General features: G+C 61.0%; 35 protein-coding genes, 2 tRNA genes and 1 pseudogene. 24 read left to right on the top strand and 14 right to left on the bottom strand.

The window, feature by feature from the left end:
• The 3 genes from Tam10B_RS12895 to Tam10B_RS05190 form a co-directional block, all read left to right on the top strand.
• Positions 1-397: hypothetical protein (locus Tam10B_RS12895; RefSeq protein ID WP_233133604.1), on the top strand; the 397-nt coding region annotated here is incomplete at its 5' end.
• A 532-nt stretch (positions 398-929) separates the two neighbouring features.
• Entirely contained in the window at positions 930-1,412 is a 483-nt protein-coding gene (locus Tam10B_RS05185; protein WP_143248543.1) for a hypothetical protein, read from the top strand.
• A gap of 76 nt (positions 1,413-1,488) precedes the next feature.
• On the top strand, positions 1,489-1,851 hold the full coding sequence (locus Tam10B_RS05190; RefSeq protein ID WP_093960205.1) for a hypothetical protein: 363 nt from the start codon (positions 1,489-1,491) through the stop codon (positions 1,849-1,851).
• A 56-nt stretch (positions 1,852-1,907) separates the two neighbouring features.
• Here the strand turns inward: Tam10B_RS05190 and Tam10B_RS05195 are convergent, their stop codons facing one another.
• The 8 genes from Tam10B_RS05195 to Tam10B_RS05230 form a co-directional block, all read right to left on the bottom strand.
• Complete coding sequence (locus Tam10B_RS05195; protein ID WP_093960206.1) at positions 1,908-3,722, bottom strand: DUF4012 domain-containing protein; 1,815 nt, start codon at positions 3,720-3,722, stop codon at positions 1,908-1,910.
• Positions 3,723-3,902: 180 nt separating this feature from the next.
• Entirely contained in the window at positions 3,903-4,274 is a 372-nt protein-coding gene (locus Tam10B_RS05200) for a chorismate mutase (RefSeq protein ID WP_233133606.1), read from the bottom strand.
• 563 nt (positions 4,275-4,837) lie between these two features.
• The gene (gene rho, locus Tam10B_RS05205) at positions 4,838-6,970 is read right to left on the bottom strand and encodes a transcription termination factor Rho (RefSeq protein WP_093960208.1); all 2,133 of its coding nucleotides are present in this window, start codon (positions 6,968-6,970) and stop codon (positions 4,838-4,840) included.
• 319 nt (positions 6,971-7,289) lie between these two features.
• On the bottom strand, positions 7,290-8,411 hold the full coding sequence (locus tag Tam10B_RS05210) for a hypothetical protein (RefSeq protein ID WP_093960209.1): 1,122 nt from the start codon (positions 8,409-8,411) through the stop codon (positions 7,290-7,292).
• A gap of 11 nt (positions 8,412-8,422) precedes the next feature.
• Complete coding sequence (locus Tam10B_RS05215; protein WP_093960210.1) at positions 8,423-9,307, bottom strand: hypothetical protein; 885 nt, start codon at positions 9,305-9,307, stop codon at positions 8,423-8,425.
• Between the two features lie 17 nt (positions 9,308-9,324).
• Positions 9,325-10,449, bottom strand: coding sequence for a hypothetical protein (locus Tam10B_RS05220; protein WP_093960211.1), 1,125 nt, complete (start codon positions 10,447-10,449; stop codon positions 9,325-9,327).
• A gap of 283 nt (positions 10,450-10,732) precedes the next feature.
• Positions 10,733-12,430, bottom strand: coding sequence for a glucose-6-phosphate isomerase (gene pgi, locus Tam10B_RS05225; RefSeq protein WP_093960212.1), 1,698 nt, complete (start codon positions 12,428-12,430; stop codon positions 10,733-10,735).
• 513 nt (positions 12,431-12,943) lie between these two features.
• A complete protein-coding gene (locus Tam10B_RS05230) occupies positions 12,944-14,140 on the bottom strand; it encodes a mannose-1-phosphate guanylyltransferase (RefSeq protein WP_233133605.1) in 1,197 nt (398 codons plus the stop codon).
• A gap of 375 nt (positions 14,141-14,515) precedes the next feature.
• Between Tam10B_RS05230 and Tam10B_RS05240 the strand changes: the two genes are divergently transcribed.
• Positions 14,516-14,591 (top strand) — tRNA-Thr (locus tag Tam10B_RS05240).
• A 102-nt stretch (positions 14,592-14,693) separates the two neighbouring features.
• A tRNA-Leu gene (locus Tam10B_RS05245) sits at positions 14,694-14,774 on the top strand.
• A gap of 184 nt (positions 14,775-14,958) precedes the next feature.
• On the opposite strand, the gene Tam10B_RS05250 is transcribed toward Tam10B_RS05245, so the two are convergent.
• Positions 14,959-15,645, bottom strand: coding sequence for a non-canonical purine NTP pyrophosphatase (locus tag Tam10B_RS05250; RefSeq protein ID WP_093960239.1), 687 nt, complete (start codon positions 15,643-15,645; stop codon positions 14,959-14,961).
• Between the two features lie 197 nt (positions 15,646-15,842).
• Positions 15,843-16,607, bottom strand: coding sequence for a ribonuclease PH (rph, locus tag Tam10B_RS05255; protein ID WP_093960214.1), 765 nt, complete (start codon positions 16,605-16,607; stop codon positions 15,843-15,845).
• Positions 16,608-16,748: 141 nt separating this feature from the next.
• Here rph and Tam10B_RS05260 point away from each other — a divergent pair, with 141 nt between their 5' ends.
• Both Tam10B_RS05260 and Tam10B_RS05265 read left to right on the top strand, forming a co-directional pair.
• Positions 16,749-17,384, top strand: coding sequence for a Pr6Pr family membrane protein (locus Tam10B_RS05260; RefSeq protein WP_093960215.1), 636 nt, complete (start codon positions 16,749-16,751; stop codon positions 17,382-17,384).
• Positions 17,385-17,446: 62 nt separating this feature from the next.
• The gene (locus tag Tam10B_RS05265) at positions 17,447-18,784 is read left to right on the top strand and encodes a nicotinate phosphoribosyltransferase (RefSeq protein WP_093960216.1); all 1,338 of its coding nucleotides are present in this window, start codon (positions 17,447-17,449) and stop codon (positions 18,782-18,784) included.
• Positions 18,785-19,091: 307 nt separating this feature from the next.
• Here the strand turns inward: Tam10B_RS05265 and Tam10B_RS05270 are convergent, their stop codons facing one another.
• Positions 19,092-19,382, bottom strand: a complete 291-nt coding sequence (locus Tam10B_RS05270; RefSeq protein ID WP_198947536.1) for a DUF3039 domain-containing protein — start codon at positions 19,380-19,382, stop codon at positions 19,092-19,094.
• Between the two features lie 172 nt (positions 19,383-19,554).
• Here Tam10B_RS05270 and coaD point away from each other — a divergent pair, with 172 nt between their 5' ends.
• The 7 genes from coaD (at position 19,555) to ilvN (ending at position 25,795) form a co-directional block, all read left to right on the top strand.
• Entirely contained in the window at positions 19,555-20,046 is a 492-nt protein-coding gene (coaD, locus tag Tam10B_RS05275; protein ID WP_093960218.1) for a pantetheine-phosphate adenylyltransferase, read from the top strand.
• Between the two features lie 2 nt (positions 20,047-20,048).
• A complete protein-coding gene (locus Tam10B_RS13225; RefSeq protein WP_158214134.1) occupies positions 20,049-21,266 on the top strand; it encodes a hypothetical protein in 1,218 nt (405 codons plus the stop codon).
• A gap of 32 nt (positions 21,267-21,298) precedes the next feature.
• The gene (locus tag Tam10B_RS05285) at positions 21,299-21,901 is read left to right on the top strand and encodes a YceD family protein (RefSeq protein ID WP_093960220.1); all 603 of its coding nucleotides are present in this window, start codon (positions 21,299-21,301) and stop codon (positions 21,899-21,901) included.
• Between the two features lie 182 nt (positions 21,902-22,083).
• The gene (rpmF, locus tag Tam10B_RS05290; RefSeq protein ID WP_093960221.1) at positions 22,084-22,278 is read left to right on the top strand and encodes a 50S ribosomal protein L32; all 195 of its coding nucleotides are present in this window, start codon (positions 22,084-22,086) and stop codon (positions 22,276-22,278) included.
• A 120-nt stretch (positions 22,279-22,398) separates the two neighbouring features.
• Positions 22,399-23,112, top strand: a complete 714-nt coding sequence (rnc, locus tag Tam10B_RS05295) for a ribonuclease III (RefSeq protein ID WP_093960222.1) — start codon at positions 22,399-22,401, stop codon at positions 23,110-23,112.
• Positions 23,113-23,345: 233 nt separating this feature from the next.
• Positions 23,346-25,217, top strand: coding sequence for an acetolactate synthase large subunit (locus Tam10B_RS05300; RefSeq protein WP_093960223.1), 1,872 nt, complete (start codon positions 23,346-23,348; stop codon positions 25,215-25,217).
• Between the two features lie 23 nt (positions 25,218-25,240).
• Positions 25,241-25,795 carry an acetolactate synthase small subunit gene (ilvN, locus tag Tam10B_RS05305; protein ID WP_093960224.1) on the top strand — a complete coding sequence of 185 codons (555 nt, stop codon included), beginning with the start codon at positions 25,241-25,243 and terminating at the stop codon, positions 25,793-25,795.
• 353 nt (positions 25,796-26,148) lie between these two features.
• Here ilvN and Tam10B_RS05310 read toward each other — a convergent pair whose 3' ends face one another.
• Complete coding sequence (locus tag Tam10B_RS05310) at positions 26,149-27,804, bottom strand: hypothetical protein (RefSeq protein WP_143248544.1); 1,656 nt, start codon at positions 27,802-27,804, stop codon at positions 26,149-26,151.
• A gap of 171 nt (positions 27,805-27,975) precedes the next feature.
• Here Tam10B_RS05310 and Tam10B_RS05315 point away from each other — a divergent pair, with 171 nt between their 5' ends.
• Positions 27,976-28,512: a hypothetical protein gene (locus tag Tam10B_RS05315; RefSeq protein ID WP_143248545.1), complete on the top strand. Its 537-nt coding sequence runs from the start codon at positions 27,976-27,978 to the stop codon at positions 28,510-28,512.
• Positions 28,513-28,947: 435 nt separating this feature from the next.
• Here the strand turns inward: Tam10B_RS05315 and Tam10B_RS05320 are convergent, their stop codons facing one another.
• Complete coding sequence (locus Tam10B_RS05320) at positions 28,948-29,886, bottom strand: DUF559 domain-containing protein (protein WP_093960227.1); 939 nt, start codon at positions 29,884-29,886, stop codon at positions 28,948-28,950.
• A 255-nt stretch (positions 29,887-30,141) separates the two neighbouring features.
• Between Tam10B_RS05320 and Tam10B_RS05325 the strand changes: the two genes are divergently transcribed.
• Positions 30,142-30,939, top strand: coding sequence for an AIM24 family protein (locus tag Tam10B_RS05325; protein ID WP_093960228.1), 798 nt, complete (start codon positions 30,142-30,144; stop codon positions 30,937-30,939).
• A gap of 583 nt (positions 30,940-31,522) precedes the next feature.
• On the opposite strand, the gene cysS is transcribed toward Tam10B_RS05325, so the two are convergent.
• Positions 31,523-33,118 (bottom strand): cysteine--tRNA ligase, encoded by a 1,596-nt coding sequence (gene cysS, locus Tam10B_RS05330; protein ID WP_093960229.1) that lies wholly within the window; start codon positions 33,116-33,118, stop codon positions 31,523-31,525.
• Positions 33,119-33,358: 240 nt separating this feature from the next.
• On the opposite strand from cysS, the gene Tam10B_RS05335 reads away from it, so the two are divergent.
• From Tam10B_RS05335 to Tam10B_RS05370, 8 genes and pseudogenes are all read left to right on the top strand, one after another.
• On the top strand, positions 33,359-34,081 hold the full coding sequence (locus tag Tam10B_RS05335) for a type 1 glutamine amidotransferase (protein WP_093960230.1): 723 nt from the start codon (positions 33,359-33,361) through the stop codon (positions 34,079-34,081).
• 572 nt (positions 34,082-34,653) lie between these two features.
• A complete protein-coding gene (locus Tam10B_RS05340; protein ID WP_093960231.1) occupies positions 34,654-35,232 on the top strand; it encodes a hypothetical protein in 579 nt (192 codons plus the stop codon).
• 183 nt (positions 35,233-35,415) lie between these two features.
• A complete protein-coding gene (locus tag Tam10B_RS05345; protein WP_093960232.1) occupies positions 35,416-35,973 on the top strand; it encodes an arsenate reductase/protein-tyrosine-phosphatase family protein in 558 nt (185 codons plus the stop codon).
• Between the two features lie 174 nt (positions 35,974-36,147).
• Positions 36,148-36,582, top strand: coding sequence for a hypothetical protein (locus Tam10B_RS05350; RefSeq protein ID WP_093960233.1), 435 nt, complete (start codon positions 36,148-36,150; stop codon positions 36,580-36,582).
• A 138-nt stretch (positions 36,583-36,720) separates the two neighbouring features.
• Complete coding sequence (locus Tam10B_RS05355) at positions 36,721-38,127, top strand: hypothetical protein (RefSeq protein ID WP_143248547.1); 1,407 nt, start codon at positions 36,721-36,723, stop codon at positions 38,125-38,127.
• Between the two features lie 63 nt (positions 38,128-38,190).
• Positions 38,191-39,345, top strand: coding sequence for an ATP-binding protein (locus Tam10B_RS05360; RefSeq protein ID WP_093960235.1), 1,155 nt, complete (start codon positions 38,191-38,193; stop codon positions 39,343-39,345).
• Positions 39,346-39,789: 444 nt separating this feature from the next.
• The gene (gene rfbB, locus Tam10B_RS05365) at positions 39,790-40,812 is read left to right on the top strand and encodes a dTDP-glucose 4,6-dehydratase (protein ID WP_093960236.1); all 1,023 of its coding nucleotides are present in this window, start codon (positions 39,790-39,792) and stop codon (positions 40,810-40,812) included.
• Positions 40,813-41,183: 371 nt separating this feature from the next.
• Positions 41,184-42,536: pseudogene (locus tag Tam10B_RS05370) on the top strand (sugar nucleotide-binding protein); the annotation flags it as partial.
• Positions 42,537-42,598: the final 62 nt, after the last annotated feature.

Raw genomic sequence — 42,598 nt, forward strand, 5'->3', positions numbered from 1 at the left:
TTTAACCGAAAATAACGTGAGCAGGTTACTACACGAAGAACAAACTTCGCTAATCAATCTTGGATTCCGCGGCGATGTCGCATATCAAGGAACGTTTGGACATGCGCCTTCCAAAAAATCCATGGCAATTACTGCTTTACTTATTAAAGAGTTATTTGCCAATATTCTTCGGCATGCTGACCCAAATCTTCCATATACGATATTTATGATCATCACCGACGAACACATCATTATTCATGAAAGCAATACCAGCGCATCTCAACAAACAAATTTCATTTTTCCTCATTCGGGGTATGGCATCCATCATTTCAGGCAACAAATTGAGAACATAGGCGGAACACTGCACACAAATCAAGAAGATAATAATTGGCTATTTTACACTAAAATCCCTTATTAAGGGATATACCTCAATTTGATTTCTTACACTGGCCGTAGGAACACGTGAACGACACTAGACAATATGGCCATGGAGGGCACGAAGAACGCACTTCCCCAATACCACAAACTCCTTGTCGAAAATCGCAAGTTTTAATGGAATCAGCGACCCCAACCGACGTACTTAGAGAAACGCAGCATAAGCATGCAAGAAAAACTCTCATATTTCACCTTATCAATAAATAACAATAATGATTGTTACACGTTTTTTCTCAAGAATCGCAATATCACGAATATTGCAACATATGTCCACAATATTCCCAATTTGATGAGCCCACGATTCGATCAGGCGTTACTTTAAAGGTAAGCAGCACAAGCTGCCCATACCGACGATTCACAATGAGGTGATCATATGGAAAGGTTACAAACCACTCGAGCAGGCACCACCCTGATTGCAGCGTTTATTGCTGTCGCGATGTCAGTGGTGTTCTTCCTTGTACCGTCAACCGCCAACGCTGGAGTCGAACGCCTCCATCCCCACTGCAATGCAAGGAATGGACGCCTATCTCTCCCGCAATGCCGATGGCACCGTTTCACTCGACGAAACCGCGGCCCGACAGGCTGGCTACAGCTCTGATTCCATCTCTACAGTCGAAGACAACCTGACCGGCATGAACGACATGGTTGCCGATGGCGCCGTCAGCGATGACGCCTTTGTCGTCACCATGTCCGTAAAGACAGCCCGTGACGGAGGACAGTCCAAGGTCGTCCGTTACTGGTGGGGTCTGGTAGAGGTCTACCTGAGCTCTTCCGAGGCTCGCCAGGTCGCCGACGTCTACGATAACCTTTCAACGGCTGCAAGTATTCTGAGCAAGATTCTGAAAAAGTACAGCCTGGCTGCACAGGCCGCCTCAATCGTATATGCGGTTTCGGCCTACCAATTCCGTAAGGCCGCTTCCGGCAACCGTGGCATAGTGATCACCATGTCGCCCAATGTGGACACCGGACTGTACACCTACTGGGTCATTTCCCAGTGAATGCGTTGATGGTCTGCGGTTTGTACTTCACTACATTCTGCAGACCATCAACGCCCTGCGAAAAAGGAATACGACAATGAAGTGGATTATTCGATGGGGAATTCCGGTCTGCGGCGTAATCATCGTGCTGGCAGTACTGCTGTATGGGATCACGCACCCGGAGTTTAAGGACATCATGGCAGGCCCGGTTCACATGATGGATCTGATCATGGTGCTCGGCGGATTGCTCATCTCGATACCCATCACCGGAGTGCAGATCGGGGTGAAAACCAAGCGCGGCGACTCCTATCCTACGGTTTGGAAGACCATTCCGTGGGTGTGCGTCATCGTGGACACCATACTGGTACTGTTTGCGCCCAATACGCTGCCGTTTTCCATTGCAAGCACGGTGACCGCCATCGTCTGGTGCTACCTGCTGTTCTGGATACCGAAGAAGTAGTACGAGCAGCCCCCCGATCGGCCAATCCCCGGCCGGGGATCACGCATGGCCGACCCTTACTCTGCCTTCTCCACCCAGCCGAGCGGAGTCTGGTCCACGGTCAGGTCGGAGACGGCCTTGACGGACGTGGTCACGTCGAACTCGTACGTCACGGTCTGCCCGGGTGCAACACTCGCCACATTGGCGTAAACCTTCGTACCGTTCAGCGTCTCCTGCCTACTGTCCGTCACGGTGCCTGTGGAATCCGATGACACCGTCGGCTCGGCCATGCTGCCGCCGGCCGGCGCGTAGAACAGCATCTTCTCGATGCCGTACGTCTTGGGCTGCCCGGCCTGGCTGATACCGACGATGTAGTCGGGCAGCGACGTGGCGGCATTGGAATCCAACGTGTTGGTCAGCGTGTACATCACGTGGTAAGTGCTCGATCCGTCACCGTTCTTCGACGTCAGCGTCACCTTGGATGTGCGATGGACGTACCAGTCCATCTTCGACGAGTTCTGCTGCGTCACGTACACGCCCACCTGCGGATGCTCCTCGCTGTTCGGCGTGGATGCAGTGAAACCGGCATCGGCGATCGTCTTCTCCGTATTCTCGTCAAACGCATACAGCGAAAAATGACGACTCTGCGCCATGTCGCCCATGATCTGCGACACCTTCACCAGCTTGCCGGTGGTCATGTTGGAGAACATGCTGCCCACAGCCTGTTCGGCCACCTGCGCGAAGAACGTGTCCTGCTGTTCCTGCGGATACTTCGTATACACCGTGTTGAGCAGAAATTCCGCGGTGTTGTCACCGGTGAGCACGGTGCCATCGGACAGCGTGACGTTGCCGGTGATACCGATCAGCTCCTGCAGGAACACCGGATCGGCCATGATCACGCCGTCCAGATTCGCGTCGGCTCCCCATGATGCACGCTGCCAGATCTCGCGCATGCCCTCGGCGCTGCGCGACGCGTCTGGATAGACCGCCAGATCACGAATGTCGAACGACATCTGTAACGGACCCCATTCCTGGAAGATTCGCCGTTCGTCATCGGTCGGTGTGCTCGCACCGTAGGCGAGATAATCCGCGTCGGAGTGGAAGTCGCCGATGCCCACCTTGCCGTTGTCCGTGGTGACCACGCCGACCGAGCCAACCAGGCCGCCGGACGAGCGCGCCTCGGATGTGGTCATCGCCATCAATGCATACGTGCGTGGCTGATCGGAACCGAGGAAGTCCGGCAGCATCTGGAAGGCATTGGATACGCGATCGACCGTATCGGCCAACGATGTCAGTTGTTTACCGCCGGCTTCGTAGGCATCGTTTACGATGCCGATATGCCCGCCCGGCAGATTCCGGTACACGCGCACCTGCTCCTGCAATGCCTTGTCGGCGTCGGCGATATCCGTTCTCTTGTCAAGGATCGGCTGCAGATTGAATCCACCGTCGTCAGTGTTCAACTGACCGTTCTGCAACGAGGTCAGTACGTCGACGAATTTGGGAAGCGGACCGCCGATCAATTCATTCGTCACCGACGTCATGCCCTGCACTGTGGTGATGTCATCGCCGATCACCGGAATATGCGATGCGATGTTCCACAGCGTACCGTGGGTGATATCGTTCGCCGCGGTGGTCTCCTGTTTCGCCGCGTCAAGACGTTGCTGCAGATCGTCGGATGTGGTACCGGAGTCGTTGGAATCAGACGAATTGGTAAGATTCACCACCGCGGACAGCGTCGACAATGCCTGCTGTTCGTGCGACTGCACCTTTCTGGCGTCCGAATACAGCTTCGCGCCGCTGACGCCGGCCGCGGCGACGAGCGCCAGAAATACCAGCAGTATCGCCGCAATCCACCGACCGGGATGATGTCGTTTTGCGCTCCGCGCCGGCATGCGCCCTGTTCCCATATCATTCTTCGCAGTCAATCGTCTAACCCCGCAAACGCATTACCTCCCCCCGAAAATAGGGGGCGCCAAACATGTAATTATAGAGTCAGGATACGTGAAATCGACGGCGTTATAAGAATGATCACCAAACGTGCGTGTGAGCGGCCATGCTTATTGCAAACGATCTCAGGCGAATACGTCGAGCACGCCCGGGTCGCCGCCGGCGTCGGCGATGCGCTTGTGACGCTTCTTCGCCTCGGTCACCACGAATTCGCGGTACATTTCGGCGATGTTCGGATCGAGTCCGGCATCCTTGGCGATGCGCTGCAAACGTTCGATCTGATAGTCCTCACGTTTGTAGTCGGCGGGCGCGAATCCGGCTCCGGCCTTGAGCACACCCACCTGCGAGGTGGCCTTGAATCGTTCGGCGAGCAGATGGATCACCGCGCCGTCGATGTTGTCGATCGTCTGGCGCAGCCCTTTGATCTTCGCCACGGCATCGGCGACTTCGGGGTGCTCCTTGGCGGCCTGTGCGTCGATCGTGGACGAACGTTCGATGCCGCTCGTCGACTCCGGCTGGGGTTCGGCCGTTTCCGCGGCGTCGATCACCACATTGTTCGCGTCGACGGATCCGGTCTGATCATTGTCTTCGGTGATGGTTCGTACAGGCTTTCGCCAACCACTGATATCTGCACTCATGCCTACCAGATTATCCCGAACCGCTCCCCTGCGGCCGGTGTGCCACGCGCATGACCACTATGCAAGATCGGTCCGCATATCGTACGGCTGCGCTCTCCCGGGAATCATATAAGGCCGATAGGCCACATGCATGCGTCAAACAAGCACCGAACATGCCTCTTCAAGCCCCATTCGACGCACGCGTGTGTCAGACAAGCACCGGGCACGTCCACTCGGTGTTTGTCTGACACATCCATGCGTAAAACAAACACCGAACGCGTTTCTTCGAGTCCCATCTGTCGCACATGTGCGTCAAACAAGCATCGAATGACCGACCAATGATGCGGCGACACGTAAAAGCGCCGTACGGATACGTTCCGTTGCAAATATGCAATGAATCGTAACCGTACGGCGCCTAAACGATCGAACCCGTTCCGAACCGGCTACTTGGCCTGGGCCTGCGGGATCGTGGAGTTGATCGCGGCCAGGAACTCGCGGTTCGTGGCGGTCTTCTTCAGACGCGGCACCAGGGTCTGGTACGCCTGCTCCGGCTCCATGCCGCCGAAGAGGCGACGCAGACGGTAGATGACGGCCAGCTCGGCGGGCGGAGTGATGAGCTCCTCGCGGCGGGTGCCGGACGCGTTGATGTCGATGGCCGGGAACAGTCGCTTCTCGGACAGCTCGCGGCTCAGGCGCAGCTCCATGTTGCCGGTGCCCTTGAACTCCTCGAAGATCACCTCGTCCATCTTGGAACCGGTCTCCACCAGCGCGGACGAGATGATGGTGAGCGAGCCGCCGTTCTCGATGTTGCGGGCCGCACCGAAGAACTTCTTCGGCGGGTACAGTGCCTGCGCATCCACACCACCGGACAGGATGCGGCCGGACGCCGGCTGGGCGATGTTGTACGCACGGGCCAGACGGGTCATGGAGTCGAGCAGCACGACCACGTCCTTGCCGAGCTCCACCAGACGCTTGGCGCGCTCGATGGCCAGCTCGGCCACGATCGTGTGGTCGCTCGCCGGACGGTCGAACGTGGAGGAGATGACCTCGCCCTGCACGGTGCGCTCCATGTCGGTGACTTCCTCGGGGCGTTCGTCCACGAGCACGACCATGAGGTGCACTTCGGGGTTGTTCGTGGTGATCGAATTGGCGATCTGCTGCAGCGTGATGGTCTTGCCGGCCTTCGGCGGGGAGACGATCAGACCACGCTGGCCCTTGCCGATCGGCGCCACGATGTCGATCAGTCGACCGGTGAGCTTGGTCGGCTGGGTCTCCATACGCAGACGTTCCTGCGGGTAGAGAGGCGTGAGCTTGCTGAAGTGCGGACGGGACTGCGCCTCCTCCACGCTCATGCCGTTGATCGTTTCGATCGACTGCAGCGGCACGAACTTCTGACGCTGGTTGCGGCCGTCGCGCGGCGGACGGGTGGTGCCCTGCACGGCGTCGCCCTTGCGCAGACCGTACTTCTTCACCTGGCCCATCGACACGTACACGTCGTTCGGACCGGGCAGGTAGCCGGAGGTGCGCACGAATGCGTAAGATTCGAGCACGTCGACGATGCCGGCGACGGGCACCAGATCGTCCTGCTGCTGGTAGTCGTTGCGTTCCGCGCGTTCGGTGCGATCGGCACGCACGGCATCGTCACGACGGTTGCGGCGATCGTTGCGATCGGCACCGTTGCGACGGTCGTTACGATCGTCGCGGGCGCCACGACGGGCGTCACGGTCGGCGCGGTTGCGGCGGTAGTCGCGATCGTCGTCCTGATCGTAGCGGTCGGCGCGATCGGCGCCATGGCCGCGATCGTCACGCACACGACGGTCGGCGTGATCGTCGCGACGGTTCTTGCCGCCCTTGCGCGGTTCGGGACGATCGGAACGGTCGGGCAGCGCGGCGAGGATGTCGCCCAGATCGCGCACACGACCCTGACGGGCGGGCTCGTCGGCGGCGGCGCCACTGTCCTTGCGACGGCGCACGCGCGGCAGATCAAGATCAAGGTCAAGCTTGCCGACGTTCTCGTGGTCGCGATCTCGATCGGCACGATCCGAACGGTCGGCGCGCTCGTTGTCAATCACCGGAGCGGAAGACAGCGTGGCACGACGACGCGGTGCACGCTTGCCGGCCTTGGGCTCGGGAAGTTCGATGGCTGCGAGCTTGGCCGCGGACTTCTCCACGTGATCGGCGTGCTCGATCGGATCGATGGTCTTCTTGGGCTCGGGCAGCTCGATGATCGCCGGCTGCGCGGACGCGGACGTGTGCTCGACCGGAGCCACGTCGGCCACGGGAGCGGAGGCGGCGGGAGCCTCGGAAACGTTGGAATCGGCCGGCTCGGCAACGGGAGCGGCAGACTCGGAAACAGCGGATTCCTCCGTCTTGTCGGCCTTCTTGACGGTACGCTTGGTCGTCTTCGGCACGCGCACGGTCACGCCGGCGGGCGCTTCGCCGCCGTTGCGGGCGGCTTCGATGGTGCTGACCAGCTCGCCCTTACGCATGGTGGAGGTACCACGCAAACCCATCTGCTTGGCGAGCTCCTTGAGCTCGGGCAGCTTCATACTTGCAAGATTCTGGCTTTCTGCCACGTGTATTGCCTTTCGTCTGACCGTATATGATCCAACCATGAATCCCAAAGACCCAAGGCCCGCGATCATAAGGGTGTTCTGACGCGATGAGAGCGCCGTTCTGATGAGAACTATCTCATCCGAGCGCTATCTCGTCATCGAAAAGTCCGAATTGAGAACGGTTCCGGACTGCCCTTACTATACGACGAGTCACCGACCGACGCAATTTTGCCACGCCCGAAAATCGAACGGTTGTTCACGTGTTGAGTTCATGCGATTCATGTGCGAAATCAGCGGAATCACGCGCTGTTCGGACCGTCAGCAGATCATCGGCACACCGTTATCGCAGTCGGAAATCCGTAACGACCGACAGCGTTTTCGCATACTGATCATCAACGTTCGCATTATGGCTCACGCCGGTGGCATCGCTGGAACCGCTGCTCACCGACCAGCCGGTGAATCGCAGACCCATGCCGGTCTTCACCTTGTCCGCGTCGATGGGCATGCGCAGCACCACGGACTGTCCTTTGGCGAGCACGATCCGGTCGGCCTGTGCCCAGACGCGTTCCACGGTCTTGCCGGATTCGTCCAAAAGATCGAAGTGCAACATCACGCTGGTGGCGTTGCCGGGGACGCGACTGCGCACGGTCACGTCGACCATGCGTTTACCGTCGTTCACGGAGTCGTCTCCACCGGCTTCATCGGAATGGAAGACGCCTCGGTCGGTGATGTCGAGGATGTCGAACGGTGTGCTGTGCGGCTGTGCGGCGGGCAGGTTGAGTTTGCCGCGCAGGTAGGAGTCGGCTTCGGAGATGTTGTAGGCGTCCACGCCCGTCATGGTATCCGTGTAGCGCAGGCTGGTGGCGTTCGCGGCATAGCGTGCTTCGGCGGCCTGGTCGGCATAGTCGTTGGCGATGTCGTACACCGCGTTGCTCACGCTGTCGGGCCAGGTGCGCGCGGTGAGGAGTTTCACGGTCTGGTCGAGGGCTGTGGCGGCCTGTGCGGCGGCGGATCTTGTGGCGTTGAGGTCGTCGCCGATGGATGTGGTCATGGCGTCGTCCACGGTCTGCCATGATGCGGCCACGGCGTTGAGATAGTAGTCGCCGGCTTCCGCTTCGGTGAGTTCCGGCCCGGAGAAGTCCAGATCGTTGGTCGTTTTCGACGGGGTGGCTCCCTCCAGATCGTATTCGGCGTCGTCGGGGCAGACCTCGCCGCTGACCGTTGACAGTATGCTCATGCCGCCGACGAACCATCCGGCTGCGCCGGCCATGACGATAGCGAGCAGCGAGCCGATGACGCGTCGTCGGAGACGTTTGTGTGCCGCCTGTTCGACCAGTTCGGCCTCGAGCATTTCCACCGCCTCGCGATCGCGCGTGTTACGGCCGTTCGTGCCGCGACCGTGGGAGTCGCGACCGTGCCTGCCGCCGTTCTCACCGGAATAGTTCTTCGTGTTCCTGCTCATACGCCCCTCCTTCATTTGCTCAGCCATACCGAGATCGATATCAGGTCGCCGTCGTTGAGATACGGGCGTATGGCGTTGTTGCCGAAGTCGAATTCCATGATGTAGGTCTGCGGATCGAAGTCCATCAGTCCGTCGTATCGGCGAAGCGGCCCAACGTTGAGCAGGCCTCCGCCGTATTCCGCCTCCCACTGTTCTGCCGCGGTGTAGTAGGTGCGGCCGAGCTTGTATTTGGCTTGGAACGTCACGGTGACGGCACGTTGGGCGAGGTCGATTTTGCCGGTTTGGATGTATTCGCGGTCGAATTTGGCCACGGTGATGTTGTAGTGCTCGCGCAGATCACGTTCGGCGGCACGATCCTCGTCCGACATGTATGACTTGACGTACCCGCCGTCGTTGTCGGAGACGATGATCTCGTCGGCCGTCATACTGCCGTATTGCTTCACGAACGCATTCCAGCCGTCGCCCGGTTTGATGCCGCGTTGGGTGGCGAGTGTGAAATCGCAGTCCTTTTTGTCGATGCGACAACTGTTGCCGTCTTCCCCCACGCTGGTGAATTGGCTTGGATAGTCTCGGACATGTGCCTCGGTGACGAGCTTGCCGGACTCAGCGTTGACCAGCGAGTACTCGCCGACGGGCAGATAACCGGCAGGAGGCTCGTTGTCGCCTGCGATCAGGGTGGTCGTACCGACGGTGACGGTGCCAGCAATCGCCAGTATGAGGATCAGGATCAGAACGATCGCGGCGGTACGGGAGCTGCGAGGGCGAACGGAGGCTCTTCTCGTCGCGCCGGCGGCAGTCTCGCGCCCGGATGCCTTTCGCGGTTCTGCTGATTCGCCGGTCTCCTTCACTGCATCAATCGGCACATAATCGGCGTCATGGTTGCGAAACGGTCCCATGGGAATCCCCCTATTCGCTATTCGAACCGGAAGTCGTTGACCACCGTTGCGGCCGCGATCTGGCGCGCGGTGTAGTCATCCTGATGGATTTCGGAGTCTTTGGATAAGTCGGCAGTGTCGTTCACGTGCACGGACCATCCGACGAGCGCGAGTCTCCATCCGGTCTGAGGCAGGTCGGGATTGATCTCCAAAGTCATGGTCACGTCGTCATTGTTGTGAATGCGCACCGGGTTGCCGTCGTCGTCATAGGAGCTATACAGCGTCTTGACCTCGGTGGAGCGAATGACGCCGTCGGCGTCAAGCAGGTTGAAGGTCACGCCGATGGACGCCACATCGGACGGTATGCGACTGACGGCGTGCACGGTTACGCATCGGCGAGGGATATCCTGACCGTCGTCACCGATGATCGCGAATCCGGTGCATGAGCCGGCATCGGAGAGTCCAGTGACTTCGATCGGCATGGCGGGGTCTGGCTCGGAGTCGAGTTCCAGCGCGGTGCGGACGATGGATTGCGCGCCGGATGGCTTGAATTCGCTGTAGGTCATCCAGTCGATGGCCTCGGGATTGGTGTTCGTGGTCAGATTGGCGTAGATCGCCGATCGTTCCTGGTATTCGAGGATCACCCGTCGGATGGGCTTGTTCAGGGATTTGGGCCAGGTGCGGGCGGCGAGCGCTTCGGCGGCATGGTCGGCGGCGGTCTTGGCGGTTGCGGCGGCGGCATGCACGGCCTTGATGTCTCCGCCCGCGGCGGCCAGACGCAGGGTGTCGTCGGCAGGATAGACGTCGGCCACCGCCTTGCTGAAGTACGGGCCGGCCTTCGCTGTGGAAAGCTTGGGACCGCGGGGTTCGAGCGGCACGAATCCACCGTAGCAGTAGTCCTTGGCGTCCTTGGCACTGGTCTGGTTGGAGCAGTTGAGCGCGGATCCGCCAGGCAGTCGGCTGCGATGCCATGCGAATCCGCCCACGCCCGCCGCGATCATCGCCAGCAGCACGAGCAGCGAGATGAAGCGGGAGCCAAATGATCGTTTTCGTCGATTATCGGCATTGTCCCGAACTGCATCATCATCGACGGCAACGACCTTCGCCCCCTTATTGGATGCATTCTCGCCCCACGGCGGCACCCATCCCCCGGAATCCTTCATCGCGTTTCCTTCTCCGGCATGTGTTTCATTCGCCCACGTCGGCCTTAACTACGTTGTTTCTTTCCGTCATCCTACTGCACAGCGAATCAAACCCCGAACCCGCATAAAACCAAGACGACAACCGAATTCACCCATAAAACAACAAAAGCGGTCTCCCTCCGAAACGGGAGACCGCTCTATTCATCTATACGAGTCCATACCGGCATCTCCGCCTTTCCTCGAGGGGAAGGCGTCAGCCTCAAGCTGGTGGCTGAAGTGTCGGAGGCCTGACTTCACTCAGAAATCAGAACTCGCGGTGCTCGCGGTAGAACTTGATCAGGCTCTGGGTGGAGGCGTCCTGGGCGGCCAGAGCGTCGTCATCCTTGGAGATGGCCGGGGTGATCTGCTTGGCGAGCTGCTTGCCGAGCTCCACGCCCCACTGGTCGTAGGAGTCCAGACCCCACACGGTGCCCTCGACGAGGGTGATGTGCTCGTACAGGGCGATGAGCTCGCCGAGCGAGAACGGGGTCAGGGCCACGCCGAGGATGGACGTGGTCGGACGGTTGCCCTTGAACACGCGGGCCGGCACGATGGCCTCCGGCGTGCCCTCGGCGCGCACCTCGTCGGCGGTCTTGCCGAAGGCGAGGGCCTTGGTCTGGGCCAGGTAGTTGCCGAGGAACAGCTCGTGCACGTCCTGGTCGCCGTCCTTCACCGGGTTCGGGGTGTTGGCGAAGGCGATGAAGTCGGCCGGGATGAGCTGGGTGCCCTGATGGATCAGCTGGTAGAAGGCGTGCTGGCCGTTGGTGCCGGGCTCGCCCCAGAAGATCTCGCCGGTCTCGGTGGTCACGGGGGTGCCATCCCAGCGAACGGACTTGCCGTTGGATTCCATGGTCAGCTGCTGCAGGTAGGCCGGGAAGCGGTGCAGGTACTGGTCGTACGGCAGCACGGCGTGGGAGGCCACCTTGAAGAAGTTGCGGTACCACACGTTGAGCAGGCCGAGCAGGGCCACCACGTTCTTCTCGAACGGGGTGTTGGCGAAGTACTCGTCGATCTCGTGGAAGCCGTGCAGGAACTCCTCGAACTGGGCCGGGCCGTAGACCACGGCGAGCGAGGTGCCGACGGCGGAGTCCACGGAGTAGCGGCCGCCGACCCAGTTCCAGAAGCCGAAGGCGTTCTCCGGGTCGATGCCGAACTCCTCGACCTTCTCCAGGTTGGTGGAGACGGCCACGAAGTGCTTCTTGATGGCTTCGGCGTTCTTCTCGTCGGAACCGTCGATGGCGCCGGAGGCCTTGAGCTCCTCGAGCAGCCAGGTGCGGGCCTCACGGGCGTTGGTCAGGGTCTCCAGGGTGGTGAAGGTCTTGGAGACGATGATGAACAGGGTGGTCTCCGGGTCGAGGCCCTTGGTCTTCTCGGCCAGATCGTTGGGGTCGATGTTGGAGATGTAGCGAGCGGAGATGCCGGCGTCGGCGTAGGGCTTGAGGGCTTCGTACGCCATGACGGGACCCAGGTCGGAGCCGCCGATGCCGATGTTGACCACGGTGTCGATCTTCTTGCCGGTCACGCCGCGCCATTCGCCGGAGCGGACCTTCTCGGCGAACGCGTAGATGCGCTCGAGGGTCTCACGCACGTCCTTGACCACGTCCTGGCCGTCGACGATGTACTTGCCCTCGTCCTCGACCGGACGACGCAGGGCGGTGTGCAGCACGGCGCGGTCCTCGGTGTTGTTGATGTGCACGCCGGTGTACTGCTGCTTGATGCGCTCGTCGAGCTTCACGTCCTTGGCGAGGTCGGCGAACAGCTTGAGGGTTTCGGGCTTGATGAGGTTCTTGGAGAGGTCGAAGTGCAGGTCGCCGGCTTCGAAGCTGAGCTTCTCCACGCGGTCGGCGTCCTCGGCGAACCACTTCTTGAGGTCGATGCCTTCGGCCTGCAGCTCGTCGTAGTGCTTCTGCAGCGCGGCCCAGGCAGGGGTCTGGGTGGCGTCAATGGGAGGATTAATGGCCATGTGAGGTCCTTTCATCACTTGAGGCGACTCGGTGGATCGAGCGCCTGTTCCGCGTTTCACAATACCGGCCTTCACGGACAGTAAAAAACGAACAGAAATGTTGTCATTTGTGCATTAGAACGTGCAATAAATAAAGCCTATCGCCGCTTTACCCGCCGTTCACCATCGAACCCGTTCAATACCGAACATTCGCACACATCGGGGCAGATTTCTCCGTCGCCATGACACACCCCAAGTCAGATTTCCCATTCCGGTCAGCCCAGTCAAAGTCCGACAGCCACGGTTTGGTAGTCGAAACGCAACATTCCGGTAGTCTGATCGCGACATTTCGATAGTCCGATCGCGACATTGCATGGTTTGGTAGTCGAAACGTGACGTTTTCGCGTGGTGTTTACGCTCACAATGTCGCGTTTCGACTCCCAAATCATCGAAACGTCACGTTCCGACTACCAAGTCACGTTCCGACTACCAAACCCGCGACGTCACATTCCGACTCCCAAATCCCCTACTCCCCTACAGAATTTCGGTATGGCCGCGCGCCGTGAGTTCTGCCACCATGCGCTTAACCTCCTGGCTGCGTGCGCGCGGCGCGACCAGCAGCGCATCCAGCGTATCGACGACGACCAGATCGTCCGCGCCCAGCAGCGTCACCATGCGGTCGCTCGACGGCACCACCACGTTCCCCGCCGAGTCCAAGCACACCACACGTCCGGCGTCGCCGACGATCTTGTTGTTGCGCGCGTCCACGCTCGGAATCAACGCCGCCACCGAATTGAAGTCACCGATATCGTCCCATCCGAATCCACCGGGCACCACGGCCACCCCACCCTCGGCAGCCAGCGGCTCGGCGAGCGCATAGTCGAAGGCGATCTTCTCCACGCCCGGCCACAGCCGTTCCATCATCTCGGCACGGACTTCACCGCCGTCATCCGCATCCCACACGTCGGCGAGCACGGTGACCGCGCGGTGGATGTCCGGCTTGAGTCGCCTCAGCGCTTCGAGCAGCACGTCGGCTCGCATCACGAACATGCCGGCGTTCCAACGGTATTCGCCAGTCATCAGATACGCCTGCGCGGTGGCGGCGTCCGGCTTTTCCACGAACGCCCGCACCCGGCGCGCGTCCGGAGCGCCGGGGATGCTTGATCCCAGCGGCTCGCCGTGACGAATGTATCCAAACGCGGTGGATGGCCGCGTGGCGGCGATGCCGATCGTGACCACGTATCCGGCGCGGGCCGCAGCCACGGCCTGTTTCACGCACGACGCAAACGCCTCGTCGTCGCGAATCACGTGATCGGCGGCGAATGATCCGACGACGATGTCGTTGCCGTATCGTTTCGCCAGTATCGCCACAGACAGCGCGATGGCCGCCGTGGAGTCACGTCCGACCGGTTCGGTGAACAGATTGCGTGCGTCGAGCTCCGGCAGCTGGGCGCGGATCGCCGCCTCGTGCGCCACGCCGGAGATCACGGACACGCGTTCGGCGCCAGCGAGCGCGGCCAATCGATCGAAGGTTGCCTGGATCATGGTGCATCCGGAACCCAGAAAGTCGTAGAGGAATTTGGGCCGTCCGCCGCGGCTGATCGGCCAGAGCCGTGAGCCCACGCCCCCGGCGGGAATCAACGGGTAGAAGTCCAACACCGTACCCACGGCACCGACCGTGCCCTTGGTCTCGTTCCCGCTCGCGGAATCGTCCATATTCGCAGCGCCCATACATGCGTTATCCATGCACCCATTATCCCCGGCCGCCCGGTACAACGGCCCTGATCTTCGCGCGTTTCCTCGTTGCGCAAGATGGACAGCATGTCGCAGTGAGTGCTCCCTCCGAGGGAGGGAGCTGTCATGCGACCGCATGACTGAGGGAGGGAACAGCAACCTTCTTGCCTTCGACCCCTCCCTCTGTCGCGACGTTCGTCACGACATCTCCCTCCCCGGGAGGGAGAACACAGGAGTCGTTCCGGATCAGGGGGTCTCCATACCACGCAATCTCCGCGACACGCGCAAACCACGTCCCACCCATCATCGATTTGGATTTTTCCGAATCGTCCGGTAGTATCCTTTACTTGTGTGCGCAGCAATGTGCCATGTGCCACTTTAGCTCAGTCGGTAGAGCGGCTCACTCGTAATGAGCAGGTCGACAGTTCGATTCTGTCAAGTGGCTCCACGGGAAACCCTAGGCACTTCGCCTAGGGTTTTTGTTTACCGTGATTCGTATGATCGCAGCACACGCATGACTGGCGTATGGTTGGCAATCACATGATGAAACGCGCGAGTGGCGGAATTGGTAGACGCGCAGGATTTAGGTTCCTGTGTCTTTGACGTGTGGGTTCAAGTCCCATCTCGCGCACCGGAAAGCCCTCGGAACCGTTGTCGTTGCAATGGTTCCGAGGGCTTTGTTTATCTACTGCGAGGATCTACTGCGAGAGTTCCTCCGTCTTCCCGCAGGGCTCTCCCTTCGTCGCGCTTTGCGTAACGCCTTCCTCATCGGAGGAAGACGGAAAAGCGATGGGAACGCACTCACTGCACGTAACTCACTGCACGTAGTTGTGCAGCACGAGGCGGCGGATGCTGGGCACCAGACGGCGGATGGCCTTGGACCGGTGCGAGATCGCGTTCTTCTCCTCCGGCGCCAGTTCGGCCGAGGTGAGCGGATGTCCGGCTTCTGCGGCGCGTGCCGGCTGGTCGTCGGGCACGAAGATCGGATCGTAGCCGAAGCCGTGCTCGCCGCGCGGCTCGCGGATGATCACGCCCTGCATGTCGCCGAGCTCCACGTTTTCGTTATGGATGTCGTACGGCGGTTCGGTACGACCGTCGTCGGTTTCCGGCACAACGAGCGCGGCGGCGCAACGGAATCGTGCGGTGCGGTTGGCGTCGGGAATGTCCTCGATCTGGGCGAGCAGCAGTCGGTTGTTGGCCGCATCGTCGCCGTGCACGCCGGCCCAGCGCGCGGACAGGATGCCCGGCGCGGCGCCCAGCACGTCCACGATCAGTCCGGAATCGTCGGCTACGGCGGGCAGACCGGTCCGGCGTACCACGTCGCGGGCCTTGAGCAGAGCGTTCTGCTCGAACGAAACGCCGTCCTCCACCGGATCGGGCAGGTTCAGCGAGCCGGCGGTCACCAGTTCGATCCGTTCGGCGTCCTCGCCCAGATCCTCCACGAGAATGCGCTTGATTTCGGCCAGCTTGCCTTCATTATGGGTGGCGACCACCATTCTGATCGTATCGCTCATAGCGACTCCTCCTCATTGAATCCACTGAAATACCGGGCTTTATGAGCCCATACCGCGCCTGCCCAATACGACAAACCAGACACGACAAAACTATGCAAATCATTATGCAGGACGGGCGGCGGCGACCGTCACACCGGTCCGGCGGCACCATCATCGGTTGCCGCCGGACCGGCCATGCCAGCCGTTCAGTCCTGCTGCAGGGCCGCTCGCTGCGCCGCCTGAAGCTCCTTGTTGCCCTTCTCGGCCAAGTCGAGCAGCTCGCCCAGCTCCTTGCGGGTGAAGGGGCGATGCTCGGCGGTGCCCTGAATCTCGATGAACGCGCCAGCGCCGGTCATGGCCACGTTCATGTCGGTCATGGCGTTGCTGTCCTCCACGTACGGCAGGTCGAGCATCGGCTTGCCGTCGATCACGCCCACGGACACGGCGGACACCTGATCGCGCAGCACGGTGCGGTTCGCGCGGATCATCTTGTGCTCCTTGGCCCATGCCACGGCGTCGGCGAGCGCCACGTAGGCGCCGGTGATGGATGCGGTGCGGGTGCCGCCGTCGGCCTGCAGCACGTCGCAGTCGATCTGGATCTGGTTCTCGCCGAGGGCCTTCATGTCGACCACGCCACGCAGGCAGCGGCCGATGAGTCGACTGATCTCGTGGGTGCGGCCGCCGATCTTGCCTCGCACGGACTCACGGTCGGTGCGTTCGGTGGTGGCGCGGGGAAGCATGGAGTATTCGGCGGTGACCCAGCCGAGGCCTGAGTCCTTGCGCCAGCGGGGTACGCCCTGCGTGAACGTGGCGGTGCACATCACGCGCGTGTTACCACATTCGATGAGCACGGAGCCTTCCGGAACGTCGGTCCAGTGCCGGGTGATCTTCACCGGGCGCAGTTCGTCCACCGCGCGTCCGTCGGGACGGATCGTCTGGGTGGCGTCAAGCATGTCTTTGATCTGAACCATTGGTAGCCTCCGTAGCCTCCGTGCACGAACATTTCGTGCATGAAAGACCGTATCGGTCTTCGCCGACATTGCCCGGCCCTGCGCCGGCCCAGTGCCCGCCCATCGTCGGCCCATCCCGCGTCCGCCCCTACACTTGGTGGTATGAGATTTCTGGCTGCGTTGTATCGCTTCGCCATGGCGGCCTGTTGCTTCGCCGGCACCTATGAGGTGTGGCATCTGCGTCACTATTCCTCGCTGGTGTATTTCACGTTTCAGACCACGCTGCTGCTTGGCGTGGTAATGCTGTGGACGGGCGCGGCCACGCTGCTCAAGGGCATTCAGCCGCCGGCGTGGCTCAAGGGCTGCCTGACGCTGTATAGCGTGATCGCCGGCCTGGTGGCCCTGTTCGTGCTACCGGCGGCGGATCCTGCGATTACGCCGCGCGTGTTCGGCCTGCTGACGGTCACGTGGGCGCATCGCGTGGTGCCGGTGGGCGCGCTGTTGGATTGGCTGCTGTTCGATCCGCATCGGCGGTTCAAGTGGCCGTATGCGTTGTGGTGGATGGCGTATCTGCCCGTGTACGTGGTGGGTGTGCTGATTCGTGCGGCGATCTGGCCGCATTCCGGTCCGCTGGCCGACGGCACGCCGTACCCGTACGATTTCCTGAATCTGCCGGTGTTGGGCTGGGCCCGGCTGGGCATCAATATAGTGGAATACGGTGGCGTGTTTTTGGCATTGGGACTAATACTGATAGTCATTGACAGGGCGCTGCCGCAGAAGGTGCTGTTCGCGTCCTGATTCATCCTGATGTATCGTGCGTTTCTGACGCACCCGATGATGTTACGAACGAAGAGGTAGTCATGACGAACACTGATTATTCGGCCGCGATGATGACCGACATGTATGAGTACACGATGCTCGACGCAGCCATGCTCGACGGCACCGCGGATCGCCGTTGCGTGTTCGAGGTGTTCACCCGTCATCTGCCGACGGGCCGCCGCTACGGCATCGCCGCCGGCCTGGGCCGCATCATCGACATGCTGAAGGACTTCCGTCCGAGCGAGTCCGATCTGAAGTTCCTGCGCGACCGTCATGTGGTGAGCGAGAAGACGGCCAAGTGGCTGGAGAACTTCCGTTTCTCGGGTACGATCCGCGCCTACCGCGAGGGCGAGGCGTTCTTCGCGAACTCGCCGATCCTGCAGATCGAGGGCACGTTCGCCGAGTGCACGCTGCTGGAGACGCTGGTGCTGTCGGTGCTGAACTATGATTCGGCGATCGCCTCGGCCGCGTCGCGTATGACGTCGGCGGCCGGAGACCGTCCGTGCATGGACATGGGCGGACGCCGCACGAACGAGAGCGCCGCGGTTGCCGCCGCGCGCGCCGCGATCGTGGGCGGTTTCGCCGGTACCGCGAATCTGGCCGCTGCCAAGAAGTACGATCTGGTGTGCATCGGCACCGCCGCGCACGCGTTCACGCTGCTGCACGACGACGAGCGCAGTGCCTTCGTCTCCCAGGTCAACGCGCTGGGACCGGGCACCACGCTGCTGACCGACACGTACAACATCGAGCAGGCGATCACCACCGCCGTGGAGGTGGCCGGCCCCGAGCTGGGCGGCATCCGCATCGATTCGGGCGATCTGGCGTCGCTCGCCCAGCAGGCGCGCAAGCAGCTGGATTCGTTGGGCGCCACGAACACGAAGATCACGGTGACGAACGATCTTGACGAGTACGCGCTGGCCGCACTGGCCACCGCGCCCGTGGATTCGTACGGCGTGGGCACGATGCTGGTGACCGGTTCGGGCCATCCGACGTGCGCGATGGTGTACAAGCTGGTGGAGCGTGAGGGTGCCGACGGACAGATGCATCCGGTGGCGAAGAAGTCGTTCGGCAAGAAGACCGACGGCTGGCGCAAGCGCGCGCTGCGTTCGTACCGCTATGGTCTGGCGCAGGGCGAGCTGGTGGTGTGCGGCCCGCAGGATCGTCTGGCCGACTGGCAGGCGCCCGCCGAGTACGGCGATACGCGCGATCTGCTGATCACGGCCGTGGATCATGGCGACATCGACGAGTCCCTGGCCAGCAAGGAGGCGCTGCTCGCAGCCCGTGACTACCACCGCAAGGCGCTCGACGAGCTGCCGGTGACCGCCCTGTCCCTGATGAACGGCGAGCAGGCCATCCCCACCGAAATCATCACCCTCTAAGCTCCGGCTTTTGGTTCCCCTTCCAAGGAAGGGGAACCTCCGATATGCAGTATCGTCCTGCAGACGATGCTGTTCATGCGGCTGCGCCGCGTCACCTCATCCGTCGGCTGCGCCTCCACCTTCCCCTCAAGGGGAAGGGAACCCATGACCGGGAAGCATGATTTGTCGTACCCGGCTTCCCCTTGAGGGGAAGCTGTCAGCCGACAGGCTGACTGATGAGGTGACGCGGCACAGTCGCAAAACACAGCCGGCCGCAGGCCGACCGCCCTCAACATCAGTCCGACAGCCCGATCGAATCAGTCCGCCCCTACTTCATCTCGTCGTAGATGCGCTTGCAGTCGGGGCACACCGGGTAGTCGGAGGGGTTGTGCTTGGGAACCCACACCTTGCCGCACAGCGCCACCACCGGGCGTCCGGTGAGCCTCGACTCGGCCATGCGCTCCTTTGATACGTAGTGTGCGAATCGATCGGCGTCGCCGTCGTCGGTGCGCTGGTTTTCGGTCTTGGTTTCAGGGCGTTCCAGTACGGCGGTGCCACTGCCCGTGTCGGGGGTGGACAGAGGGGAAACCGCGTCGTCGAGCAGGATCGACTCGGTCATCGCGTTCGGTTCGGTCATCGCATGCATCATGTCAGTCCCTTTCTCACATCGTCGTTGTCGCCATTCATCTTATTACGTTGCGTGTTCCATGATTTCGTAGCGTTTCCACCGCGTCATGGCGTTGCCATGGCGTTGTCATGGCGTTTCCACCGTGCGCGGTAGTCTGGAATTCATGACGATAGCTGTATGCCCCGGATCCTTTGATCCGGTCACTTCCGGCCACATCGATGTGATCGAGCGATGTGCGCTTCTGTTCGATCAGGTTCATGTCGTCGTGGCCGTGAACGCCGCGAAGAGGCCGATGTTCACCGAAGACGAACGGGTGAGCATGATCCGCGCCGCACTGAGCGAGGACGGCTACCCGAATATCGTGGTGAGCAGCACCGACGGACTGATCACCGACTACTGCGCCAAGGTTGGCGCCAAGGTGATCGTCAAGGGCCTGCGTCAGAACGGCGATTACGAGGCCGAGCTGGGCATGGCGCTGGTGAACAAGCAGCTGGGCGGTGTGGAGACGATGTTCCTGCCGGCGAACCCGTTGAAGGAACATATCTCCAGCTCTATTGTGAAGGACGTGGCCCGCCACGGCGGCGACGTGTCGGAGCTGGTGCCGCGCAGCGTGGCTCCGCGGCTCATCGAGGTGCTGAACAACGGAAAGAGATGACCATGAGCGACAATGACGATTTCGACGACACCGGTGAATCCGAGGTGGCCAATCGCGTAGAGTCGGACACCTCGACGCGTTCCACGGGTCGGCATCCCACCGGCCAGCCCTCCATCTGGTCAAGGGCGTCGGTGGCGCATCAGCCGGTTCGCCAGACCGCCGCGGCACAGACGGTTGAGCCGGCGGCACCGGTTGAGCAGCCGGAACAGCCTGTGCAGACCACGCAGCCGCAATCACAGCCCACGGCCGATCTGGGAGCGGACGCCGACGCCACCGTGATCGACGACTCCACGCAGATGGCGGCGAGTCCGCTGCCCAGTTATACGGAAAGCTACGCCAGCGCCGGATACACGCCGTACGAGCAGACCTCCTACGATCAGCAGCAGTACGATTCGCAGTCCTATGATCCTCAGTACGACCAGCAGACGTCGTACGCCCAGCCGACCTATGGTCAGGGTTACGAACAGGGCTACGCCCAGGATTCCTATGCGTCCCAGACGTCATCGGCGTCCGATGCCTCGTACGCGAACGCCTCGTACTCGGACAACGCATATGCCGACGCCGCTGCGTCCGACGGCACCACCGACTCCCCCGCCGCCGACGAGGTTCCGCTGCCCAAGGACTATCAGTCCATGCTCATGGACGACGATGACGAAGAAGAGTTCAACAGCACCAAGGACCAGTTCACCACGGTGTACGATCTGCTTGATCAGATCGAATCGCTGGTCGAGGAGTCCAAGACCACGTTCTTCTCGTCTCAGGTGCGCGTGGATCGCGACGAACTGGTATCGCTGCTGCGCGAGCTCAAGGCCAAGCTGCCGGTGCAGCTCGAACGCGCGTCGGCACTGATGCGCGAGTCCGAGCGTCGTCTGGAGAACGCACAGTCACAGGCCAGCGCCATCGTGGCGGCCGCCCAGAGTCGTTCCAGCAGCATCATCCGTGATGCGAACGAACGCGCGCAGTTCCTCACGAGTCAGGAGAACGTGACGGCGATGGCCACCGAGAAGGCCCATACCATCCTCAACACCGCCCAGGCCAAGGCCGACAAGCTGGTGCGCGGCGCGGACAACTACTCCACCGCGGTGCTTACCGAGCTGAGCGAACAGCTGGCCAAGGCGTCGCACGGCGTGCAGAGCGGTCTTGACGTACTGGCCGAACGTCAGCGTGAGGCGGCTCAGGATCTCGACCATCTCACCGACGACGACTATCCGCATGCCTAACGGAAATCGACAATCCAACGAAACGAGACATCATGACGAATGACAAGCATCCCGAAACTTCCCCGTGGGCGATTCCGGTGGCGCAGATCTCCAGCCGTCCCGGCCAGAGCAAGGAGGTCGATCAGGACTTCCCTGCCCCCAGTGGCATCGGCGACGAGGTGATCAGTATCGCCGAGGGCGCGCCAGTGCACGTCAGCGGTTCCATCGATTCGATCATCGACGGCCTGATTCTCAACGCGTCCGTGACCGCTCCGGTCACCGGCGAGTGCTCCCGCTGCCTCAAGTCGCTTGACGGCGACCGCACGCTGCAGGTGACCGCGTTCTTCCCGTACGCCCCCGACCATGATTCCCGCCGCAACGACGAGGAGGTGGACATCATCGCCGGCGAGGAGGAGTCGGAGGACACCTATCCGCTGGCCGGCAACAACACGGTGATGGATCTGGAGGCGCTGCTGCGCGACAATCTGGTGGAGTCCCTACCCGTGCAGCCACTGTGCCGCCCGGATTGCCTCGGCCTGTGCCCGCAGTGCGGCGCGGATCTCAACGAGGATCCCGACCATCACCACGAGACGCACGACCTGCGCTGGTCCGCCCTCGAGGACCTCAAGGCCCAACTCGAGCAGAACGAGCAGTAGCCCCTTGGTCTCACCTTCCCCTCGAGGGGAAGGTGGCACGCGAAGCGTGACGGATGAGGTGCTCACCCAACAGGCACACATCACCCTGTGATTCCCGCAAGATGACAAAATCCACGAAGTGCGCTAGAATACCGAAGGCTTAAGCTCAATAACTAGTTATACATCGAAATAGAGGATCCGAAATGGCACTGCCTAAGTACAAGACGTCGCGCGCCAACACGCATTCGCGCCGCGCCAACTGGAAGACTTCCGCCGCTCAGACCGTGGCCTGCCCGAACTGTGGCGAGCCCGCTCTGCCGCACATGGCCTGCCCGAGCTGCGGCCAGTTCCGCGGCCGCGTCTACCGCGACGCCATCAAGTCCGCTTTCAGCAAGTGAGCTGAACCGGCTTCGTAGCGTCTAACGCAACAAGCGATAAAGGACCCTGCCATCGACGGGTGGCAGGGTCCTTTTGCATTTCCTCGGCAATTCCACCCCGCGACTAAGCTGGGATGCATTATGTCTGAGAATCACAATCCCGAAAACGACGCCTCCGCCCGCCTGCTCAAGGCGCTGGGCGCCGAGATCAGCCCCGAGCTGCTGGTCCACGCACTCACCCACCGTTCCTTCGCACACGAGCATGAAGGCATGCCCAACAACGAACGTCTGGAGTTCCTCGGCGACGCCGTGCTGGAACTGGTCACCACCGAGACCCTGTTCTCCAAGCACCCCGACTTCTCCGAAGGCCAGATGGCCAAGATGCGCGCCAAGGCGGTGTCGGAGGAGTCGCTTTCCGCAATCGCCCGCACCAAGCTCAATCTGGGCCAGTACATTCTGCTCGGCCGCGGCGAGGCCGATTCCGGCGGCGCCGACAAGGACTCGATCCTGTGCGACACCGTCGAATCGCTGATCGGCGCCGTGTTCGTGGAGCACGGCATCGAAGGAGCCCGCCCTGTGGTCCACGGCCTGATCGACGAGACGCTCGCCGAGGTGACGCAGGAGGGCCCGGCGCTCGACTGGAAGACGTCGCTCACCGTGAAGGCACACAAGAAGGGTCTGGGCGAACCGCAGTACCGTATGGAGGTCGGCGGCCCCGAATTCCGTCCGGAGTTCACCGCCCACGTGATCCTTCCCGACGGCAGCGAGATCGCCGTGGCCACTGGATCGTCCAAGCGCAAGGCCCAGCTCGCCGCGGCGGAGATCGCCTGGCACGAGCTCGACCATCGTCACTGATCGAATCCACACAAACCCAATCGCGCGGCCCCGCCCATCGTTTTGGCGATACGGTCTCGGCCGCACTACACTGGCCTCAAACGACACCTCGCGTCACGAACGCCCGGTGACCGTTCCCACCCGTCCGCACTTCGGGCACCCCACCATACGGACCGGTGCGGGACGTTTACTCTGTTTCAGTTATACGAATCGAAGCATGCCGGTTGCGGGCATGCAAGGATTGAGAGGAAGACATGGCATTGCCCACACCTCTGCAGGCATTTAGTGCAGTACCCAAAGGCCCTGTCGAGAAGCTGACGGCGGACAAGCACATCGTCAACGGGGAGAAAATGACCGGTGCGCAGGCGGTGATCCGCGCACTGGAGGATCTGGGCGTCGAGGATGTCTTCGGTCTGCCCGGCGGCGCCATCCTGCCCGTATACGACGCGATCAACGACGACACGAAGTTCCGTTTCGTGCTCATGCGTCATGAGCAGGCCGTGGGCCACGCCGCGGAAGGCTACGCGGTTTCCACCGGCAAGGTGGGCGTGTGCATCGTCACGTCCGGCCCCGGCGCCACTAACACCGTCACCGCCATTGCGGACGCGAACATGGATTCCGTGCCGCTGGTGGTCATCACCGGTCAGGTAGGCGTGGGTGCGATCGGCACCGACGCGTTCCAGGAGGCCGACATGGTCGGCATCACCTACCCGGTGGTCAAGCATTCGTATCTGGTCACTCGCGCCGAAGACATTCCGCGCGTGCTGTCCGAAGCGTACTACGTGGCCAACTCCGGCCGCCCCGGCCCGGTGGTCGTGGATCTCACCAAGACCGCGCAGACCGAGACCCTGTACTACACGTGGCCGCAGCGCATGATCCTGCCCGGCTACAATCCCACCACCAAGGCCCATGGCCGCGTGCTGGCGAATGCCGCCAAGCTGTTCGGCCAGTCCTACCGCCCGGTGCTGTACGTGGGCGGCGGCGCGGTGCGTTCCAAGGCCACCGAGCAGGTGCGCAAGCTCGCCGAGATCACCGGCGCGCCGATCGTCACCACGCTTCCGGCCCGCGGTATCGTGCCGGAGTCCGACGACAACGTGCTCGGCATGCTCGGCATGCATGGCACGGTGGCCGCCACCGGCGCGGTGCAGCAGTGCGATCTGCTCGTCGCGATCGGCGCCCGTTTCGACGACCGTGTCACCGGTTCGCTGCCCGACTTCGCTCCGGCCGCGCGCGTGATCCACATTGACATTGATCCGGCGGAGATCGGCAAGAACCGTGCCGTCGACGTGCCGATCGTGGGAGACGTGGCCACGGTGCTCACCGATCTCATCCCCGAGATCGTGCGCGATCAGGCCATCAATGGCAAGCCCGATCTGGATCCGTGGTGGGCCACCATCAACGAGCTGCGCGACAAGTACCCGATGTTCTACGACGAGCCGACCGATGGTTCGCTCGCCCCGCAGTGGGTGGTCCAGCAGCTGAGCGATCAGGCCGATCCCGACACCATCTGGGTGTCCGACGTCGGCCAGCATCAGATGTGGGCGAGCCAGTTCATCGACTTCAAGAACCCGAATTCGTGGATCTCCTCCGGTGGTCTGGGCACCATGGGCTTCGGCCTGCCCGCGGCCATGGGCGCGCGCGTGGGCTTCGACAAGCCCGTGTGGCTCATTGCGGGCGACGGCAGCTTCCAGATGACCAGCGAGGAGCTGGCGGCAGCGTTCATCGACCATCTGCCGGTGAAGATCGCCATCCTCAACAATTCGGTGTACGGCATGGTCCGCCAGTGGCAGACGCTGTTCTACAAGAACCACTATTCGGCGACGAACCTGCTCGACGGCGAGGCCCGTGAAGGCCAGACCGTGGGCGTGGGCCCCGACGACATCGTCGACGTGCCCGACTTCGTCCGTCTGGCCGAGGCGTACGGTTGCGTGGGCATGCGTGCGTTCACCAAGGAGCAGGCCACCGAGGCCATCGCCAAGGCGAACGAGATCAATGATCGTCCGGTGCTCATCGACTTCCGCGTATGGAAGGACGCCATGGTGTGGCCTATGGTCGCGGCCGGCGACTCCAACTCGAACGTGACGTACAAGCCCGGCGTGCAGCCGCTCAAGGGTTCGCAGAACTGAGCAGGGAAGGACAGGTAATCATCATGGCAAACTATCCCGCTTCGCAGCCCACGTCGCAGCGTCATACGCTGTCGGTGCTGGTGGAGAACCGCCCCGGCGTGCTCGCCCGCATCGCCGGTCTGTTCGCCCGCCGTGCGTTCAACATCAACTCGCTGTCCGTGTCCCCCACCGAGCGCCCGGACATCTCCCGCGTCACCGTGACGGCCGACGTGGAGGAGGTGCCGCTCGAGCAGATCATCAAGCAGCTCAACAAGCTGCTTCACGTGCTCAAGATCGTGGAGCTGGATTCGGCCAACACGGTGAACCGCGAGATCGTGCTCGTCAAGGTGGCGGCGGATGCCAAGACCCGTTCCGACGTGCTGGAGATCGTGCAGACGTTCCGCGTGCGTGTGGTCGACATGCATCCCGAGTCGCTGGTCATTGAGGCCACCGGTTCGAGCGAGAAGCTTGATTCGCTGCTCGCGCTGCTCGACGACTATGGCATCATCGAGCTCGTGCGCTCCGGTGCCGTGGCCCTGACCCGTGGTCCCAAGGCCCTGAGCGAGAAGGTTCTCGGCTCCGAGATCAAGGGCCGCTGACCCTTTCGCATAAGAGCCTTTCAACATGAGAAGTCCCCCGACTCCTTCTGGAGTCGGGGGACTTCTCACATATTCGAAGCATTCAGGCCTTTCCTTCCCCTCGAGGAGAGCCAAGCCACAGTTGTTTCTCCTTCCCCTCGAGGGGAAGGTGACACGCAAAGCGTGACGGATGAGGTGATCAGCCAACCGCCTCCGCAACCCCTCCCCTCAGTCCGCCATGCGGCGGCCAGCTCCTCTCCCCAGAAGAGGAGCCACGCTAATTTTTCTCCTTCCCCTCGAGGGGAAGGTGGCACGCGCAGCGTGACGGATGAGGTGCCGCCTGAAAGATCAGACCGCCCCACCCGTCTCGATGCCTACTCCTTGTGCTTGCGCATCATCGAGAACACCGTACCCGCGAGCAGCAGCACCGCAGCAACGCCGGCAAGCCCCGCAACCGCGGTGCCCGTGGTCGCCAACGCCTTGTTCTGCTCCTTCACCGGGGTCTTGCCCTGCGAGGAGGCCAGCCACTGCTGAGCGGTATTGCGCGAATCAAAACCATTCGCGGACGTTCCGGACGGCTGCACGGTGGCGGCGCCGTTGCTGCCGGAACCACCGTTGCTTCCACTTCCGCCGGTCGTGGTGTCGATCTTCGACCAGCGGGCCGTGTACGTGGCGTCCTCATGCACGGGCAGGAAGCGGTTGAACCGCACGCCGGCATCGGTGTACCAGCCGTCGAGACGGTAGCCGTCCGGAGCCTTGGGCGAAGGGATGTCGCTGCTGAGCAGCCAGAGTCCCTTGATCACGCGGCTGCTGCGCTGCTGGTCGTTGCCGTTCGCATCTGTCCACTTGAACGTCACGGTGGCGAAGAGGCCGGTGCTTGGGGTGTCGTCGGTCTGCTCGAGCGTGGCGGTCAGATGCATGCCGAAGCCGGTGGCAGTGCCCTGCGAAAGCGTGGCGTCGTAGGAGTTGCCGTTCTCGTCGGTCCAGCCGGTGATCTTGTAGCCGTACGGCACGATCGCCTCGATCGCCCCCTGCTTGGCGGCGTATGCGTCGGCGAGCGCGGAACCGGTGTTCACACGTTCGAAGACAGACAGCTTGCCGACGGTGAAGACGATCTGGGTTTGCGTGGCCTGCAGGTCGGAGACGGCAAACAGCGTGGTGTCGTGGCTGACCGTGCCGGCGTCGGACAGGTCGGCCTTGTAGGTGTGCAGCAGGGCGTACCAGCCGGTAATGGTCAGGTTCTTGGGCATGCGCGATTGGATCTCATCCTTCTTGGCCGCGTAGGCGTCGGCGAAGCTCGAGCCGCGGTCCACCTTGGCGGTGACGACGGTGCCGAGGCTGCCGGGCAGCACGAAGCGCACCTGCACCTGCTTGGCGGAGGAGTCGGACTGATCGGGAAGCTGCAGTGCGAGGATTGCAGTGAAGGTGACCGTCTTCTGGCCGGTGAGCTGCGCTCCCGCCAGATCGGCCGAGTATTCGATGCCGAGCGACGAGGTCCATCCCACGATCACCTGGCCCTTGGGTACGCCGAGCTGGGAGTCGTCGGGGACGGTCACGTCGAGCGAGTTCGTGTACTTCTTGGTCACGGTGGTGGTGTGGTCGCCCACCTTGAAGGTGATCTTGGTCTGGTATTCGCGGCTTACGCCCGTTCCCGCGGAATCACCGGAGGTGCCGTTGGTGCCGGCGTTGCCGTTCGTTGAAGCGTTGCCGTCGTTGGACGTTCCGTTCTGGTCGGACGAGGTGTTCTGATCGTCTTCGCCGGTGGAGGCATTGCCATTCGCGGTTGCGCCGTTATTCGTGCCGTCGGTGCTGTTCACGCCGGTGCCGGTCGTGGCGGAATCGCCGGCGGTTCCGGAATCCGAGATTCCCGACGCGGTCTGGCCGCTCGTGGCGGAAGCCGACTGGGTGCTCTGTCCCGCTGCTCCCCCGTTCGCACTTGCTGCGAAGGCAGCGCCCGGAGCCATCATCGTCAGTCCCAGCGCTGCGGCGATCGCCATGCCGGCCAGTCTTGCACCCCAGTTTCTTCTCATGTCTCATCGCCTCGATCAGGTCGTCGCTTCTTCCTACTGTTCATCATTATCACCCGCGCGCAGACACGCCTACGGGCCCGTTTACTATGGGATGACGAAGTTTCAACACAATGCGCCGGACTGACGTTTCAGGAAGTTAGGATGGTGAATCACCTGATCGGAGGAGCGAGCATGGTGGATGCAGAGGATCGGCTGGATTCAACCCCGGAATTGCCGTCTGAATCGTCTGAATCGCTCCGCCCCGCTCGTAATGGTCACGGCAGGCATGCCGGAATTGCGCATGGTATTCAGTCCCGGCGGGATCCCGCTGCCGGCTCCGTTACGGAGAAGAGCGAGCACGTCACAGCTGCCGGCAACCTCGACGACGCGGACAATGCCGGCAACACCGACGAGGAGATGCCCGTGAATCCCGCCGGCGAAGAAGCCGACGACATTGATGATCCGGATGCCGACGCCGAGTCCACCAGTTCCAAGGCGGTGTACCAGCTGAGCGTGGTGTCGACACTGTTGGGCATCGGGGCCGTGGTGGCATGTTTCGTACCTAAAGTGCCTCTGACCTATGCCTTGTTCGCCGCGATCGGCGGCGCAGTGCTCGGTCTGATCGACTGTCTTTCAGCCACCGTGCTCCATGAGCCGAAGGTCCGTCTCATCGCTGCCGGCAGCACCCTCATCTGCGCCCTGGCCATCGCCGTGGTGCTGGTGCTCTGATTCCGTACCGTCCCGACAGCATTGTGCGGCCAGCGGGCCCGGAAATGGTCGTCATTCCCTCTTGAATAGGTTTAAGCCAAGCTATTGCCTGATTTAGAGGTCCTTGAGAGACCATGCGAGGAGCTATCCATCGATTTGGAGGTCCTTTATCCAGTAACAACACACGAACGCTCGGCAAAAACAAGCATCTTTCATCACGAAGCTATGCAGAATATGCTCAAAGTATTGGTGCCAACAAACATTCCAATTTGTCTAAGAACCTCCAAAACAAAGGTTAGATCCCGGAGAAATGACCCATGAACTACACAACACGGAGATAGATTGTTTTTCTCCGTGCCCCCGGAAACCGCAGATATGACGTACAGACCCCGCCGGCACCTCCATCGTCGCAGCTCCAACACCATGGCCCATTCCCATTCGCACCAGAACGGCATCCTATCCAGGTTCACCGGACATCCGCTGTCCGGCGGACTCCTCCTCCATGATCCGGTCATACCCGGCCAGATCGCTTTCGCCATCGGCCTCCGGCAAGGATGGAACCCGACATTGCAACGTCTTGTACCTCCAACGACGCCCGTCGCTCAATTGCTCCAACGACTGGCGATCCGTGAGAGGGCACGGTTTCTCCGTCACCTGTTCGATGGCATCAGCAACGCGTCTGGCCGCACTCTCCTCCGCCGATTCCGAAGCAAGATCCTCGACGAATATCGTGATGATTCTCCAGCCTTGGCGTTCAAGTTTCTCGCGCCGCCTGTTATCGTCCTTCCACTGCATCGCATGGTGGCCGCCATCATATTCGATGCCGATCTTCCATTCGGGATACGCCATGTCCAGCAGCATCTTCCGGGACTCCGCCAGCACCGGGTAGTTCACGCTCGGGCATGGCAATCCGTACCGCATGAGCGCCAAGCGTCCCTTCGTCTCCCATGACGAATCCGTACGCTCTCGAGCCAGCCGCAGCGCTCGAACGCACTTATGCCGTCCCTGAAACGATCCCGCCCGATCAAGCTCCCGCCGGACCTCCTCCAGGGTCGTTCTCCGCATGCGCCCATCGCGCCGGGTCATATTATCCAAGAGAATCACCAACCCCTCGATCGAGAGGAAACGCGCGTAATGCATCCACACATCGATGACGGCAACGCATCGGAACCTTCGTGCCACCATGACCGTGGCGAACGGCCGCCGGTAACGGTGAAACACCACACCTGAAAGTCGACGCCGATCCGCAACATCGCGAACAGCCACATGGCAATGCGCCTTGTTGAGCGTTGCCTCCGGGGGAAGTTCCACTGACTGGAGTTCCAAGGACGTGCAAAGGTCGTATACGGGGATCGTTCTTCTCAGGCGATGCTGCAGGGCGTCGCAGACCGCCATGCGCTCATACCTGATTGAAGTGAGTCTGCCCAGTGATAATGATTTATTTTGTGTCATGTCCCGACCGTATCCCGCGCAGCCATCTCATGGGAACCCCAGCGGCCAATGTGGTCGAATGTGAGTTTGGGCTTAAATGGCAACGATTCTAGGCACTGACCGCCTTCCGGTCGTATTCTGGTTTCAGGTCGGGCAACCGCCGACCGGACGCGGATCCGGCGCGAAGGCGCACAGACCCGATACGAGCCAAGGAGCCTTATGAAGATCTACAACTTCCTGGATAACGACGACGTGCAGGTGGTGGCCCGCCAGGGCGTGTTCCAGGTGATTGAATGGAAGCGTGATCTCTCGGTGAGCTACGGCGGTGCGACCGCCGCGTACTTCGCCTCCGAGATGAACGTGCGCCGCCGGCAGGTGGTGTGCACGCTCGACGGCCGCATGGGCGTGACGCTGCAGGCGGGGGCCATGCAGTGGACCGTCGGCCATATCGAATCCACCACCGGCGTGAAGGGAGTGGGCGATCTCATCGGCAAGATGGCTCGCGGCGCGGTGACCAAGGAGTCGGCGATCAAGCCCGAATACGTGGGCGCTGGCGTGGTGGTGCTCGAGCCGACGTACCGGCATATTCTGCTGCTCGATCCCATGCATCTGGGTGGATCCATGACGGTGAACGACGGTCTGTTCTACGCGTGCGAGTCATCGATCCAGCAGAAGGCCGTGATGGTGTCGCGCCCGAGCGCCATGGTGGCCGGCGGCGAAGGCCTGTTCAATCTCGCTCTGAGCGGTCAGGGCGCGGTGGCGTTGGAATCCCCGGTCCCGGCGAGCGAACTGGTGACCATCGATCTGGAGAACGAGGAGCTGAAGGTGGATGGCAACTTCGCCATCGCCTGGACCAGCAGCCTGCAGTTCACCGTGGAGCGCAGCGGCAAGACGCTGATCGGTTCCGCGGTCAATGGCGAGGGACTGGTGAACGTGTATCGCGGCTCCGGCCGTGTGTTGCTCGCTCCGGTGGCTGCCTCCACGTTCAACATCAACGCCGGTACCGGTTCGGTGTGACGGTGTAGCCGTTCCCGCCCATCACATCCGATCCCGTTACGAGACGTGTGTGGAGGTGGCCCCGCATTGAGCCGCCTCCACACGGACCCAGCAAAGAAAAAAAAAGACCTATCTCCGAGTCGTGATGTTGATTCGCCGCATCGCAACCATCTACCCCCAATTTTGGAGGTCCTTGGAATACGAACACCACATTCTCTCAACGCCACAGCCTCTATGCGGCCAGTCAGAAATCATAGATCTCCGCGAAAAACTATCGGCTACACGCTTTTCAGAGCGTTTCCCGGCATCGGGAGCCGATGTCTCCTACCTGGCGAAGGACCTCCATAACGGAGATTAGGTCCTCGCAACCCTTCCTGAGGACCTCCAAATCCACATATAGATGCCAAGATGCCAACAGGGAACCCAACTTTCGGCAAACCCTCCGCAACGCGAAGCGCCCTGCGCCCAAAGGAATTCCACTCTCCGAGCGCCGGGCCTATCCAGAACGTCCAATCCAAAAGGCCGCGAAGCCTCACACGGAAGGCTTCGCGGCCTTGCTACCGGGATATCGCGACAGCCTTCTCTCGAGGCTCTCGCGTATCGCCTACTTCAGCGACCAGGTGGAGCCAGTCGGGGAATCCTCGATCACCACGCCGGCCTCGGCGAGCGTGTCGCGGATGGCGTCGGCGCGAGCGTAGTCCTTGGCCTTGCGGGCTTCGGCACGGGCCTGCAGCTGTTCGGAGATCAGGGCGTCGAGTACCTCATGCTCCTTGCCGTCGCCACCGTCACCGCCGGCGGCCCACTCCGAAGCGAGCGGGTCGAGTCCCAGGGTGTCGAGCATGGCGCGCACCGACACCAGCACGCCACGCACCTCAGCACGGGCTGCCGCGCTGTCGGCGGCGTCCTCGAGCTTGGACAGCAGCGTGTTGCCGGCGCGCACAGCGCTGAAGATGGCGCCCACGCCTCCGGCGACGTTGATGTCGTCGTTCATGGCGTTCGCGAAGTCCTCGGGCAGGTCGCCCGCACCCACGGACTGGATCTCGTCGCGGGACGGCTGCTCGCCGATGGCGGCGCCCGCGCGCTCGATGAAGTTGGAGACGCGGTCGTACGCGGCCTGGGCCTCGTTGAGCGTCTGGTCGCCCCATTCGAGCATGGAGCGGTACTGCACGGAGGCGAGCGCGTAGCGCACCACCCAAGCGCTATGCTCGGCGAGCACGCTCGGTACGGACAGGCCGTTGCCGAGGGACTTGCTCATCTTCTCGCCCTTCTGGGTGACCCATGCGGAATGCATCCAGTGGTGCGCGAATCCCCAGCCGGCGGCGCGGGACTGCGCGGTTTCGTTCTCGTGGTGCGGGAAGCGCAGGTCGAGTCCGCCGCCGTGGATGTCGAAGTCGTCGCCGAGGTAGCGGTGGCTCATGGCGGAGCATTCGATGTGCCAGCCGGGGCGTCCCACTCCGAAGGGCGTCTTCCAGCGAGCGTCTTCGGGGTCGGTGTCCTTGGGGGCCTTCCACAGGGCGAAGTCGCGCGGATCGTGCTTGTCGGGCGAGGCGTCGGCCGCGTCCACGGGGTTGTACTTGTCCTCGCCGGCGGCGTCCACGCTCGGGCCCATGCGGTCGGCCACGGCGGCGGCCTCGTCGGCGGCCGGCTTGGTGCCGGACTCCTGGTGGGTCAGCTCGCCGTAGCGCGGCCAGCTGGCCACGTCGAAGTACACGTTGCCGGTGGGCTTGCCGTCGGCGTCGAGCACCACGTAGCCGTGCCCGTTGTCGATGATGCGCTGGATCAGGTCGACCATGTCCTGGATGTGTCCGGTCGCGCGCGGCTCGTAGGTGGGCGGCAGCACGCCGAGCGTATCGTACGCCTCGGTGAATTCGCGCTCGTAGATGTAGGCACGCTCCCACCAGCGCTGTCCGGCCGCGCGAGCCTTGTCGAGGATCTTGTCGTCGATGTCGGTCACGTTGCGCACGAAGGTGACCTTGTATCCGAGGCGCAGCAGCCAGCGGCGCACCACGTCGAACGCCACGGCGGCACGGATGTGGCCCACGTGCGGCGAGCTCTGCACGGTGGCGCCGCACACGTAGATTCCGACTTCCCCGGGTCGGATGGATTCAAACGGTGCGATGCTGTGCGTGGCGGTGTCGTACAGGCGCAGGCCCTTGGCCACGGAATCGTTGAAATCAAGCGGTTTTGGAGTACTTGTCATATTCCCGAGGGTATTCGCGATTGGAGACATCCACAAGGCCTTGTCCATAACGCCGGCGTGCGTGCCAACATGTGCTCCGGCATGCGTTCCGGTACGGCCCCGGCCTGCGCGTCAACGTGCACGACAACACGACCCGACGTACGCAACCGACGTGGCCCAGCCACATCGACCGACACGGCCCGTCCGCCACATGACCGGCCCAATTCGGCAAGTTACAGACAAAGTGTAAGAATAGTGAATATGTCGAAGCCGCAGGTATTGATTTTTCAGCATGTCGACTGGGAGAAGCCAGGTCGAATCCTCGATAATCTCGATGAGCTGGGAGTACAGTCCCAGATTCTGAACATCGCCAAGAAGAAGAAGCCCGATCTGCCCGACTTCAATGAGGTCGCCGGCGTGGTGATCATGGGCGGCCCGATGGGCGCCACGGATTACGACAAGTATCCGGGTCTCAAGGCGGAGGGCAAGCTCGCCAAGGCGGCGATCGCCGTGGGCAAGCCGGTGCTGGGCGTGTGCCTGGGCCATCAGATCATCGCCACGGCGCTGGGCGCCAAGCTCAAGCCCGGCAAGGCCCCGGAGATCGGTTTCGCACCGATCACCCGCATCGACCGCCACGATTACTTCTCGATGTGGTCGAAGGAGCTCACGGTGCTGCACTGGCACAACGACGTGGTGTCGCTGCCCGAGGGCGCGCAGCTGCTGGCCCGTTCGCCGCTGACCAAGAATCAGGCGTACCGCGTGGGCAGCGCGCTGGGCATGCAGTTCCACTTGGAGGTGGGTTCGGCCCTGTTCGAGGAGTGGCTGAGCACCCCCGAGATGACCAAGGATCTGAAGAAGTCCGAGATCTCGAAGATGCGCGACGATTTCGCCGAGTACAACCCCCGTCTGCACCCGATGGCCGAGTCGGTGTTCTCCGGCTTCGCCGCCCGCTGCGCCACCTACGCCAAGACCTTGGAGCGGTAAGCGATCGGCAGATCAACCGACGAAGCGACAATCAGACGACCCGTGGAAACCCCAGTCGCCTCCATCAGTTCGATCACAACAGACGAACAGTCGATCACACCCCCTATCGCTTCCCGCAATCCCTTGCCGAATATCTGACGACCATTAGGGGATCCCGACCGCGCACCTGCGCCACGGACGGGATCCCCTGACGTCTGCAACGCCAGTGATCCAAATTGATCTAGCGCTGTCACACTCCGCTGTATCCCGGGCGCATATCCGCCCAGATCAGGCATCCAAGTGAGCCAATCACCCCCAACAGCCTCCCACATAACAGTCCACATGACGGTCGCATGGCGAATTACGGCAACAGTTCATCAACTATTTACGAGGGGCTACAATCCTTGCAATCCCTTGCATTCTCAAGCCTCCATCAACGTCATATAGCCCCCGTATATACCAATTTCCCTTGAAGCCGTCACAACGGGGGTATATACTCACGTTCTGTACACAGACAATAACCGTGTCGCCCCAATATGGCGCATGCAGCATGCACACAACGCACGCCGGGACGGCAAGAAGAAGGGTTTATCATGACTTCGATCAAGACTCGTGTGGCCGCTGCGTTTGCCGCCGTCGTGGCAGTGTTCGCCGCGTTCGTGCTGGCTCCGGCCGCCTCCGCCGCTGACTACGGCACCGTCGCTCCGTCCGTTTCCGGCAACACCGTCACCGTGACCGTCACCGTGACCGATGACCTGTACAACCAGGGCTACACTCAGGCGTACGTGACCGCCGATGACACGCTCGTTGAGAACATCGTTCAGGTCGCCAACAAGACCTGGGGTCCGTTCGCCCTGTCCGCTACCTCCCCGCACACCGCCACGCTGAAGTACATCTTTAAGTCCGGCGTGACCTCCACCACGTTCAGCGCCTACGCCGAGAACCCGTCCACCGGTGCCACTCAGTCCATCGGTTCCGCCACTGTGAAGGCTCCGGCCACCGGCGAAGGCTCTTCCTCGACGAGCTCCTCCACCACCGCCGGCACCACCTCCTCCGACTCCAACAAGCTGGCCAAGACCGGCACCGTGCTGCTGCCGTACCTGACCGCTGTGGCCGTCCTGGCCGTGGCCGGTGGCGCCGTGTTCGCTGTGCGTCGCTCCATGAACCGCTGAGCCACACACAGCACGAACCGCTAAGGTTTCACCCTTGAGGGGACGCGGGCTTTAAGCCCCGTCCCCTTTTTTCATGCTCTTTTGGCGCGCAACGCGACACCCTCCAATAACCCCCAATCGTCTACCCCCGATGCGTAGAATGCCCAACGCCAAGCCGTATTGGAAATCCTATAGGGGGCATTCATGTTCATCGTCACGTTCTGCACTGGCAATATCTGCCGTTCTCCCATGGCGGAGTATCTGATGAGGCATGAGCTGCATCGACGCGGCATCAGCGACGATACGATTCGTCTAGCCAGCGCCGGCACGCTGCGCCTGGATTCCCGCCCGATCGACCCGCAGTGCCGTGCGCTCCTTGCCAAGGACGGCATTGACGCCTCCACACACCGTTCCACTCCCCTGACGCCCGACATCGCCGAGCAGGCCGATCTGTTCCTATGCTTTGAGGAACGTCATATCGAACGCCTGACGATGGATGCGCCGGCCGCGTCACGCAAAACGTTTTTGATCACCGATTTCGCGAATATCTGCGATATGCTGCGCGAACGCGGCGATCTTCCAAAGGCCACGCCGGAGGAAAGCCTGTCCACGATCCGCATGAATGCACCCCTGCTGCGCCCGATGCTGCCCGAGCCCGAGGAGATCGACGACCCATACCAGTTGGATCCCGAGGACTATGAACGCGCACATACGATGATCAAGCAGTCGGTCAATTCGATCGTCTCCGCTTTGGCGGCGTAATTTTTCGACACTCACTTTCACAAAAATACCCCCGATATTTGCGCCGTATAACGCCCGATAGTCAAAGCGAAAAGTCATAACAAAATGGATTCCGAAAAATATAACGAAATACAGCGCCATTCCCATATACTGATAAAGGAATTGCATGATATTTCGATTAATAAGGAGTCGATTATGGCATCGCTGCTGCAGGGTTTTGAGGAGGTTCGTCTGGTCAAGCCGGTCGGCAAGATCGTAATGACCGTGACGGATAACGCCGTGAAGTTCAACAAGGCCACCGCCATCGTGCTCGGCCACCCGGCGTACGTGAAGGTGCTCGTCAACGAGAAGACCAAGCAGATCGCCGTCACCCCCACCACCGCCAAGGCGGACAACGGCATCAAGTTCAGCAAGGGCGAGGGCAAGCAGGCCGCGTCGATCAGCGTGAAGGACGCCGCTGTGCTGGAGGCTGTGAAGCAGTTCTTCGACATCGCCGAGGCTCCGGAGGGCCAGGTCGCCTACCAGTCCGTGCCGGGCGAGTCCCATCCGAACGACAAGGTCGTGATCTTCGACGCCGCCAAGGCCACCGCCGGCGTGATGAAGCGCCGCGGCCGCAAGAAGGCCGCCTGATTTAGGGCACCACCCCCAACCCCCGTAGACCGCACCCTTCGCTATACTCGCAGTATCAAATTGCAGCAATAGCAGGCAATGCGCATACGGGGGCTTTATTTTTTCATGCCATCTCAATTACAATCCGGCACGGATACTATGCCGTTCGGTATCCGCATTCAAAGCAGGTCGGATTATCTGTTTTATCTCGCTCTTGCCCTGCTGCCCGTGGATGGTACGGTAATCGGCATCTATATGCCGTTCTGGACACCGATCAGCCCATGGCTGTTCCTGCTTTATGCGGCAGCGAATTGGCGAACCATAGCAAAACTCATCAGGTCTGATTTGCGCCATAACGGCAGTGCATTCCCTACGCCGTTTATTCTTCTCCCGCTCGTCCTGATCGCATTGTCCGCATTCGGATGGCTGACCACGGCATTTCATCCCGTACAGGCGCTGAATTCCCTGCTCGCCACCGCTAGCGTCGCAGCCTGCTTCGTTTCCCTGTATATCGCCATCCAAGAAAAGCACCTCCCCTGGCGACCGATGGTCAACATTCTGCTCGCCGTATACTGGCTTGCCTTTGCCGTGGGTGTGCTGCAGCGTGTGGCGGTATCGCTTGACATCACCTGCATCCGCGATTATTTCGCGCATCTGATGAGCCGCGAATATATCACCGCTGAATCGAAATGGGGCGGCAGCCGCCCACAGTTCCTGTTCGCCGAGCCGAGCTACATCGGCATGCACCTGTTCGGCGTACTGCTGCCGTTGCATTGGATGCTACGGAGCAAGGCGCCGGACCTTGCCTATAACCTCGCCGCGCTGATCATCACGTTCGCGACGGGCGCCGTGCTCATGGGAGCGGGAACCCGCATTATTCTGGACTCTCTGGTGGCGCTGACTGCGGTCATCGTCGTAGCTACCGCATGGAGACAGCGGGAGTCCCGGCACCGCGGCCTGCTGCAGCTGATCGGCGTGGTGGTGCTGAGTGTGATCGCCTTTGCCGTCAATTCTCGTCTGTCATCGATCGCCGAGAACGGCGCGGAGGGCGACGGCTCGTTCTTCGCTCGCGTCTGGCAATCGCTGGGGGTGCTATGCGGCCTAGCGAAGCATCCCATGCATCTGCTGTTCGGGTTCGGTGCCGGCAACCTGTCCGACGCCACGCATCTTGGATCCGGAACCGCGGTGCATGCATTGCAATTATTGGGGTTCAGCGCAAACAATGTTTTCAAGGCTGAGCAATGGTATGCCAACGTTACGCCCAATAACATGTTCACGATGAGCGCCTACACCAGTTTCCTCGGCGAATTCGGACTGATCGGCCTTGCCGTGCTCATATCGCTGGTCATCAGTCAGGTCACCGACGCTCACGCCTGGAGCAAGACCACGATCTGCTGGCTTCTCCTCGTCGCCTACCTTTACACCCAGTTCGAGGGATACGCCTTCTACGCCCTGCCGCTGTTCGTATGGAGAACCTGCATACAGGCCGGCAACAGCACCCACATCGTCACCAGAGCCAACGATCGAGGCCGCTCCACCATCCCGGAATCGGTGGAAGCACAGTAGACTGTTAGATAGTTTTAGATTCTTTTAGAAACTTTTAGATTCTTTTAGATTGTGGAGGCCGCTATGCCGAAGACTAGGATCGTCAATCCTTTCAAGCCAAGCGCCGGTCACCTTCCCCCCGTTCTGATCGGACGCGACATCATTCTTGACGATTTTCAGGAAGGACTCGATAACGGTTCTGGCGCTCCGGGACGTCTCATGCGCATTACTGGAGCCAGGGGAACAGGGAAAACCGTCATGCTCGCGGAGTTCCGCCGTATGGCCGAACAGCAGGGCTGGCAAACCATTAGCGAAACCGCCTCTGCCGGCATGACTCAGCGTTTGCTTGAAAAGCTGCAGCCTAAGAAGGGAAACCTCAGCTTCTCCTTTGAGCCATCCATTAGCATAATGAGCATGGGCGGCAGTCTGGGAGGCGTGCATTACGAAAAATCACGTATGCCACTGACTTTGCGAGATGCCATGAGCGAACGCCTGGATGCGTTGGAAAAGCATGACGCCGGATTGCTGGTGACCATTGATGAAGCTCAAGCTGCGGACCGAGACGATATGGTCGCTATTGCCACGACCGTACAACATTTGACCAGCGAAGACCGCAACATCGCTTTCGTATTCGCCGGTCTTCCTTCGATGACCTCAAAATGGCTGAATGACGATGTGATGACCTTTTTGCGCCGAGCTCAGCCGGAACGGCTGGGAGACGTTCCTCTGGTGGAAGTATCACAGGCATTCACGGATACTTTCGCCGGCACCGGAATGGTTCTTGAAGGCACACCTCTGGATCTTGCCACCCAAGCAACGGCAGGGTATCCGTTCATGATTCAGCTGGTCGGCTACCACATTTGGAGAGTGGCCAAGCGGCACCATCCGCAGGATATTTCCATTACCGTAACGGTCGAGGACGCCGAAGCCGGAGTGAGAGACGCACTCAGCAGACTGGGAGATACCGTGCATGGACCGGAATTGGACGGGCTCTCCCCTATTGATAAGACATATCTGCTGGCGATGGCTCAGGATGATGGACCGTCCTCAACCTCGACGATCGCCGAGCGTATGGGAAAGGATGCACGATACGCCAGCATGTACCGCATGCGGCTCATCGAAGCGCAAGTGATTGAAGAGCGCGGCTACGGAAAGGTTGATTTCGCCATTCCGTATCTTCGTGAGTATCTACGAGAGCATGCCGCGTATATTCGTATGACCAGCGGCATCGCGGATTAGGTGTGGCAGGATCTAGCACCTATCTCCGCTTCCCGAGGTTCTTTTTAACCGTTGCAAACACCTAACCCTCGATTAGTAGGTCCTTCGCAAAGTAAACCACTGGCCGTAGACCGCAATTATCAGCAGTTTACAACCAATAACAGCGAAAAATAGCGAAGAAAAGCCAAAGATTGCGCGTCGTCTACTTTGCAAAGGACCTACTAAACGGCAGATAGCTCTCTGCAGACCCTCCAATCAACCTAGGGAACGGCAAATAGCTTCTCGAATCGCTCGCCACAACCCTTCTACGACCCATAACATACCCGATCTGCGCATTGTTCCGCCTCCCCTGTCACAGCCCTCCCCGATTTCCATCCTCAACAACCCCACGCTCAATCATCCAGCCACAAAAACTCGCGAAAAGAGGGTGATTCATATGGGGTCACCCCTCGGTACGATGGGGGTATGTCTGAAGAGCTTTTCTCCCCGAAGAACATCATCGTGACCGGCGGCTGCGGTTTCATCGGCTCGAACTTCGTGCATTACGTGTACAACAACCATCCCGACGTGCACATCACTGTGCTGGACGCCCTGACCTATGCGGGAAATCTCGAGAACATCCGCTCGATTCTGGGCGATCGCGTAGAGTTCGTGCATGGCAACATCTGCGATGCGGAGCTGCTGGACCGTCTCGTTCCCGGCCATGACGCCATCGTGCATTACGCTGCAGAGTCGCACAACGACAACAGCATCGCGAACCCGGAACCGTTCCTGAAGACCAATGTGGAAGGCACGTTCCGTCTGCTCGAGGCGGCACGCAAGTACGACGTGCGCTATCACCATGTGAGCACGGACGAGGTGTACGGCGATCTGGCTCTGGACGATCCGGCCCGTTTCACTGAGGAGACCCCCTATCATCCCTCCTCGCCGTACAGCTCCACGAAGGCAAGTTCGGATCTGCTGGTGCGCGCCTGGCATCGTACGTTCGGTGTGCGCATGACGATCTCGAACTGCTCGAACAACTATGGTCCGTTCCAGCATGTGGAGAAGTTCATTCCCCGTCAGATCACAAATATTCTCGAAGGTATCCGCCCGAAGCTGTATGGCGACGGTCTGAACGTGCGCGACTGGATTCACACCGAGGACCACAGCTCGGCCGTGTGGACGATTCTGACCAAGGGCCGTCTGGGCGAGACGTATCTGATCGGCGCCGACGGCGAGCGCAACAACATCACCGTGCTGCGTGACATTCTCGAAGTCATGGGCAAGTCGGCCGACGATTTTGATTGGGTTCGTGACCGTCCGGGTCACGATCGCCGTTACGCGATCGATTCGACGAAGCTGCGCACTGAGCTGGGTTGGATGCCAACGCATACCGATTTCCAGAAGGGTCTGGAGAAGACCATCGCCTGGTACACAGATAACCGCGATTGGTGGGAGCCGGTGAAGGCCGCCACCGAGGCGAAGTACAAGCAGCAGGGTCAGTGATTTCTTAAACAAAATGGCCGCCCCATATAGGGGCGGCCCTGAATGCAGCACTAAGTGTAGCAGCCAAACTGCCGGGTTCCGAAGGAGATGACGTCCGGGAGCGACTTTGCCGTGAATTAGCAAACAGGCTGAGAAGCATTCGCAACATCCGGAACAGGGCGAGCCACGAAGACAATCTTCTTCGCGTCAATTTCCCTCAATTACGGCGCAACATGTTCTTCGTATTGGGATCTCTGGGACGCGAATGTATCGGGTTGGCCTTTCCTGACAGAGCACAAGAGCTTAAGGCAATGAGCGCGGAACGCGTTCTCAAAAATCTAGTCCAACAACAAATACGATATCGAAGATCAATCGACGGAAAGGAATGAAATATGGCACTTGAGTTTGAGAAGGAATTGAAGGTCACGGAGACGAATATTCCGGGACTGCTGGTGTTCGATCTGCCGGTGCACGGCGATTCGCGTGGCTGGTTCAAGGAGAACTGGCAGCGCGCGAAGATGACTGCGCTGGGTTTACCGGATTTCGGCCCGGTACAGAACAACATCAGTTTCAATGCAAAGAAGGGCGTGACTCGCGGCATTCATGCCGAGCCGTGGGACAAGTTCATTTCGATCGCGACCGGCGAGATTTTCGGCGCATGGGTGGATCTGCGTCCGGGCGAGAGCTTCGGTCAGGTGTATACGACGCGTCTCGACCCGTCGAGGGCGATCTATGTTCCGCGCGGCGTGGGCAACAGCTTCCAGGCGCTCGAGGATGGCACGGCGTACACGTATCTGGTGAATGCGCACTGGTCGCTCGAGCAGAAGAAGACGTATACGTTCGTCAATCTCGCCGACCCGGAGTTGAACATTCAGTGGCCGATTCCGCTGGAGGAGTCGGAGCGTTCCGAGGCCGATCTGCATCATCCGATGCTCAAGGATGCCAAGCCGATGGCGCCGCGTCGCACGCTGGTGACGGGTGCGAACGGCCAGCTGGGTCATGCGATTCGCGCATACGTTGAGAAGCATGATCTGCAGGGCTTTGAGTTCACGGACATCGACGAGTTCGACTTCTCCGATCCGAAGGCGTACGAGAAGTACGACTGGAGCCTGTACGGCACGATCATCAACGCGGGCGCGTACACGGCTGTGGATAAGGCCGAGACTGCGGAGGGCCGTCCGATCGCATGGAAGGCGAATGCCCAGGGGCCGGCTCTGCTTGCCAAGATCGCCAAGGATTATCGTCTCACGCTGGTGCATGTGAGTTCGGACTATGTGTTTGACGGCACCGTTGAAGAGCATACAGAGAATGAGTCGTTCGCTCCGCTCGGCGTGTATGGACAGACCAAAGCCGCGGGTGACATCGCCGTGGCGAATGCCCCCAAGCATTACATTCTGCGCTCCTCGTGGGTGATCGGCGAAGGCCACAACTTCGTGAAGACCATGATGATGCTCTCGAACCGTGTTGCGGATCCGGCCGATCAGCTCAATCGGGTGACGGTGGTGAATGACCAGTTCGGTCGTCTTACGTTTACGACCGACATGGCCGAAGCGATTTTCCACCTGCTCGATTCCCACGCGCCGTACGGCACGTACAACCTCACCGGTTCCGGTGCAGTCAAGTCCTGGGCAGAGATCGCGGCAACCGTATTCGAGCAGACCAACGGCAATGGCGACAAGGTCAAGCCCATCAGCACCGATGAGTATTTCGCCAATGCCAAGAGCCCGGTCAGCCCGCGACCGACCNACCCTCACCCAGCAGTACGTGAAGAACATCCTCATCGATCAGGCTCTTGAGGACGACGATC

This window comes from Bifidobacterium vansinderenii (genome assembly GCF_002234915.1).
Lineage (GTDB): Bacteria > Actinomycetota > Actinomycetes > Actinomycetales > Bifidobacteriaceae > Galliscardovia > Galliscardovia vansinderenii.

Excerpts from the sequence above, each read along its gene's own strand:
- Tam10B_RS05185 (WP_143248543.1), top strand. The coding sequence starts at position 930 with ATGGACGCCTATCTCTCCCGCAATGCCGATGGCACCGTTTCACTCGAC.
- Tam10B_RS05190 (WP_093960205.1), top strand. The coding sequence starts at position 1,489 with ATGAAGTGGATTATTCGATGGGGAATTCCGGTCTGCGGCGTAATCATC.
- Tam10B_RS05195 (WP_093960206.1), bottom strand. The coding sequence starts at position 3,722 with ATGCCGGCGCGGAGCGCAAAACGACATCATCCCGGTCGGTGGATTGCG.
- Tam10B_RS05210 (WP_093960209.1), bottom strand. The coding sequence starts at position 8,411 with ATGAGCAGGAACACGAAGAACTATTCCGGTGAGAACGGCGGCAGGCAC.
- Tam10B_RS05215 (WP_093960210.1), bottom strand. The coding sequence starts at position 9,307 with ATGGGACCGTTTCGCAACCATGACGCCGATTATGTGCCGATTGATGCA.
- Tam10B_RS05220 (WP_093960211.1), bottom strand. The coding sequence starts at position 10,449 with ATGAAGGATTCCGGGGGATGGGTGCCGCCGTGGGGCGAGAATGCATCC.
- pgi (WP_093960212.1), bottom strand. The coding sequence starts at position 12,430 with ATGGCCATTAATCCTCCCATTGACGCCACCCAGACCCCTGCCTGGGCC.
- Tam10B_RS05230 (WP_233133605.1), bottom strand. The coding sequence starts at position 14,140 with ATGGGCGCTGCGAATATGGACGATTCCGCGAGCGGGAACGAGACCAAG.
- rph (WP_093960214.1), bottom strand. The coding sequence starts at position 16,607 with ATGGTTCAGATCAAAGACATGCTTGACGCCACCCAGACGATCCGTCCC.
- Tam10B_RS05260 (WP_093960215.1), top strand. The coding sequence starts at position 16,749 with ATGAGATTTCTGGCTGCGTTGTATCGCTTCGCCATGGCGGCCTGTTGC.
- Tam10B_RS05265 (WP_093960216.1), top strand. The coding sequence starts at position 17,447 with ATGACGAACACTGATTATTCGGCCGCGATGATGACCGACATGTATGAG.
- Tam10B_RS05270 (WP_198947536.1), bottom strand. The coding sequence starts at position 19,382 with ATGACCGAGTCGATCCTGCTCGACGACGCGGTTTCCCCTCTGTCCACC.
- coaD (WP_093960218.1), top strand. The coding sequence starts at position 19,555 with ATGACGATAGCTGTATGCCCCGGATCCTTTGATCCGGTCACTTCCGGC.
- Tam10B_RS13225 (WP_158214134.1), top strand. The coding sequence starts at position 20,049 with ATGAGCGACAATGACGATTTCGACGACACCGGTGAATCCGAGGTGGCC.
- Tam10B_RS05285 (WP_093960220.1), top strand. The coding sequence starts at position 21,299 with ATGACGAATGACAAGCATCCCGAAACTTCCCCGTGGGCGATTCCGGTG.
- rpmF (WP_093960221.1), top strand. The coding sequence starts at position 22,084 with ATGGCACTGCCTAAGTACAAGACGTCGCGCGCCAACACGCATTCGCGC.
- rnc (WP_093960222.1), top strand. The coding sequence starts at position 22,399 with ATGTCTGAGAATCACAATCCCGAAAACGACGCCTCCGCCCGCCTGCTC.
- Tam10B_RS05300 (WP_093960223.1), top strand. The coding sequence starts at position 23,346 with ATGGCATTGCCCACACCTCTGCAGGCATTTAGTGCAGTACCCAAAGGC.
- ilvN (WP_093960224.1), top strand. The coding sequence starts at position 25,241 with ATGGCAAACTATCCCGCTTCGCAGCCCACGTCGCAGCGTCATACGCTG.
- Tam10B_RS05310 (WP_143248544.1), bottom strand. The coding sequence starts at position 27,804 with ATGAGAAGAAACTGGGGTGCAAGACTGGCCGGCATGGCGATCGCCGCA.
- Tam10B_RS05315 (WP_143248545.1), top strand. The coding sequence starts at position 27,976 with ATGGTGGATGCAGAGGATCGGCTGGATTCAACCCCGGAATTGCCGTCT.
- Tam10B_RS05320 (WP_093960227.1), bottom strand. The coding sequence starts at position 29,886 with ATGGCGGTCTGCGACGCCCTGCAGCATCGCCTGAGAAGAACGATCCCC.
- Tam10B_RS05325 (WP_093960228.1), top strand. The coding sequence starts at position 30,142 with ATGAAGATCTACAACTTCCTGGATAACGACGACGTGCAGGTGGTGGCC.
- cysS (WP_093960229.1), bottom strand. The coding sequence starts at position 33,118 with ATGACAAGTACTCCAAAACCGCTTGATTTCAACGATTCCGTGGCCAAG.
- Tam10B_RS05335 (WP_093960230.1), top strand. The coding sequence starts at position 33,359 with ATGTCGAAGCCGCAGGTATTGATTTTTCAGCATGTCGACTGGGAGAAG.
- Tam10B_RS05340 (WP_093960231.1), top strand. The coding sequence starts at position 34,654 with ATGACTTCGATCAAGACTCGTGTGGCCGCTGCGTTTGCCGCCGTCGTG.
- Tam10B_RS05345 (WP_093960232.1), top strand. The coding sequence starts at position 35,416 with ATGTTCATCGTCACGTTCTGCACTGGCAATATCTGCCGTTCTCCCATG.
- Tam10B_RS05350 (WP_093960233.1), top strand. The coding sequence starts at position 36,148 with ATGGCATCGCTGCTGCAGGGTTTTGAGGAGGTTCGTCTGGTCAAGCCG.
- Tam10B_RS05355 (WP_143248547.1), top strand. The coding sequence starts at position 36,721 with ATGCCGTTCGGTATCCGCATTCAAAGCAGGTCGGATTATCTGTTTTAT.
- Tam10B_RS05360 (WP_093960235.1), top strand. The coding sequence starts at position 38,191 with ATGCCGAAGACTAGGATCGTCAATCCTTTCAAGCCAAGCGCCGGTCAC.
- rfbB (WP_093960236.1), top strand. The coding sequence starts at position 39,790 with ATGTCTGAAGAGCTTTTCTCCCCGAAGAACATCATCGTGACCGGCGGC.